The organism is Aliirhizobium wenxiniae (assembly GCF_019511445.1).
Classification (GTDB): Bacteria; Pseudomonadota; Alphaproteobacteria; order Rhizobiales; family Rhizobiaceae; genus Neorhizobium; species Neorhizobium wenxiniae_A.
Map to the genome: position 1 here is coordinate 173,014 of NZ_JAEUAN010000009.1, position 53,918 is coordinate 226,931.

Genomic DNA, 53,918 nt, shown 5'->3' on the forward strand with positions numbered 1-53,918 from the left:
CGTTGGCCGCGGCTGTCGCCGCCATAGGCGCGGTCGTGGTCTATCTTTTCGGCCGCGGCCATGCCGTGCGTGCCGGTACCCTTTCAATCATCGTCATGATAGCGGCCTTGGCCGCCGTTCTCTGGCAGACAAGCCGCTATGACGCGCTCTCCTTCTGGTACGCGGTTGCGATCGTTGCCATGGGCGCGATCAACCTCTGCTATTCGATCGGGTACATGGCGCATGGCCAGTCGCAGAACAGGTTCTACTTCTATTTTATCGCCATGATCGCCGGCCTGCTCGGCGTTACGGCAAGCGGCAATCTGTTCTCCTTCTTCGCCTTCTGGGAATTGATGAGCAGCTGGACACTGTTCCTCGTGATCAGCCATGACGAAACAGAGGATGCGCTGCGCGAAGGCACCAAATATTTCATCTTCAACTTCGCCGGCGCCAGTATCCTGTTTCTCGGGGTCACCATGCTCGCGGCCTTGGCCGGCACGTTCCAGATTGCCGACCTCGCGACAGCCGTCTCCACAGTGCCCCCCACCGATCTGATGATCCCGGCGGCGCTGATCCTCATCGGCTTCCTGATGAAAGCGGCGCAATTGCCGTTCCGGATCGACTACCAGATGCATACCGTCCCGGCCCCGACCCCGGTCAGCGGCTATATCTCGGCGGTGCTGCTGAAGGTCGGCCCCTATGGCGTGTTGAAATTCTTCGTCGCGCTTGGCGGCAGCGCCGCCTTCATCCGCATGGCGGGGACGGCAAGCTGGATGCCGAACCTGATGCAGGCAATACAGGTCATCGCCGCAATCACCGTGCTCTATGCCGGCGCCATGGCTGTCGTGCAGAGCGGCATCAAGCGGCTTCTGATCTACAGCACCGTCAGCCAGCTCGGCTATATCCTGCTGGCGCTGTCGCTCGGTTCGTCGCTGGGCATCGCCAGCGGTCTGATGCATGCGTCAACCACATGCTGTTGAAGAATGCCTTGTTCCTCGTCGCCGGCTGCATTCTCGCCCAGGCGCATATCAACAGCCTCGACGAACTCGGCGGCCTTGGCCGGAAGATGCCGGTGACCTTCGCCGTCTTCCTGTTTGCCGGCATGTCGCTTGCCGGCATCCCGCCGCTCAATGGTTTCGGCTCGAAACTGATGATCTACGAGGCGGCATTCGAGGGCGGGCATTACATGCTGGGACTGTCCGCCCTCATGTCGAGCCTGTTTACGCTCGCGGCCATTCTGAAATTCGCCCACACCGCCTTCATGGGGCAGCTTTCCGAAAGAGCCTCGAAGATGACGGAAGCTCCAATGGTGATGCTGGCGCCGATGCTGCTTCTGGTCGGTGCAAGCATTGCGGTCGGCCTCTTTCCAGGCCTGCTTCTGGTGCCTATCGCCCACCTTCAGACAGGCCTCGGCCTCGAACCGGTGCAGGCAAGCTGGCTGGGTGGTCTGCCGGGCGTGTCTTCCTACAATCCGCTCGTCATGACGGTCGCGCTCGTCGCGACGGGCCTGATCGGCTGGCTCTATTATCGGCTATCCGGTAGCCGGCATGTGACGAGCTATATCCATACGGGCGGTGGCGTGATGATCCCGAATGCCCGCATGCACCTGCCGGCATCGGCCCTTTACGAAACGCCTGAACGTCTGATCCGGCTGGCCTTGCGCGACAAGCCGCAGGTCCAGGACCCGCAAACCGAAAGCCATGCCCATGACCACTGATACACTCCGGACCCTGCTGACTGTGCTGGTCTTTCCGGGGGGCCTGTTCGCCATGGCGCTGGGGCTTGCGCTGAAAGGTGTCGAGCGACGGGCGATCGCCCGTCTGCAGCGTCGCGTCGGGCCGCCGCTCATCCAGCCCTTCTACGACCTGATCAAACTGATGCGGAAGCGGACCCTCATTCCAGATACCGCCAATGCCTTCGTGTTTCTCGCCGTACCGGTCGCCGGTCTTGCCAGCATGGCGGTTGCCGCATCGATGATCCCGATCCCCGGCTTTTACGAGCCAAGCACCGGTCTCGGCAATCTTATCGTGCTGTTCTATCTGATCTCGATCCCCGCCGTGTCGCTGATGCTCGCCGGATCGGCGTCCGGTTCTCCCTACGGCGCAATCGGCTTTTCCCGCGAGATGGCAATCGTGCTGGCCTATGAAGGGCCGATCCTTCTGTCGCTGGTGGCTGTCGCGCTGCATGCCGGTGCCGTGACCGGCCAGCCGATCCTGCTCAGCCTGACAGAGATTGTCCGCTACCAGCAGGAACATGGTGCCTTCCTGTTCGATCCATGGATGTGGCCGGCGCTTCTCACCTATCTCTGCTTCATTCCGGCCAATCTCGGTATCGCACCCTTCGATATCCCGGAGGCGGAATCGGAAGTGCTGGAAGGGCCATTGGTGGAATATTCCGGCCCACCGCTCGGGCTCATGAAGCTGATGTCGGTTACCAAGTCCGTGGTCGTTCTCGGGCTTGGCATCGCACTGTTTTTCCCCAACGGGCCCGCAGGCCTCGCAGGGCTGTTCATCTTTCTCGCCAAGTGCCTCGTGCTTGTTCTCGCCGTGTCGGTGCTGAAGGCCGCAGTCGGCCGCATGCGCATCGATCAGGCCGTGCTCTTCTATCTCAAATGGCCTGAACTGCTCGGCTTTGCCGGGCTCGCTCTCGTCATCGCTCGTTTCTAGGAAATCGCCCAATGGACTTCTTTTCCAAGGCCGCCCGAAAATCACCCTGGCTCTACCGGATCAACGCAGGTTCCTGCAACGGATGCGATGTCGAGCTTGCCACCACCGCCTGCATTCCGCGCTACGACGTGGAACGTCTCGGCTGCCAGTATTGCGGCAGCCCCAAACATGCCGACATCGTGCTGATCACCGGGCCACTGACGGCGCGCGTTAAGGATAAGGTTCTGCGCGTCTACAATGAGATCCCCGATCCCAAGGTCACGGTCGCGGTCGGCATCTGTCCGATCTCCGGCGGTGTGTTTCGCGAAAGTTATGCTATCGAAGGCCCGATCGACCGCTACCTGCCGGTGGATGTCAACGTGCCCGGCTGTCCGCCTCGTCCTCAGGCGATCATCGAGGGCATCGCCAAGGCGATCGAGATCTGGGCGAAGCGGGCATAGGAGACAGTCATGGCATTCCTGAAGATCCTCTTCGACAATCTGCGCGAGGGACCGGCAACTGAGGCCTTTCCCTTCGGCGAGGCGGCGACGCCCGATGCCTATCGCGGCAAGGTGACGTTCGACGAAACGAACTGCGTCGGCTGCAATATGTGCGAGCATGTCTGTGCCGGTGGTGCCATCCGGTTCTCCGAGAAAGAAGACGGACTGCATTTTCTCATCTGGCACAACACCTGCATTTCCTGCGGCCTGTGCGCCCACTATTGCCCGACCAAGGCGATCAAGCTCAGCAATGACTGGCACCTGTCGCATCTGCAGGAAGAAAAATACGAGCAGGTCGACCATGCGGTCGTTCCCTACCGGCACTGCACCTCCTGCGGCGAGCGGCTGCAGCCGGGCGGGCCGATGCTGCATCAACTTGCCTTCAAGGGCACCAACCCGCGGTCTCAGCGACTGATGAACATGTGCCCGGATTGCCGGCGTAAGGCCAGCTATAGTGGAGAAGCGCTATGAACGAAGCCTCTGACATCATTGACCTTGTGGCATCTGTTGCCCGGACGATCCCGGGAGAATTTTCCTTCGACGGCGACAGGCATGGCAGGGTGACGGCCTGGATCACGCTGCAAAACAGCACGGATCTGGTTGCCGCGGCCCGAGCGCTCAAGGCAATCGGCGCGCGGTTGAGCATGATCACCGCTCTGGCGGGCCAGCCCGAGGGCATCAACACGATCGCCTATCACTTCGACATAGATGGAAGCACGGTCACATTGAAGGTGGGCGTCGAGCCGGGCGGCAGCGTGGAAACCATCGTGCCGCTTTATCGCAATGCCGACTGGCACGAACGCGAGTTCATGGAACTCTATGATCTGCATGTCAGCGGCCGCGCCGACAGTCGACGGCTGTTTCTTGACGAAACCGTCGACCGGCGGGTGATGCAGCGGCTCATCCCGCTCTCTGTCCTGTCCAATGCAGCAAGCACGACCATGCTGTTCGAGAAACTGATCGTCGATCGGGAGAAATCGAGATGAAATCCTTTGATATGCCTGTCGGCCCGCTTCACCTCTCGCTCGAAGAGCCGATGTATTTTCGCATCGACGTGGAAGGCGAAGAGGTTGCGGGCATCGAGATCACCGCCGGCCATGTCCATCGCGGCATCGAATACCTCACGGCAAAGCGTAACATCTATCAAAACCTTGCCCTGATCGAGCGGGTCTGCTCGCTCTGCTCCAACAGCCATCCGCAGGCCTATTGCATGGGGCTGGAAAAGATCGCCGGCATCGAGGTGCCGGAACGGGCGCAATATCTCAGGGTGATCGCCGACGAGATCAAGCGCGCTGCGTCCAACATGTTCAATGTGGCTATCCTGGCCCATATCGTCGGCTTCGAGTCGCTTTTCATGCATGTCATGGAAGCGCGCGAGATCATGCAGGACACCAAGGAGACGGTGTTCGGCAACCGCATGGATCTGGCCGCCAATGTCATCGGTGGCGTCAAGTTCGATATCGCCGAGGATCGCATCGCCTATGTCATCGCCCAGCTTAACAAGCTGGAGCCGATCCTCGTCAAGGAGATCATTCCTCTCTACGAGACCAATTCATCGATCCTGTCGCGAACCCGCGGCGTCGGCCTGATCAACCGCGACCAGTGCATCGATTACGGGCTGATGGGACCGGTCGCGCGGGGATCGGGCTATGCCTATGACGTGCGCACCGCCGCTCCCTACGCGGTCTATGATCGTCTCGATGTCGAGGTCATCACCTACCCGGATGGCGATGTCTGGTCGCGGGCCATGGTGAGGCTGAAGGAAGTGGTCGAGGCCATCCGACTGATGCGGCTTTGCCTGCGCGAACTGCCGGAAGGTCCGCTGACGGCCGGTCCCTTGCCGTTCATACCGGCGGGCGAAGCGATCACCAAGGTCGAGGCGCCGCGTGGCGAACTGATCTATTACCTGAAGACCGATGGCACCGACATTCCGGCGCGGGTGAAGTGGCGCGTGCCGACCTACATGAACTGGGATGCGCTTGAGGTGATGATGGTCGGTGGCCGCATTTCCGACATTCCATTGATCGTCAACAGTATCGACCCCTGCATTTCCTGCACCGAGCGATAAGGCCTTGTCGCTCCTCAAGTCGTCTCACTGCATGGCGTGCGCATCGAAAAAATGCGCACGCCATGCGCGTTTTGACGCAGAAACCCCTTCGCTTCCGGGTTTGTCGTCTGGCTGACAGAACCGTCTTCCGGACAGGCGTAACCCGGTTCTCAGGAGAGAGGTTGGAGCGTCGCAGACATGCACGAGATCACCATAACCTGCGCCCTGATGAAGGTCGTGAGCGAGGAAGCCCAGCGCCGTGGTGGCGGCAGGGTGACCGAGATCGCGATGACGATTGGCGGTCTGCAGGGCATTGAGCCCGCGGTTCTGGAATCCTCGTTCAGCCTGCTTGCCGAAAACACGATCATGGCCGGCGCCCATCTCAGGATCAACCAACTGCCGGTGCGCGTCTTTTGCCGGCAATGCGACAGCATTCTGGTCGCAGACGCGCGCTTTCGATGCGGGTCCTGCCACGGCAATGACGTGAGGATCCAGCCTTCGCAAGGAATGACTGTCGATGAAATCGTCGTCTGCGACTGTGACGCATAGCGGCCATAGGCGAAGTGGACCTGGAGAACGGAAGATGCAGCAAACGCAAGTCAAGGAAAACGTTATCATCTACGCGGAGCCGGACCGCTGTCTTGGCTGCCACTCGTGCGAATTGGCCTGCGCGGTAGCCCATGGCGGCGAAGGCCACGACATCGTCAGCGCGGTTGCGGCGCATCTGCCGCTGCATGCCCGCAACCAGGTCGTTTCAGTGGATGGCGCGACGATGCCGATGCAGTGTCGCCAGTGCGAGGATGCGCCCTGCACGCTGGTCTGTCCGACCGGAGCCTGCCATCAGGCCAAGGGGCAGATCCAGATCGTCGAACAGCAATGCATAGGGTGCAAGCTCTGCGTCATGGTCTGTCCGTTCGGCTCTATCACGGTACGCTCCGAAGAGAGGCACAAGGCCACGTCCATCACCAATCGCGGTGTCGCCAAGAAGTGCGATCTCTGCGTCGAATGGCGTGCAAGCACCGGCAAGTCCGATCCGGCCTGCGTCGAATCCTGCCCGACCAAGGCGATCAAGATGGTCGACGTCAACGCCTATCGCGATGCGTTGCGGCTCGCCCGCGCCCGCGAGATCGCCCAGTCGCATCGTTCCATCCGTATTTCGCTCTAATCGAGGGGGCTCATTCATGGCCTGTCTAGACTGCTCCAGCTGCTCGTGCGATCCCGCCGCCACCGAAATGCTGGCGATTGCCGAAGCCCAAAGCATCGATACCGCCTGGAGCCGCTACGCTGCGCAGCAGCCGCAATGCGGTTTCGGAACCACCGGCCTTTGCTGCCGCATCTGTCTGAAGGGACCGTGCCGGATCGACCCGTTCGGCAAAGGCCCGCAATTCGGTGTCTGCGGCGCCGACCGCGACACGATCGTCGCCCGCCACATGGTGCGCATGATGGCATCGGGTGCCGCCGCCCATTCCGAGCACGGTCGTCATATCGCACTTGCCATGCTGCACTTGAGCAAGGGCCATCTGAAGGACTATTCGATCCGCGATCAGGAAAAGCTGATGGTCGTTGCCAAGCGGCTGGGCGTGAAGACCGATGGTCGCGAGTTGATGGCGATCGTCAGGGAACTTGCCGATATCACCCTCAACGACTTCCAGAACCAGGATTATGACCAGCCCTGCAATTGGCTGAATGCATCGCTTCCGGCACCACGCCTGAAGAAGCTCGGCGAGTTGGAGCTTCTGCCACACAATATCGATGCTTCCGTCGCCCAGTCGATGTCGAGAACGCACCTTGGTTGCGACGCCGATCCGACCAACCTGATCCTCGGCGGCCTGCGCGTGGCGCTTGCCGACCTCGATGGCGAGATGCTGGCGACGGAACTCTCCGACACGCTGTTCGGCACACCATCGCCGGTCAAGACGACATCCAATATGGGGGTCCTGAAAAAGGATGCCGTCAACATCGCCGTCAACGGTCACAATCCGCTTCTGTCGGACATCATCTGCGACGTCGCCGCAGACCTCAATGCCGAGGCCATCGCGGCCGGCGCCAAGGAAGGTATCAACGTCATCGGCATCTGCTGCACCGGCAACGAGATCATGGTGCGCCATGGCATTCCGCTGGCCACCAACTACCTGTCTCAGGAATTGCCGATCCTGACCGGCGCGCTGGATGCCATGGTTCTCGACGTCCAGTGCATTATGCCGTCGCTGCCACGGGTGGCCGAATGCTTCCATACGAAGATCATCACCACCGACAAGCAGAACAAGATTGCCGGTGCGACGCATATGGAGTTCGACGATACGAAGGCTTCGGAGAATGCGGCATCGATCCTGCGCGTCGCCATCGAAGCCTTCAGGCAGCGTGATCCGAAGCGGGTACATATCCCCAATTTCAAGCAGGAAGCCATCGTCGGCTTCAGTGTCGAAGCCATCACGGCAGCGCTTTCCAATATCAATGCCGACGATCCGCTTCAGCCGCTGGTCGACAACATCGTCAACGGCAACATTCAGGGCGTCGTCCTGTTTGCCGGCTGCAACAATACCAAGACGCAGCAGGACAGTGCCTATCTCGATATCGCTCTATCGCTTGCTGCTCGCAACGTGCTGGTTCTCGCGACAGGCTGTGCTGCCGGCGCCTATGCCAAGGCTGGCCTGATGACGCAGGAGGCCACGCGTCTTTATGCCGGTGAAGGCTTGAAGAGTGCGCTTACGGCAATCGGTGAGTCCGCCGGAATGAACGGACCATTGCCGTTGGTTCTCCATATGGGATCCTGCGTCGACAATAGCCGCGGCGTCGCACTCGGCACGGCACTGGCCAACAAGCTCGGCGTCGATCTCTCCGATCTGCCGCTTGTCGCCAGCGCCCCGGAAGCGATGACGGAGAAAGCCGTGGTTATCGGCAGCTGGGCCGTCACGATCGGCCTTCCCACGCATCTCGGCACGGTTCCGCCGATTGTCGGCTCGGATGTCGTGACCGGGCTTGTCACCGACACGGCGCGGGATCTTCTCGGCGGATATTTTATCGTCGAGACCAATCCGGCGCTCGCAGCCGACAAGCTGTTCGACGCCATCCAGCAGCGCCGCAGCGGCCTGGGTCTCAAGACCTATAGCGCACCGGCTCTGCCTGCGCGGACAAAGCTCGGATCGCGGCAAATGCCGCTCCTGCCGGAGCGGGTGTCATGAAGATTGCCGTAACGGGCAAGGGCGGCGTCGGCAAATCCACGATCGTGGGTTTGCTGGCCCGCGCACTTGCCGACGATGGCTGGAAGGTGCTTGCCATTGATGCCGATCCCGACGCTAATCTGGCGTCGGCGATCGGTGTGCCGGCCGACAAGCTCGCGGATCTGAAGCCGATCTCGAAAATGGTCGATCTGGCGCGCGAGCGAACCGGAGCCACGGACGGACCCGGCTCGCATTTCATTCTCAATCCGAAAGTCGATGACATCCCCGATGGTTTCAGCGTCGAGCATGCCGGCGTGAAGATGCTGCTGATGGGAACCGTCAATCATGCGGGAACCGGTTGCGTCTGTCCCGAACATGCGCTCGTCCGCACTCTGCTGCGCCATATCCTGACCCGCAGGAAGGAATGCGTGCTGATCGACATGGAAGCCGGCATCGAGCATTTCGGCCGTGGAACGGTCGAGGCGGTGGACCTGCTGATCATCGTCGTCGAACCCGGTGCGCGCAGTTTCCAGACTGCGGGACAGATCGAGCAGTTCGCCGGCGAACTGGGGATCAAACAGGTCTGCTACGTGGCCAATAAGATCGCATCAGATCGGGACCATGTCTTCATCGCAAGCCGTGCGGACGAATGCGATCTGCTCGCCAAAATGCCCTTCGACGCCTTGGTCCAGACCGCTGATCAGGCAGGCCTGTCCTTCTACGATAGCGGCCCGGAGGGCAAGGATCGGGCGAAGGAGCTGATGCAGGCGCTGCTTGAACGCCTGTCTGCGAAAGGAGATCAGCAATGTGCCTAGCAACCGTTACCATCAGTCGCACTCCGTCGCCACCCGTGGCGATCGACGACGTCACTGCCGTCAGCCTGGCTGACGGATACGTGCAAGTCTCCACCCTGTTCGGCGAGGAACACCGCTTCACCGGTGTTTCCATCCGGCACATCGACACGCGCAAAGGCGTGACCATTCTGTTCGAGGAGGATCATTCCCTATGAAACCAGAAGACCAGGCAAAAATCCGGCTACGCACCTATGTGGCCCATTTTGCGGACCATGCAGAAGACCATCTCGCTGAGATCGGCGCGCTCAAACCCTCGCTCACGGATGATGCGCTTCTCACTCAGCTTATCGAACGAGCCATCGACGATATGGAAACGGCACGCCAGTCGCTTTGGGCGGTTCTCGATGCGCTTGGGAGCGGTTCAGGCACAGGTCACACACATCATGCTCACTGACTTTCATCAAGGCGCAGGACGCGCCGAAGGCTACGCTTCCGCCGCAGGAATTCTTGCCGGCTGCTGAAGCCGGAGTTCGGGAGGCGATATGACGGCACGATTCAGTATAGCCCATGTTTTAACCGGTCCGGCCGGCGAAGGTTTCTTCAACGGGTTTCAGCCCCGGTCTCACGGCAAGGGGAGCATGATTTGTTTCGGCGAGAATGACGAGAACGGCATCTTCGTCGTGATGAGTGGCAAGCTGCGTGTCTACATGGTCGGTGAAGACCGCGAGATAACCCTGTTCTATCTCGTCGCAGGTGACATCTTCTGTCGCCATTCGGGCTGTCTGATCGAAGCGGTCGAACCGAGCGAGCTGCGCGTCACCGACATGAGAACTTTCGCAGCCAAGATGGAAAAGACCCCTGCCCTTTCGCATGGCCTTATCTCCATCCTTGGTCGCGCGATCATCTCCTGCATGAGAAACATCGAAGAACTGATGTTTCTCGATATCAAGCAGCGCGTCGCCTGGTTTTTCCTGGATCGGGCGAACGCGGAAAACGAGGACGCGCATTTTGCCGTCAAGCTTTCGGTCGACCTCACCGTCGAAGAAATCGCCAACCTGATCGGTTCATCGCGACAGGCGACTTCGACGGCGATGAACAGCCTGATCAAGGACGGGCATCTCGAGCGCCATGGCCGGACGGATTACACCATACCCGACAAGGATCGCCTGAAAGCGGCGGCGGCGACGGGCAGACTGTCGGCACGGTGACCGCGCCGGAAGCCGCACCCTTGGTCGGATGACGGGCGGTATCCGGGTTGGTTCCGGCGTTGGCGTGCTGAACGGCCTGGTTTGACAATATCCGGCAGCGCCCATGACGACCGGGAGCGCCGGCAACGTGAAGAGGATTTTTGACGATGTGTTCAATTTGCGGCTGTGGCGAAGCTCGTGTCGAAGGCCATCCTTCGCACGACCATTCCCATCTGACTGACGCCGAGCATGCTGCCCTGCATGCAGCGGGCATAGCGCACGGCCACGCTCATGGGCATAAGCACGAGCATGGGCACGATGGCCACCACCTCCATGCCCATGACGACATGCATTACGGCAACGGCGTTGCCGGTGTATCCGTATCCGGGTTGGATCAGCATCAGGTTATCCGGCTGGAGAAGGCGCTCCTGTCGCATAATGACGGTCTGGCTCAGCAAAACCGCGTGGAATTTTCCCGTGCAGGTATTCTTGCCCTGAACCTTCTGTCCAGCCCCGGTTCCGGTAAAACCACATTGCTCTGCGAGACGATCAGGGCGATTGCCGACAGATTGCCGGCGGCCGTCATTGAAGGTGACCAGCAGACGAGTTTCGATGCGGATCGCATTCGCGCCACCGGCGCACCGGCGATCCAGATCAATACCGGCAAGGGCTGCCATCTCGATGCGGCAATGGTGGCCGACGCCTATCGGCAACTGTCTCCAGCGCCGGGGACTGTCCTGTTCATCGAGAATGTCGGAAACCTGGTCTGCCCGGCAGCTTTCGATCTGGGAGAGGCCGCCAAGGTCGTCGTCCTTTCGGTCACTGAGGGCGAGGACAAACCGCTCAAATATCCCGACATGTTCGCGGCGGCCGATCTGTTGATCATCAATAAGATCGACCTTGCACCCTATGTCAGCTTCAATATCGAACGCTGCCTCGAGATGGCGCGCCGCATCAACCCCGATCTTGCCGCCCTGCAGCTGTCCGCCACGACCGGCGAGGGCTTTGACGCATGGCTGCAGTGGATTACCGAGAAGCAGCAGGCGATCAGTTCGCGCCTCGGTTCGTGATCGGGAAGGACAGGTCATCATGTGTCTTGCGATACCTGCGGAGGTGACGGAGCTTCTGCCCGGTTCTATGGGGCGTGTCCGGATCGACGGCATCGTCAAGGTGGTCAGCCTGGCGCTGGTCGACGGTGTCGAGGTTGGAGACTACGTTCTTCTGCATGTCGGATTTGCTCTGAGCCGCATTGATCCTCAGGAGGCGGCAGAGACACTGGCGCTCTTGAGGGAGATGGGCGAGCTGGCGGAGCTCGAACCAGAGGAGTTTCTCGGATGAAATTCGCCTCGGAGTTTCGCGACGGAAGCCTTGCACGCCGGATCGCGACGACCATCGCCGCCGAATGCCAACCTAGCCGCGGCTATAGTTTCATGGAATTCTGCGGCGGACATACCCATACCATTGCCCGATACGGGCTTGAGACGATGCTGCCGGAAGCGATCCGCCTCATTCACGGGCCGGGTTGCCCGGTCTGCGTTCTGCCCGTCGGCCGGATCGACAGCGGTATCGAGCTTGCCCGCGATCATGGCGTCATTCTGTGCACCTATGGCGACATGATGCGGGTTCCCGGTTCGCCCCGCATGAGCCTGCTCAAGGCCAAAGCCGCCGGCGGCGATATCCGCATGGTCTGGTCGACACTCGATGCGCTGAAAATCGCGCGGGACAATCCTTCCCGCGAGGTCGTCTTCTTCGCGATAGGCTTCGAAACGACGACCCCACCCACAGCCATGGCATTGAAGATGGCAAAGGCGGAAGGCCTGACGAATTTCAGCATATTCTGCAATCACGTGCTCACACCATCGGCGATGCGGGCGGTACTTCAGGGCGGCAGCCTGCCGCTCGAAGGCGTGATCGGGCCTGGACATGTATCGGCTGTGATCGGCATCGATCCCTACCGGGAATTCTCCGATCGCGGCATGCCGGTCGTGGTCGCAGGCTTCGAGCCACTTGATCTGTTGCAGGCCATCTTGATGTTGGTGCGGCAGGTCAACGAGGGGAGGCCTCGCGTCGAAAATGCCTATGTGCGGGCACTACCAGCCATCGGAAACGAGAAAGCGCAACAGGCGATTGCCGAGACGATGACGCTGCGCGACAGTTTCGAATGGCGGGGGCTCGGAACATTGCCCGATAGTGCGCTGAGACTTGCCGATGACTATGCGAAGTTCGATGCCGAGCGGCGTTTCGCACTTCCCTATCGCACCATTCCCGACCCGAAATCCTGTGCCTGCGCCGAAGTCGTGCGCGGCATCAAACGACCGGAGGAATGTCCGCTGTTCGGCCGCAGCTGCACGCCCGACAACCCGATCGGGTCCTGCATGGTGTCGAGCGAAGGCGGGTGCGCCGCCCATTGGCTTTATGGCCGCCACCGGATGTCGAATGAAGGCAGAAAGGCCGTTGCATGACCGCGAATGCTCACCGAAACCGAGATCTGTTTCCGCGGCCGCTGGATCTGGTCGCAGGGCGCGTCGATCTCACGCATGGCGGCGGCGGGCGGGCCATGGCGCAGCTCATTGCCGAGCTGTTTGCCGGCGCGTTTGACAATCCCTATCTCGCGAAGGGCAATGACATGGCGGTGATGCCGCCGACCGGGGGACGGCTGGTCATGTCGACGGATGGGTATGTCGTCTCCCCGATCTTCTTTCCCGGCGGAGATATCGGTTCGCTTTCGGTGCATGGCACGGTCAACGATGTCGCCATGAGCGGCGCAAGACCACTCTATTTATCGGCGAGCTTCATTCTCGAGGAAGGCCTTCCTCTGTCGGAGCTGAAGCATGTCGTCGAAAGCATGGCGGCGGCAGCGAAACAAGCGGACGTCCTGATCGTTACCGGCGATACCAAGGTGGTGGAACGCGGAAAGGCAGACGGTATCTTCATCGCCACCACCGGCATCGGCTCGCTGCAGGACGGGTTGCATATCGCTGGAGACCGGATCAGGCCCGGCGATGCGATCATCCTTTCGGGAACGATCGGTGACCACGGTATCGCGCTCCTCTCGAAACGCGAAAATCTCGAATTCGAAACCGCGATTGAAAGCGACAGTGCGCCGCTCCACGGATTGATCAGGGCGATGATCGAAGCCGAACCGGACATCCATTGCCTGCGTGACCCAACCCGCGGTGGTCTTGCCGCCACACTCAACGAATTGGCGCATCAATCAGGCCTCGGCATGATCGTCGATGAGGATGCCGTGCCGATAAGGCCGGCGGTACGCGGCGCCTGCGAATTGCTCGGCATCGACCCATTCGGTGTGGCAAACGAGGGGAAGCTTATCGCGTTTTGCCCCGCGGACAAGGCCGAGGCGCTGGTGACTGTTATGCGCGATCAGCCGTTCGGCGAGAACGCTGCGATCATCGGCCATGCGCAGCCGGACCCTCGCCGGCTCGTCTGGCTCAGAACGTCATTCGGCAGCCAGCGCGTTGTCGAGTGGTTCCATGGCGAACAGCTTCCAAGGATCTGCTGACGCTTGCGAAGTGTCCGCGTGACTTTGAAGCCCTTGATCTTCGCATAGCAGTTTTCAACGTCTTGAAACCGCGAGCTGACTTGATCATCGGTTCGCCTGCCATGACCGGCCTCGCCGACGCTGTCGGCGACCTGAACTGCCGGTGCACAAGCGCCTTTGGGCATTCGCCTTCAGCCTTTCGCCGAGACCGGATGCCCCTTGCATGGAACTCCCGGCAAAGGTGGCAGAACTGCGCCCTGCAGAAGTCGTGAAGCCGGGTGCCTCACCTGATCGAAATCAGCCGATGCGATTTCCTCAACAATCTGGCCTTCCTCCATGACGAGGCAACGTGCGGCGAAGCGTTTGACCAATCTCAGATCATGGGTCACGAAGAGATAGGCAACGCCACTTTCCCGCTGAAGCTGTGCCAGAAGAGCAAGCGCGGAAGCCTGTAGATGAATGTCGAGGTTGGAAACCGCCTCATCCAGAATGATCAGTTTCGGATCGACGGCGAGTGCGCGGGCGATGCAGGCCCGCTGCAACTGCCCACCGCTGACCTGCGCAGGAAGCCGGCCGGCGATCTCCGATGGCAGCTCGACAAGGCGTAACAGTTCCTGAACGCGGCCTTCTCTCTCAACCTCGCTCATCGAGGTCAGATGCCGCAGCGGCTCGGCGATGATCTCACGCATGGTGAAGCGCGCATTGACGGCGCTCGGAGAGTCCTGAAACACGAGCTGGACTTCGCGTCGGAAGATTTTCGTTTCTGCGCGGTCAAGCCTGGATACCGGCTTGCCGTGAAACAGGACCTCTCCCGAGGTCGGCCGTTCCAGGCCGACCAGCAGCCGCGCGAGCGTGCTCTTGCCGCAGCCACTTCGCCCCAGGAGCGCCACCGTTTCTCCCTCCCCGATGGTGAGCGAGATATCCTGCAGCACCGTCTTGCGCGCACTGGCGCCGACAAGCGAATGGGTTCTGTAGATTTTACCGAGATGACGGGCGCTGATCAGGGTCATGCGCTGAGCTCCATTCCGTAGAGCGACAGATGCGCGCTGACCAATGTCCGGGTGATCGCGTGCCTTGGCTTGTGAAAAATATCAACCACCGAAGCCCGCTCGACCAGGCGACCGTGATCGAGAACCACGACATCGTCTGCCAGCCTTGCCACCACGCCCATATCGTGCGTGACCAGAAGGACGCCGAGACCACGTTCCTCGACCAGTTTTTCCAGCAGTTCCAGAACGCGGAGCTGCACGACGAGATCGAGATCGGTGGTCGGTTCATCCGCGAACAGGAATGGTGCTTCGCTCAGAAGCGCCAGCGCAATCATCATCCTTTGCAGCATGCCACCGCTCATCTCGAAGGCATGCAGGCCGAGAATGGCCTTCACATCCTCCAGCCCTGCGGCGCGCATGCAGTCCTCGATCCGATCTCCCGCGCCGGAAACCGGAATGCCGAGCGCCCGCGACGTTTCATCGGCGTGATCCCGCATAGTTCGGACGGGATTGAATGCGCTTCTGGGGTTCTGCATGATCGTTGCCACATGCCGTCCTCGCAGAGCGGCGGCATCGTGGGTTACCCCATCGATGGTCACGTGCCCCAGCGTCTTCACTACGCCGGGCGGGAGCACGCCGAGGGCCGCCGAACAGGTCATGGATTTGCCGGAACCGCTTGCCCCGACCAGAGCCATGACACGCCCCTGCTGAACCGTGAGAGAAAGATCATCGACGAGGATTTGACGCTGACCGTCAATCACGGCGGTCGCAGTCAGTCCTTCGATGGAGAGGGTCTTGCTGGTCAATGGCTGTGCTCCGCCTTGAGATGCGGGTCGAGCCTGTCACGCAGGGCATCGCCGAGAATATTGAAGGCCATGACGCTCAAAAACAGCGCCAGACCCGGCCACAGGATCAGCATCGGCGCCGTCCAGACGAACTGGCGCGCATCGCTGATCATGACGCCCCATTCGGCAGTGGGCGGCGCGACGCCCAGCCCGAGGAAGGACAGGCCTGACACATGCAGCATGATATGGCCGATATCGAGCGTGGCCAGAACCACGAGCTGCGAGAAGGTTGCAGGCAGGAGATGTTCGATGAATGTGCGGATCGGTCCTGCGCCGCTCATTCTGGCGGCCAGCAGGAACTCCCTATGCCTTAGTGACATGACGATGCCGCGCACGATGCGGGCGTACCAGGCCCAGTGGGAAAGCGCGATGGCGAGAATGACATTGACGAGACCGGTGCCGAGCATGCCGACCATGAACAACGCCAGCACCAGCGTCGGGAACGTCAGGAAGACGTCGGTGACGCGCATGATGATCTGATCTGCCCGGCCGCCGAGAAACCCGGCTGCGCCGCCGATCACGATACCCAAAGCCAGAATGAGAGCGAGCGTGATCGCAACAGAGCCGAGCGAGACCTGAACACCGGCGATCAGCCTTGAGAGGATGTCGCGGCCCAGATGATCGGTGCCCAGCCAATGCGAAAAGCTTGGCGACTGAAGCCGTCGCACCAGTTCGACCTCGTCCGGATGATAGGGGGCAATCCGTGGGCCGACGACTGCCGCGATCAGCAGCAGCAGAACGATGAGGCAAGCCAGACGCACCGACCACCGGCGCGGAAGTTGAAAACTGCCCGCCTTCTGTCCTGAGATAGGTGAAATCCTATCCATCATTCCGCGCCCTCCGCAGACAGGCGAATGCGCGGGTCGGCCCAGGCATAAACGATGTCAACGATCAGATTGCAGATGACGAAGATAGTCACCATGGCGAGGGTGAAGCACTGGATGACAGGATAGTCACGATTCATGATGGCCGAGACGGCATAACGACCGACACCCGGCCAGCCAAAAATGCTTTCGATCACCAGCGTGCCGCCGATCAGTTCGCCGATATGCATGCCGGTTGCCGTGATGATCGGCAGCCAGGCGTTTCGCAGCACATGGGAGCGTTCGACTGTACGCTCTGGCAGGCCGCGCAGGCGCGCATAACGCACATGCCGTTGTCCCGACACTTCCAGCATGCTGGCGCGCAAGAGGCGGGCATTGATGGACAGCGACATGAAGGCGATGGCGATCGCCGGCATGATGAGGTGGGCGACACCACCACGCCCCATCGGCGGCAGCCAGCCCAGATGAATGGAGAAGACTAGAACCAGCAGAAAGCCGAGCCAGAAGTTCGGCATGGACACGCCGAGAAAGGCGACGATCCGAACCACCTGATCCTGCCAGCCTTCCCGGTGGCGGGCAGCCCACATGCCGAGCGGGATAGACAGGCCGAGCGTCAGCACGAGCGCGACACCCGCAAGCTGAAGTGTTGCGGGCAGGAAATAGAGCAGATCCGGCAGAACGGGCCGCTGGGTCGCAAACGATATGCCGAAATCACCGCTCAGCGCCTTTCCGAGCCAGTCGAAATATTGCGTGGCGATCGGCCGGTCCAAGCCGAGCATCTGGCGTGCATCTTCCAATGCCTGTGCGGTGGGCGGCACCTTTGACAGGCGCAGATAATCCATGGCCGGATCGCTGGGGCCGAGCCGCAGCAGCAGGAAGATGACCAGCGAAGCCCCGAACAACATCGGGACAAGCAGCATTACGCGGCGAATAATGAAGGAAAGCACCTCAGTTCGCCCCCGGCGCCAATTTTTCGAACGGTATCTCGCTCGACATTGCGCCAAAGGTGATCTTGCCGACCTCGGGCTTGGCGACCGCAATCGCCGTCACATAGGTCAGCGGCAGGTAGACGGCTTCCTCGTGAAGGCGGGTCAGGATGTCCTTGTAAAGGTTCTGCCGCACGGTCTCGTCGGTGGAGACCAGAACCTGTCCGATCTTGGCATCGATCTCGGCCTTGTCGGCCAGCCCAAGCTGCGCCTGGTAATCTGCGTGGGAAGGTACACGCATGGAACTGACAAAAGCATGCGGATCATAAGGCGCGCCCCAGGTGCGGTTGAAGATCATGCCGAAACGGCCATCATGCTGACGCGCGAGAACGCTGGTCTCTTCTTCACCGGTCAGTTTCACGTCGATCCCGACCTTGCGCAGATCAGCCTGCACGATCTCGGCCATGGACTTGCTGATCGCATCGGTGCCGACAAAGCAGAGTTCAACACTCAGCGGTTCACCATTCTTCTCGCGAACGCCGCCGCTCGTCTTGGCTGTCCAACCCGCCTCGTCCAAAATCCGGGCGGCCAGTGCCCGATCGAACGTGTAGGGTTTCAAGCCTATATCGGCATAGGGCACGTTGTCGGCGAACAGAGTATCGGCGCGCTTCTGCGTGCCGTAGAGCACGGTGGCGATCATCGTATCCTTGTCGACCGCATGATTGATCGCCTTGCGGACGGCCAGATCCTTCGTTGCGCCGAGATTGGTGTTGATTGCCAGCACGCGCGTTTCCACCGGGGCGGAAAGCTCGGCCGTATAAATCCCCATCTGCTTGAAGCGCTCATAGGTGTCGGGAGAGATCGGACCATCCGTGCCGTAGATCAGATCGATCTCGCCCGTTTCGAAGGCAATCGCCCGTGTGTTTGGATCGGGGATCACCTTGACGGTGACCTGTTCGTAGGCGGGTTTTGCACCCCAGTAGCCGTCATTGCGGGTGAAGACGTCCCGTTCACCGAGCTTCGTCTCGGTCAGCATCCAGGGGCCTGTACCGATTGGCGCAGTAATCCCGTCCACTGTGCCGCCATTCTTGAACTGCGACGGCGCGACGAGACGGAACGGCCGCGGCAGAGCCAGTTCCTGCAACAGCGGGTAATAGGCATCCTTCAATGTGATCCGCACGCTGAACGGACCAGCGACATCGGCAGAGACGATCTGATTGGCAAGTTCCAGCCAGCTATGGCGGGCCCGGTTTTTCAAGACGGCATCGATGTTCGCCTTGACTGCAGCTGCGTCAAAAAGCTCGCCGTTGGAAAATTTTACATCCTCGCGGAGCTTGAATGTGTAGATCTTGCCGTCAGCCGAAGCCTCCCACGACTGCGCCAGCCACGGCCCGACCGTGCCGTCTGCGCTGTAGCGGACCAGCGGCTCATAGACCATGTTCTGGGCGAACATCTGGTTCGGCGAATAGAGGTGCGGATTGAGCGGCCCCACATTCATCGGCCAGGAGAAGTTCAGGCTTGGGTCGGCATGGGCGCCGGAGGCAAAAGCAGCAGAAGCAAGTGCCAACGCGAGCGCCAGCCTGCGAAACCTGATCTTCGACATAAAAGAGCCTTTGGTGAAAAAGTGAAAGTATGACGATTCCTAAAATATCTCATACTCCCTCTGCCGCAACCGGAACATACGCGAATTGCCGCAGTCGTCTGGACAAAGCCGTCTTCGAAAGCCAGAACAGGCGTGCTCAGAGAGTTTGGCGGCCGGAAGGATATCGATGCAGCGGATCACCATCACAATCGACGATGACCTCATGGCAGAACTGGACCGGATGATCCAAGTCAGGGGATATCAGAACCGTTCCGAAGCCCTGCGCGACCTTGCCCGAGCCGGACTTCAGCAGGCTTCGATGGAAGAAGGACAGCTGGACAATTGCGTAGGTGTGCTGAGCTACACCTATGACCACAACGCCCGCGATCTTGCCAGAAAACTCACCACCAGCCATCACCATCACCACGACATTTCGGTCGCCAGCATGCATGTGCATCTGGATCATGACCGATGCCTGGAAGTCAGCATCCTCAAGGGAAGAACTGACGAGGTCCGACATTTTGCCGACCACGTGAAAGCCGAACGGCATGTCACCCATGGCATGCTGGCGGTGCTGCCCCTGTAGAACAGCAGCTAGCAATTCGCACGTCGTCTTCAGGCCGCATTGCAGTCAGGTCCGCCAGTCCCCGAAAGATTGAAACCAAGAGGGAATTCGGTGAGGGCTTTGATAGCGGCCCGAGGCCGAAGCTACGCCGCAACGGTCAGCGGCGAGCGAAAGTCCATTCAAGTCACGCGGCATTCAGAAAAACAGCCATCTCGGCTTGAGAAGCGCGACGAGGCCGTCGACTTCATCACCGGGTTTCTCGCGACGTCACGCCGGACATTAGCCTGATGCCGTGTCTTGTCGGCATTGCTGCTATTAGCTCGTTGATCTATCTCAACGACAATCATACCTGGGTTCATTGCCTGCGCATCCATCTCGAAGACATGACCTTCGTTTACGGCCGGCAAAAGGCTCGCGACGGCATCCTCCTTGAGGAATTTGTGCTTCACGGCGACATCGTCGGCGGGAAACCGCCGCCGGCTCATCTTGCCGGCAACGATCATGCTCGGGTTGGACTTGGCAATGGTCTCCCAGCCGACCGTCGGCCATTCCTCATCGCTTTCGATGACATTCTTTATGCCAAGTGCGGTCATGATATAGCCGGGAGCGCCATTGCGGCCGGCAACGTAGGGGTCGATATCAAGCTCGGCACTCGAAAACCAGAAGACAGCAGACAGTTTCCCCTCTGCGGAAGCGATTTTGGCGCGAGCTGCGTCTTCGCGCTTCTTCAATCCGGCGACGACTTCCTCGCCACGGTCCTGAACATCGAAAATGGCGGCCAGATCGCGGATCTCCTGATAGATCAGGTCCATTGTGAACTTCGTACCACGGACGCCGTCACCACCATCGGAATTGTCCTTGCCGATGCAATCGGCCGGAGACGTGTAAACAGGCACACCGAGATCGGCAAACTGCTCCTGGGTGCCGACCACACCCTGTGGGCCGATCTGCCATTGGAACTGTGTCGCAACCAGATCCGGCTTTTTGCCGATGATCGACTCGAAGCTTGGGTCATTGTCGGCGAGACGCTCAACCTTGGCATCGACATCTTCATAGCCTTTCAGCACCGGCCCAATCCACAATGCAGTGCCGGTGACCTTGTCTGCAAGGCCGAGGAGATAGAGCATCTCGGTCGAGCTTTGGCCGACCGATACGGTCTGCGAAGGCGCCTGCTTGAATGTAAGCTCCATGCCGCAATTCTTGATCGTCAATGGATAGGTGGTCTGCGCGGCATGTGTGGTCGATGCAACAGGAGCGTCACTGCAGAGGCCACAAGACCAAGGCATGCATGGCGTATGTTGAGAGCTTTCATCGTCTTTCCCGAAAATTCAAAGCTGTTGCTGGAAGCTGACGGCCGAACCGACAGCCGATTGACGTCACTGAAAACAGGAAGAGAGAGAAAAAAATCTACGTATACGCGCGAGTGCAGCGTCATGGCCAATCCTCTTCCGGGCATCCCCGCCCGCAGTGATATCTTCGTTATTGACGGCAGGTCTCCTGGCTTACGGATATCTTCAGTCCATCAGCCTTCCCGCACCGATTGGCACAGTGGCGAGGTACCGCAAGGCACCTCAGGGATGGACGATAATCCGCTTACAGTTGCGGGGGCAGCCTCGGCATTGGTCATCACATGACCGCACCGTGTTCCCTATTAAATCCAACGCTTTGGGCGCCAGATACCGTCGGCGTGCAAATAACGGGACAAAGTTGTGCGGGTCAATCCGGTTTATGAGCGGTCGTATGACGCACGATGCTTTTTGCAGTTGTTGTCAGGCGATAGAAAGAACAACAAGCGGTCAGCCATAAGGGCTTTCATCGGCCGGAAAGAAAAGTCGCCCGGCATGACCGCCGGGCGACTTTTCATGTCTGCGATCTATATCGAGATCAATGCGCTTTCATCTCGCTGACGATCTCTTTCGCGTCCATTGAGGACGGATAGTAAGTCGGCCAGTTGGTCACTTCGTTCAGAAGCGCTGCGCGGTCATTGCCCCAGTAGAGATGGTAGTGGCCTGCCTTGTTCGGTGCGATGCCATGGTCGCTGAACTGGATGAACTGCGGAGCCGTCTTATCGCCTTCGGTCTTCTTGAAGATGAAGCGAACGCCACGATTGCCCTTCTTGTAGGTCAGGATTTCCTTGCCGTCATAGGCATAGTGACCTGCCAGCGGCTTGCCCTTTTCGTAGAAGGTCACGACATCGCCTTCGATGGTGATGCGGTCGACATCGGTCTTGTAACCGACCTCATATTCGGCGCGAATATCCTCGACCTTTGCTGTACCCTTTTCGGCCTTGTGTTCGAAGACCGGTTCCAGCGTGCCGTCCTTGAGATAGGGGTAGACCGACTGCCAGTCACCAGCATAGTCCGAGAGCGGGCGATCCTTGACCTGGCTGTCCTCAAAATAACCGGCATAGATCTTCGGGTCGCCATGGCTATGGGCGTGATCGTGGCCGGCATGATCGTGGTCGTGCCCCTCGCCTTCGTGAACCTTGCCGCTGCCACCGGCAACCGCGATGTTGTACGGCTTGCCCTCGACCTTGACCGTGCCGACTTCCTTCAACTCATCCTTGGAGATGCGGCGAACCAGACCAGCATTCGGGTCGGTCATCACCACTTCATCGCCCGCCATGGCAATGCGCGGGCGCGGATCGTTCCAGTGACCGTCCATGGAATAGGGCTCTGTAACCTTGGCGCTCTTGGCAAGCTTGCCTGCGAGCACATCGATCTGGTGCAACGTACCGTCTTCCGTCAGCACGTAGCCGAAACGGGCGTTGGCTGGATCGAGCACAAAATCGACGCGGCGGAACGGCAGGTCGATATAACGGAAGTTCGGAGCATCGACCGGGTCGACGACGACGAGGCCCTTGGCACCGTAATTGCCGAGAAAAACCTGCATGCTTTTGGCGCCGAGCAGCGTTCCCGTCGTCTGGCCGGCCGGCAGATCGGCCGGATAGGTCAGCATTTTCGTGACCGGGCCATCGGCACCAGCGGTGACCGTCAGGATGCCTTCCTTGCAACCGGCGGCGAGATAAGCACCGGAGAATGCCTCACCATGGATGCCGGTGCAGGTGGCTACATCACCAGCCACCGTGCCATCTTCCTTGACGGCGCGCAGGCCTACGCGCGTTGGAGCGGCATCGCCTTCAACCGGGGCATCGGAAGCTACCGTCGTCACCCAGCCATTGCCGACAGGCGCCGCAAAGCCGTGATGGGCGCGGGCCTGCTTCAACTGCTTGGATTCGATCTCGTTATGGGCAAGTTCATGCGCCTCGACGATTTCGGCATAACCGCCCTTGTCGAAGTTGATGACGATCTTGCCGTCATGATCAATGACGTGGAACGGACGCGGACCGGTCAGCGGCTTGTCGACAGCCGACGGGTTTCCGATCTCGATATCCGAATGATCGCCATGCGAATGCAGCGAGATGCCGCTGTTGATGAAGTGGACGGCGTCATTGTCGGATTCGACGGCAACGATCGCTGCACCTTCATTGACGCTGTAGAGCTTGTTCTGGCCGGTCGTCTTGAAGTCCCAACGATTTTCCGGCTTTTCGAGGTCGAAGGCCGTGACATTGGCATCCTTGTGATCGCCGACGAAGACGCGGTACAGGGTGACGCTTTCCTCATCGTCATGCGCAAAGGCAGCCGGGCCGCTGAGGCTGACCGCGATCGCCAGGGCGGATGCGCCCGGAATCCAGTGTTTCATATCCATCTCTCCTTAATGATATTACGTAACATTCACAGGCCGAATTTTGCCAACCCGAATGAGTTTTCTCAGCCCTTGTTGATGGCCGAGACGAGGGTTTTGACGTTGTAGCGCATCATATCGATATAGGTCGGTGCGGGACCATCAGCGGGCGACAGCGCATCCGAATACAGTGTACCTCCGAGCGTCAGACCGGCTTCCGAAGCGATCTGTTCGACAAGGCGGCTATCGGCAATGTTTTCGGCAAAAACGGCGGCTGCGCGCTTTTCGCGGATTTCTCGGATCAGCGAGGCCACGTCGGCGGCCGAGGCCTCGGATTCCGTTGAAACGCCCTGCGGCGACAGGAAGGAAATTCCATAGTCACGCTCGAAATAACGGAAGGCATTGTGCGCGACGACGGCCACGCGATGATCCTGCGGGATCGCGCCGATCTGTGCCTTGATGTCGGTATCGAGGGCCGTCAGCTTTTCGGTATAGGCGGCGGCATTGGACTTGTACGTTGCGCAGTCGTCAGCGTCGGCGGCACAAAATGCCTTTTCGATGTTCTGGACATAGGTTTTGACATTGGCGACCGATTGCCATGCATGCGGATCATTCGGTGTCGCGTGGAAAATCGCCTTGCCATCGACGAAGTGATAGTGCCCGCCCTTGGGGTCGTTCAGAATGTTGGCGCCATCGGTGACGGTGGTGACCGGTGCCGCTGTCTGGCTCGCCTCGATCAGACGATCCATGAAACCTTCGAGCAGAAGGCCGTTGACGAGAATGACGTCGGCGCGCGCCAAAGCCATGGCATCGGCGGGGCGCGGTTCATAGACATGCGCGTCGCCATCCGGGCCGACGAGTGTTCTGAGTTCGATGTGATCGCCACCGACCTGTTTTGCCAGGTCTCCGATGATGGAGAAGCTGGCGACGACCGACAGCTTTTTGTCTTGGGCAAAGGCCGGCGTACCGAAGGCGCCGAGCGAAGCGGCTATGAGACCGGTGAGTAAGAGCGTCCGTTTCTTCATGGGTGTTTCCAATGGCAGTTTGAGATCAGGCGGTCCGGTGAACGGATCGCGGCAGTCGCGACAGAAGCAGTCCGCGGGGACTGGCAATCACGGAGATGAAGTAGATGGCGCCCGCAGACAGGATGATAGCCGGGCCTGATGGCAGCGATGCGTGATAGGACAACAACAGGCCCGACATCGACGACACAAGACCGATGGCAATCGCCAGCAGGCACATGGTCAGCACATGCTGCGACCAGAAGCGGGCGGAGGCTGCCGGCAGAACCATCAACCCGACCGACAGCAGCGTTCCGAGTGCCTGGAAACCGGCAACCAGATTGATGACCACGAGACCGAGAAAGATGAAATGCACCGGCGAACCGAGGCGGGAGACCGAGCGCAGGAACAGCGGGTCCATGCATTCGGCCACCAGCGCGCGCCAAAACAGGCCGAGCAGAAGCAGCGTGACGGCAGCCACGAGTGCAATCAGCGTCAGTGCATCATTGTTGAGCGCAAGCACGGTTCCGAACAGGACATGCATCAGATCGACGCTCGATCCGCGCAGCGACACCATCAGCACACCCAATGACAGCGAGATCAGATAGAAGGCAGCCATCGAGGCATCCTCTTTCTGCACCGTCAGACGCGCGACTGCCCCTGCCCCGAGCGCCACGAAAATGCCCGCGATCAGACCGCCGATCGTCATCGGCACGATCTGCAGCCCATACATGAGAAAGCCGGCAGCAGCGCCCGGCAGGATGGCATGCGCCATAGCATCGCCGGTCAGGCTCATGCGCCGCAGCATCAGGAATACGCCGACCGGGCAGGCGCTGAGCGAAAGCATCAGCGCGCCGCCAAGCGCCCTTTGCATGAAGGCAAACTCGATAAAGGGAAGGATCAGGGCGTCGTAGAGCATGGTCATGACTTGGACCCACCTACTACGCGCTGGAGGGCAACAGGGGCGTGCTCATGGTGGCGATGGTGATGGTGACCATGTCCAGCCGGTGCGCACCATGGGGCATTCTCGTCCCAGGCTTCATGATAGTGCCTCGCCCGCAGGAGATTTTCGGCGGACAGCGTCTGATGGACCTCACCCCACGCGACCGGCTGCCGCGCCAAAAGCAGGGCTTCCGGAAAATGCTCGCGCACAAGATCGAGGTCATGCACGACGACCATCACCGTGCGGTTCTCGCCATGCCAGCTTTTGATCAGCGCCACGAGATCGGTGATCGTGCGTGCGTCAACGGCGTTGAAAGGCTCGTCGAGCAGGATCAGATCGGCATCCTGCACCAGAACACGTGCAAATAGCGCCCGCTGCATCTGCCCGCCGGAGAGCGTGTCGATCGAGCGCTTTTCGAAACCTTCCAGTCCGACGGCCTTGAGCGCATTCGCCACGGCCTGCCGGTCTTCCGCCCGATGACGACCGAGAAGACCGCGGCGCGGCCAGAGACCGAGCGACACCAAATCAATCACACGAGCGGGAAAAGAGCGATCCAGTTCCGATTGCTGCGGCAGGTAGGCGAGCCGCGTACCCGCCGCGACCGAGCAAGCGCCATCCATCGGCCGCAACAGCCCGACTATCCCCTTCATCAAGGTCGACTTGCCCGAACCATTGCCGCCGACGACAGCCACAAGACTACCCTTGCGCACGACACCGTTCAGATGATGCACGGCCGGATGGCGGTTATACCCCAGCGTCAGATCGCTGAATGTCAGGCAGGCTTGGGACATCGACGCGCTTGCTTCCTGTTGCGGATGGCAGGCTACTCGATATGCCGACCGTTGTTATGTTATTACGTTTAGCATCGTTTTTTGGGAGTGCAATGGCATTTCGCATGTCGATCGACTTTTCCATCGCATCTTCAAAACGCCTCCATGCAACCAGGCCAAGTATTCAGTCCCACGGGGTGACGGCGACCGGAAACGCAAGCTCAAGCATGCAAGCGACAACCGCGCTGCCGAAATCGAGCGCGAACAGGCCGCGATGCGGGCGATGACAGGCCGCAAGGCGCTTCGGCAGGTTAGTTACGATGCTGCTCCATCGCCGGACGGCGGGATGTGTCCAGCTGTGTCACCTGCGATGCTGCCACCGCACCAAGCGCCTGCCGCCCCTTAGGCACGATTAGCGGCGTACCGGAGACAGGATCGGGGATGATGACGGACGGCAGGCCAAACACGTCTTCGACCAGCCGTTCGGTGACGATCGCTGACGGCTTGCCTTCGGCGACGATTGCACCGTCTTTCATGGCGATCAGGTTCGAGGCATAACGGCAAGCATGGTTGAGATCGTGCAGCACGGCGACAACAGTGCGGCCCTGGCCGTTGAGATCGGCCAAGAGGTCCATGAGTTCGATCTGGTGGGCGATGTCGAGGAAGGTCGTCGGCTCGTCGAGCAACAGGATCGGCGTTTCCTGCGCAAGTACCATTGCGATCCAGACACGCTGACGCTGACCACCGGAAAGCTCATCGACCATTCGGGCCGACAGGTCCGTGACGCGGGTTGCCTCCATCGCATCGATGACGGCGTCCTCGTCGGCTTTCGACCATTGCCGGAAGAGGGACTGGTGCGGATAGCGGCCACGCGCGACCAGATCGGCAACGGTGATGCCTTCCGGGGCAATCGAGCTTTGCGGAAGCAGGCCGAGGCGACGGGCGACGTCCTTGGCGGCAAGGTCGGAAATGCTTCTGCCGTCGAGGATCACCTGTCCGGGAGAAGGGGCAAGCAGGCGCGAAAGGGCACGCAAAAGCGTGGACTTGCCGCAAGCGTTCGGCCCGACGATCACGGTGAAGGAGCCTTCAGGAATGGCAACGGACAGGTTTTTGGAGATCGTGCGCTCGTCATGACGCAGCGTCACGCTGTCAGCGCGAACGCGACCAGACCCGAATTTGGAATTGGTCATTTGCGGCCCTCGCGTATCAATAACCAGACGAAATAGAGACCGCCGATGCTGACCGTCATGACGCCGACGGGAAGCTGGACAGCAAAGGCATGCTGTGCGGCCCAATCGGCGGCAAGCAGCAGAAGCCCGCCCGTCAGCGCGGACGGAATGAGGCCCACACCCGCCGTGCGGGTCAGCCGTCGAGCGATCTGTGGGGCAGCAAGCGCAATGAATGAGATCGGTCCTGCCGCCGCCGTAACAATGGCGGTCAACGCAACGCCGAGCACCATCAGCAGGAGCCGCGTGCGGTTGGCATTGACCCCGGAGGCCCGAGCTGCATCGTCGCCCATTTCCAGCTGATGCATGGGGCGGACGAGGATCAAAGTTGGAGGAACAACGACGCAAAGGACGATGGCGATTGGCAAAAGCTGCTCGAAACCGAGACCATTGAGCGAACCGGCTCCCCATATGGCGGCACTCATCGCAACCTGAAGGTCGGCCTCACGGATCATCCATGCGTTGAAGGCCGACAGCATCGCTGCAACACCGATCCCGACCACGATCAGGCGAAAGCCCTGCACGCCGCGCCGGTAGGCCAGAAGATAAACGGCCATCGCCGTAACAATGCCGCCGATCAGGGCGCCGACCGCTGTCTCGTAATAGCCGCCGGACAGAAGCAGGATGACCACCAGTGCGCCAGTATACGAACCAGCCGAAAAGCCGATAATATCAGGCGATCCGAGAGAATTGCGGGTGAGGCTCTGGAAAATGGCACCACTCATGGCAAGCGCGCCGCCGAGCAGGAACGCCAGCACGACACGCGGCAGACGCCATTCCACCACGATCATCCGAACCTGCTCGTCACCTTGACCTGCAAGAGCTGCCAACACCTCAACTAGAGCGACCGGATATTTGCCGCTTGCCAGCGAGAGCGCCGCAACGGCTATGGAAAGAGCGGCAAGCACAAGGCCAATGCATATTGAAAGCCCATCAAGCCGAACCGCCAGACCACCGCCAAAACGCCGCACGACCCACACAGAGCGGCCAAAATCGATTGGCAATGATACTGCATCTCTCATAGGCCGCTCACTTGTCTGCGCCGTGCCAACAGGATCAGCACCGGAGCGCCGACGAAAGCCGTGACGATGCCGGCTTCCAGTTCGCCAGGGAACAAGACCAGTCGGCCAACAATGTCGGCGGCAAGCAGCAGTACCGGCGCGTAGATCATCGTCAGCGGAATGATCCAGCGTTGATCCGGGCCGGTGAACCAGCGCACCACATGCGGCACCATCAACCCAACAAAGCCGATCGGACCGGCTGCAGCAGTTCCTGCTCCAGCAAGAAGCGTCACGGCAATCAGCGTGAGCATCCGGGCACGAAAAATGTTGGCGCCGAGCGAACGGGCCAGATCCTCGCCAAGCGCCACTGCATTCAACGGACGCGCAGCGATCAGTGCGACGAGCAGCCCGATCCCGATGAAGGGACAGACCGTCTCCACGACTTTCATATCACGCCCGGCAATCGAACCGATCGCCCAGAAGCGGATTGCGTCAAAGGTCTGGGGGTCGATGAGCGTAATGGCGGATCCGATCCCACCGAGAACGGCAGAGAGCGCCACGCCGGACAGCACGAGGCGAATGGGCGTCGCACCGTCACGGCCTGCCGCCCCAAGCGCGTAAACGGCAACTGTAACAAGGATCGCACCGAGAAACGCAAACCAGAGATAGGCGTCAATAGAATGGAAGCCGAACACGCCGACCGAAAGCGTTACGAAAAACGCTGCGCCAGCATTGACGCCGAGAATGCCGGGATCTGCCAGCGGGTTCCTCGTCGCTGCCTGTATCAATGCGCCGGACACACCGAAAGCCGCACCACTCAATAGACCGAGCAAGGTGCGGGGGAGACGATAATCGAGCACAATGATGTGCTCAGCCGAGTTTGCATCGTAAGACAGCAAGGCATCAACCGCTGTGGCAGGCGACACAGAACGCGCGCCGACAAGAATGCTGGCGACCAATGCCAAGGCCAGCAGGAAGAGACCAAACAGGAGGACAATGAACCTGCCCGCGTTACCCGCAACCTTGGCTCGTTCATAACCGGCAGCCGATACAGCAGTGCCGCTCATCCGCGCGCCTGACCTTCAATCCAGTAGCCGACCGATGTCAGACGCTCCTTGTCGAAGCCGAGATCGTCGCGGAAATGCTTGCGCGCCTCCGAGGCCGCCGTGACCTCACCGGCTATCCAGATGTAGCCCGGCCCATCGGGCAAGGTCACCGCCCGCGCAATGTCGAGGAGCCGGGTCGGCCGGTCGCCATGGCCGTAGCTCTCGTGCCAATTGAGGTCGAGTTCAGCCGCGCTGTGCAAGACCTGTCTGTCGCTGCAATGGGGAACCTCGACATGGGCGGTAACCCGGTATCCGGTAGGCAGTTCCTCCAGGATGCGGCCAACCGCCGGAAGGCCGGTGAAATCGGCGAAAAGGAAGATCCACTCGGTGTTTTCAGGCAGCTGGAAGCGGCCCTCGGGATTGGTAAGGCCGAGCCTGTCACCAATGCTTGCGGCAAGTGCCCATTCCGCCGCAACGCCGCCTTCATGCGCCACGAAATCGACGATCAGGCGCGACGAGCCGTCATGCCATTTCCGCACCGTGTAAGGCCGTGTGGGGCCGGCTGGCCTCTGCCATTTGCCGTCGGCGCAGGCGGGCAGCGTCACCACCCCTCCCCGGCTTTTCGGAAACAGCAGCCGAACCCATTCGTCCGGCCTGCCGCTGGAACGGAAGCGCTGGAGATCGTCACCGCCGAACTCGACACGGATCATCGATGGGCTGAGCCGGCTGGTGGCGACGACATCTGCGAAAAAGTAGTCATCCGGCGGCCCATCATCGTGATGGGCGTTGCCGGCTGCGGCAAGAGCTCGGTCGGCACACGTCTGGCGGAATCGCTCTCCCTCCCCATCAGGAAGGCGACGATCTTCATCCTCAGGCCAACATCGCCAAAATGTCGGTGGGAACGCCGCTCAACGACGATGATCGCTGGCCCTGGCTCGATCGTATCGGCGAAATCCTTTCCGATCACGCGACAAGCGGTATCGTCCTGACCTGCTCATCACTGAAGAAGGTATATCGTGACCGGTTGCGCACGGCGGCAGGCGGAAGACTTGCCTTCGTGTTTCTGGATGGCAGCAGGGCGCAACTGACCCAACGCATGGGCAACCGCGAAGGCCATTTCATGCCGACCAGCCTTCTGGAAAGCCAGCTCGCAACATTGGAGCGGCCTGATCAAGAAACCGGCGTCGTCGTCGTGAATATAGACAATACACCGGAAAAGATCACCGATCTGGCCATCGGCGGCCTTAAAGGGCTCGCAAGCAGATAGACAAAAGGGCGACCGCGAGGCCGCCCTTTCTTGATGTCACGGAAGGGAAGCTGTCGCGAACGACGCTTCCCTTTTTTGCGTTTCAGATGTCGACGATCAGGCCCTTGGCCTTCAGCACGGGCTCGAGATTGCTGACCTCGACCACCGACTTGCCTGCCTTGTAGGCTGCAATATAACCGGATTCGGCATCTTCGCGCGCCTGGGAAAGCTTTGCCACGTCTGCGACTTCGCTGCGGCGAACGACAACCAGACCATCCGCATCACCTACGATCACGTCGCCCGGATTGATGATCTCACCGCCGACTATGATCGGGTCATTCGTCGTGCCGATCGTTTCCTTGACTGTGCCCTTGATGCAGGTGCTGAGCGAAAAAACCGGGAAACCGAGTTCGCGAAGCTGCATCGTGTCGCGCACGCCGGTATCCGTCACGAGACCACCGATACCCTTGGCGAGGCAGGCATTGGCCAGCACGTCGCCGAACGAGCCGGCTTCTTCATATTCACCGGCCGAAACGACGATGATGTCGCCGGGCTTGGCATAGTTGATCGCTAGCTGCAGCATGATGTTGTCGCGCGGCGAAGACTTCACCGTGAAGGCCGGACCACAGAGTTTCATCCGGTAATGGACCGGCTTGAGGCGCGACGAGAGAGCACCGCGGCGGCCCTGCGCTTCATGAATGGTGGCCGGCGAAAATTTCGCAATCGCCGCCAGGTCCTCCTTGGAGGGACGCTCGGGAATGTCTTTGATATGTACCATTGCAGGCCCTCCTCGTGGCCATAGATAAACCGTACGGCGGCATGGCTGCCGCCGTCGGCAATTGTCGGATTGTCGTCTTGGATCAGAAGGCGCTATGCGCCATTCAGATTACGGGATCGGGTCGAACTTCAGTTCGGAAAGCGGAACGACCTTGTCGGTGCGGGTCATCTTGTATTCGGTGCCCTGACCGAGCCACTTGTCCCAGATCTTGTTGATCTCGCCATCGGCATCCAGCTTGCGCAGGATTTCGTTGACCTTGGCGGTCAGCGCCGGCTGGTCCTTCTGCATGCCGATACCGATCGGCTGGTACAGCATCGGCTCCTCGATCATGCGCATTTCCTTGCCGCGGGTCTTGGACTCGTTGACGAACTTGGTCGTCGTCATCGTGTTGGCGACCATGCCGCGGGCCTTGCCCTGCTGCACGGCGAGATAGGCGGATGCAGTATCCTGGAAGGTCAGCGGCTCGGACTTGTTGAGCTTGATCGACATTTCGGACGTCGAGCCCTTGGCCGAGGCGATACGCTGGCCGACATAGTCGGCCTTGGCCTTGCCTTCGTCCGTCGTCGGAACAATCAACATTTCCTTGGCGAGATAGTAGGGATCGCTGAACTGGATCTGTTCGGCGCGGCTCTGGGTGTAGGCGAGGTTTGCGACAGTGATATCGACGCGGCCGAGCTTGACTTCCGGCACGCGGGCTTCGACCGAAACCGGCTTTACTTCCGCCGTCACGCCAAGTTCCTTGGCAATCGCGTTGCAAAGGTCGACGTCGAAGCCGGCCATTTCGCGGGTCTTCGGATCCGGCGCCGAGAAGGGGGGCACGTCGGCAAAGGTTGCGCAGCGCAGCTTCTTGGCCGACAGGATGTCGGCAAGCTGGTCGGCCTTGGCAGGCGCGACAACGGCGACGCTTGCGGCGAGTGCTGCGAGAGTTGCGAATTTCCAGTTCATTTGCTGTTCTCCATTGTTATTTTATGAGGAAGGCAGTCAGTGCCGCAGATCAGCGAGGAAGCGCTGGGCACGCGGATGTCGTGGATTCTTGAAAAACTCTTCGGGAGGAGCGGTTTCGAGGATTTCGCCTGCGTCGATGAACCAGATGCGGTCAGCGACATCGCGGGCAAAGCCCATTTCGTGAGTGACACAGAGCATTGTCATGCCTTCGGCAGCAAGGCTCTTCATGACACTCAGCACTTCGCCGACCATTTCCGGGTCGAGCGCGCTGGTCGGTTCGTCGAACAGCATGACAGGCGGCTCCATGGCGAGTGCACGCGCGATGGCGACACGCTGCTGCTGACCACCGGACAGCTGGCCCGGATAGGAGTTGGCCTTGTCGGCAAGCCCGACGCGATCAAGCAATTTGAGAGCCTTGTCATGGGCCGTTGCCGGCGACACGCCTTTCACCCGGATCGGCGACATCGATACGTTTTCGACGACCGAAAGGTGCGGGAACAGGTTAAAACTCTGGAAGACGAAGCCGATACGGCTGCGCAACTTATTGAGTTCGCTTGCCCGCATCGGGGCATGGATATCCTGCCCCTCGAAGCTGATACCGCCACCGTTGATCTCTTCCAGACGGTTGACGGTGCGGATGAGCGTCGACTTGCCGGAGCCGGACGGGCCGCAGATGACGACAACCTCGCCACGTGCCACTTCGGCGTTGATATTCTTCAAGACCTGGTAATCGCCGTAGTTCTTGCAAACGTCGGCGATGCGGATCGCCGTGGCGGCCTGCGGTTCGGACACTGAGGTGCTCATAGCTGCTCCGTAATGGTTTTGAGGGGCGCGGCCTCAGCCGGAAGGCGGGCATTGCGCGGCCCGGCACGTCGGCGGGCTATCCGCCGCTCGACGCTGTTCGCGACATAGGTCAGGCTCCAGCAGAGGATGTAATAGACCACTGCGAGGATCAGGAAGACCTGGAAGGGTTGCGTCAGGAGCTGGTTGTTCACCTGGCTTGCCGCGAATGTCAGATCAGGCACGTTGATGACGTAACCGAGCGTCGTGTCCTTGATCGTCGAGACGAAGGTGGAAATCATGCTCGGGATCATGTTGTAGAGCGCCTGCGGCAGGATGACGAAGCGCATGGCGCCCATATAACCGTGGCCGAGTGCCCGTGCTGCATCCATTTGCCCCTGCCCCAGCGAAACGATCCCGGCGCGGACGACTTCGCTGAGGAACGCGCCCTGATAGATGACGAGCGTTACCAGCATGATAAGGAAGCTTGGAACATCGGCGCCGGTCCACAGCGGAATGACGAAATAGCACCACAGGATGAGCATCAGCAGCGGCACGCCGCGTGTGACGTAGACCAGGGCGGTCATCGGCCAGCGCAGGAACCACCACTTGGAGAGGCGGGCAAGCGCCATCAGGATGCTGACCGGAAAGGCGAGCGCGATGGCGAGCGCCGACAGGATCAGCGTATTGGCGAGACCGCCGAGCGGCCCGTTCGGATACTGCCCGATCAGAAGCAGTAACCAGTAGTCCTGGATGATGGTGATGAAATCCTGGATCATGCGCGTGCCCTCCGCGCCGGATCGGCTCGCATCGCGATATAGGCTCCGATCCCCATGATGATGAGCGAGAAGAACAGATAGGTCACGGTACCGATCATGTAGACTTCGAAGGTACGGAAGCTGATATTCTCGATTTCCTTCACCGCGTGGGTCAGTTCAGGCGCACCGATGACGATGGCAAGACTGCTGTTCTTGAACAGGGAAACACTGTGGTTGATCAGCGGCGGCAGCGCGTTGCGAACGCCTTGCGGCATGATGACGAAGCGCATGGCAGAGGCATAACCATGCCCGAGCGCCTTTGCCGCTTCCATCTGGCCCGGACTGACCGAACGCAATCCAGAGCGAAGGTCTTCGCTGAAATACGCCGCCTGGCAGAGACCGAGGCCGATGACTGCGAAGATCGCTTCCGCGTTATGGCTTGCCAGCCAGTCCGTCAGCCCCTGCGGCATCAGCGTGAATATGCCGAAATACCAGAGCATCAGCTGCACCAGCGTCGGCACGTTGCGGTGATAGGAGACATAGGCGGCGACGATCGGTTCACCGATACGCAGCGGCGAGACGCGCAGGGCGAGCAACAGGATCGCCAGCGTCATCGCCATCAGCCAAGAGCCGAAATAGATGATGAAAGTCATCTCGATGCCATGAACAAGCATCGAGACATATTCCGGATTTGTCAGGATCGCCGAAAGATCGAACCCGCTCACCGCTTGGCCCCTTCGGGAGTGGCGGCCGGCGTCTGCGGCTTTGCCGTCTGCAGACCGCCCATGACCTGAAGCGTCGGGGTAATTTCCATGTGACCGATATTGACGGCGACGGGTGCCGCGATCGCAAAGGCGATCGCATCGGCAATATCGGAAGCCTGAGGCAGCTCGAAACCATCGATGAACCGCTCGCGGATCGATGGATCATTGCCGTGGACGTGATTGAAGATGTCTGTCGCGACGCGGCCGGGGCAGACCTCGGTGACACGAACGCGCTTGCCGAACGTGTCGATACGCAGCTGGTTCGACAGCATGGCGACACCGGCCTTGACGGCATGATAGGTCGAATTGCCGCCGAAATTGTAATTGCCGGCAATCGAGGAAATGTTGATGACGTGGCCACGGTCACGCTCGGCCATGCCGGGAACGACCATACGGCAGAGATGCAGGACAGCCCGCAGGTTGACGTCGATCAGAAGATCGATATCGCCGTCTTCGGCTTCGAGAAACTTCTTGGGACGATCAACACCGGCATTGTTGATGAGAATGTCGAAGGGGACCCGCCCGGTGAGTTCTGCAAGAGCCTCGCGATTGGTCACATCGACGGCGTGGGGAATGCAGCCGGTACGGGCTGCCAGTATGCGCAATGGCTCGGCACTACGTGCGACCGCATGGACTTCGAGGCCTTCGCGACAAAGTCTTTCGACGACAGCGGCGCCAATTCCGGAAGAGGCACCAGTCACCAGAGCAGTCTTGTAATCGGAAAACGGCATTGAACTCCCCTTTTGTTAACACGAGACTAGCGAAGCTTTTTTCGCTTGCCTAAGACCGATTAGTTTTGGGCTAATAAGGAAGCGTTATGGAGCTTTTCCAACTTGGCCTACAAGACGGTTTGCGCGTTACAAATCAATCGGCTAAGGTTTATGGCCGCTCGCAAAAATTCCTGCCCGGCAGGCATGGCGGCCGTCCACTTAATGCGTTCTCAACACGGCAGCATCTACCAGCATGGATATCCGGCGGCTCAAATCCTTCATCGTCATTGTCGATAGCGGCAGCATCACACGCGCCGCCGACATTCTGCATCTCGCGCAACCGGCACTCAGCCAGCAACTTGCAGCACTTGAGGATCACTTCGGCCAGAAGCTTCTGATCCGCAGCCAGCAGGGCGTGACCATGACTTCCGCCGGTCAGGCGGTATATCGCCACGCGCAGATCATCCTGAGGCAGATGGAACAGGCGCAATCCGATGTTGCGACTGCCGGAAAATCTCTCGCTGGTCGTGTCTCGGTTGGCCTGGTTCCGTTCAGCAGTGCTGCGACCCTTTCGGTCGAATTATTGGCGGAAACGCGAAAGCGCCATCCGGGCATCCTGCTGCATCTGACGGAAAGCGTCGGCCAGACCTATAGCCAGATGATCATGAACGGGCGGCTGGAAATGGCGCTCATCCACGGCGTCGGCCCGATCAAGGGTGTGCGTTTCGAACCGCTCTTGAAGGAAGAATTCTTTCTCGTCGCGCATCGGGATTTCGAGATCGAGGAAAGCGATGCGCCGGTTCCCGTCACCGCGCTGGAAAGCCTGCCATTCCTGATGCCGCCGGCCTATAATTTCGTCCGCCGCGCGGTCGACACCGCGTTTTCACGCAGCAAGGTCATTCTGAACGTGGTGGCGGAAGTCGAAATCGTCCGCACACTTAGCCGCTCAGTCGATCGGGGGCTTGGGGCGACGATCATGCCCAAGGCGATTGCCGACCGGTTGATTGCCGAATCCAGCGAAAAACTGATCTGCCGCCTCGTATCCCCACGCATCGAGGAGACTTTGTCTCTGTGTGTATCCGATCAGACGCCGCTGTCGGAACCGGCAATTGCAGTCAGGGATATTCTCGTCGAACTGACGGCCAGGCTGAAGGCCTGACCGTCAGAACCAGCTGAAGCCGATTATTTCATGTCCTTGCAGTACTGGGCGATACGGTTGCAGCCCTCTTCCAGCATCTCCATGCTTGTCGCGTAGGAAATGCGGAAATACGGGCTCATGCCGTAGGCCGCACCCTGTACGGTCGCGACATGGTGCTCTTCCACGAGGCCCATGACGAAATCGACATCGGTCTCGATCTTGCGGCCACCCTTGGTGGTCTTGCCGATCAGTTCGGACATGTTCGGGAAGATGTAGAAGGCACCTTCCGGCTTGTGGGCGCGCAGGCCCTCGATTTCGGCCAGACGGCCGAGCACGTAATCGCGGCGCGTCTTGTAGATCGACGAACGTTCCTTCAGCAAATCCTGCGGACCATCGAGTGCTGCAACAGCCGCCGCCTGTGTCAGCGTCGAGGTGCCGCCGCTGTTCTGGCCGTTGACATTGCTGATCGCAGCAATGAGGTCTTTCGGCCCACCGCAATAGCCCAGACGCCAGCCGGTCATGGCATAGGCCTTGGACACGCCGTTCATGGTCAGCACGCGGTCATAAAGGCGCGGCTCGACTTCAGCGATCGTGCAGAATTCGAAATCATCGTAAACCAGATGCTCGTAGATATCGTCGGTGAGGATCCAGACATGCGGGTGGCGCAGCATGACTTCGGCAATCGCCGCCATTTCGGCACGCGAGCAGGCCGCCCCCGTCGGGTTGTTCGGAAAGTTCAGGAACAGCCACTTGGTGCGCGGCGTGATGGCTGCTTCCAGATCTTCGGCGCGCAGCTTGAAACCGGCATTTTCCGGGCAAGGCACCGATACCGGTACGCCACCGGCGAATTTGACGATATCCGCGTAGCTGACCCATGACGGTGCCGGGATGACGACCTCATCGCCTGGATTGCAGGTAGCAAGCACGGCGTTGAAAATGACCTGTTTGCCGCCGCCCGACACGACGATCTGGTTCGGCTCGTAGGTCAGGTTGTTCTCGCGCTTGAACTTGCGGATGATCGCCGCCTTCATGGCAGGGGTGCCGTCCATGGTCGGGTATTTCGTGTCGCCAGCGAGTGCTGCAGCGTAAGCGGCCTCAATGGCATGCGGCGGGGTCGGGAAATCCGGTTCGCCCGAAGACAGGCTGACAACCTTGATCCCCTGCGCGGCCAGTTCACGGGCGCGCTGGGTCATGGCGGCAGAGGCGGAGATGGAGACATTCTTCAAACGATCGGCAGTGGCGGGCATGGTCTGGTCTTCCGGTTTTGAATTCTGGGTGGAAAGGGAAAACAGGTTACGGCTTTCAGCCGGCAATCTCTGATGCTGGAGCAAGCGTTCCGCCGGCAGTCTCGATCTCGCTACGGACGATCCGCGCCAGTTCGAGCGAACCCGGCGTGTCGCTGTGAACGAGAATGGATTTTGCCGGCATGTCGATGATCACTCCGTCGATCGTGGTAACGGTGCGGTCTACGAGGAATTGGCGCACGCGAGCGCGTACGGACACTTCATCCTTGACCAAAGCACCCGGCAACCCGCGGGCAACGAGACGCCCCTGCGCGTCATAAGCGCGGTCGGCGAGGAATAGCAGCAGGGTCTTGAGCGATGTACGCTTGGCGGCAGCCTCGATTTCACTTCCCGGCATGGCAAAGATAATCAGTTCCGGATCGACAGCGCGGATCGCGTCCATCATCAGGTCGGCGAGCTTCGGGTCGCGGTTGACCATGTTTCCCATGGCGGCGTGAAAGCTGAAATGCGCGACGCGCTGGCCTTCGCTGGCGGCAATAGCCTTCAGCGCCCCCAGTTGGTAAAGCATCTGCTGACGTAGTTCATCGGCGGAATAAGGAATTTCGCGACGACCAAAGCCGGCGCGATCCGGCAGGCCGGGATGCGCGCCGATGCCGACACCGTTGGCCTTGGCCAGACGCACCATGCGGGCCATCGTATCGGGATCACCGCCATGGAAACCGCAGGCTATATTGGCCGACGACACGACCTTCATCATCGCTTCGTCGTCACAGAGACTGTAGGGGCCGAACCCCTCGCCCATATCGGAATTCAGATCGATCTTCATTCCTTCCTCCCTCGCTTATTTCATCGCCTGCAATGCGCCACAGACCATGCGCGACGTCTTGCCGACATCGTCGATGAAACCGACCACGGCCCTTTCGACTTCGGCCGCCTGCGCATGCGTGACACGGACGAAACGAAGCCTGCTGCCGATACGTGCCTGACCGAGACGCCAAAGGTCGGCCTCGATCACGCCGGCAATTTTTGGATAACCGCCGGCCGTGTTGGCATCCGCCATCTGGATGATCGGCTCGCCGCTCGGCGGCACCTGAACGACACCGGACACCACGCCATGCGAGCGCATCTCGACTGGCGTCGTCGGCTTGATCGGTTCGCCCATCAGGCGGTAGCCCGTACGGTCGCTCTGGGTGGAAATCTTCCATGTCTGTGACCAGAAACGCTCGGCATCCTCACCGAACAGCGAATGTTCTCCGGCGGGAATGGCACGAACGACAAGCGCCCCATCCTCGTGGGCAGGATAGACATCAGACAGCGCATAGGTCGGATCGACAACGGCAAGGCCCGTTGCGGGGAGGTTCAGCGGCGCAGAGACCTCACCCAGTTGCAGGACGTCGCCGGTGATCAGAAAGCGTCCTTCGTTGCCGCCGAAAGCGCCACGAAGCGACGTGCTGCGCGATCCCATAACCGATGCGACATCGATGCCGCCGGCAAAGCAGATATAGGCGCGTGTTGCAACCCGCGGCTGGCCGAGTTCCAGCACCTGCCCGCCACCGACCGAGAGCGCGCACCAGGGCTGAACCGTCCGACCGTCGATCGAAGCACCGCAATCGGCGCCCGTCACGACAAAAGCCGTCGCCTTCGAAAAACGAAGCTTGAACGGATAGGTCTGGATTTCGAGAACAGCCGCGCCGGTTTCATTGCCGAGCAGGCTGTTGCCGATCTTGAGCGCCAACGGGTCCATCGCGCCACTGGCGGTCACGCCGATATTGCGGAAGCCTGGACGGCCAAGGTCCTGTACCGTGTTGAACGGTCCTGTCTGGATGATCTCTATCATAGCTCTATGCTCGCTGGCACGAAACGCACGGTATCGCCCGGCGCCATCACGGCAGGCGTGGCCGACATCGGGTCGAACATCTGCAATTCGGCAAAGCCGATCGAATTCCAGCCGTTCGGCCCGGTCAGGACGGCGACCCCTGTCTGCATGCCACCGATGGTGACGCAGCCGCGCGCCATGTTGAGCGACGGCACGGTTTTGCGCGGCATGTAGATGCGCGGATCAAGGCCGTGGAGGTAACCGAAACCCGGAGCGCTGCCGAGCGCGAACACTCGGTAGGTGCCTTCGTAATGAATACGGACGACCTCATGGTCGGAAAGGCCCGACCTGTCGCAAAGTGCGGCGAGATCTGTCGCATGTTCGCCGCCATAGGTGACGGCAATCTCGATCGTCCGACCGGCAAGATCGATGCTTTCCGCCTGTTCCCAGGCCTCCAGCAGGCGCAAGGCGAGAGCTTCCGGATCTTCTGGCGTCACCGTCAGCACGACAAGAAGGTTGGTCATGCCAGGCACGATCTCGAGTGTCTCGCTCCACAATTCCACGGCGCGGGACAAGGCCCAGATTCGCCGCTGCGCAGCAAGGTCGAATTCACCCGTCGCTTCGAGAAGAAAGGCACGCGAACCGATCGGGGAAACGCGGGCACCATTGCGGTCAAGCGCAAGCGCTTCGACGGGCTGGATGATCTTTGCGGCTGAGGCACTCATGCTTCTGGCTCGATTTCTGCAATCGGATCGCCGAAACCGACGATCGTTCCGGGTTCAACGAGATGGCGGCGCAGGCGCTTCGCCGGACCGGCGACAACCGGCAGCAGGATCGGGCCTACCCGCAGGAAGCCGACCGTGTCGTTTGCCGCAGAGACAGCCGGCACGCCCGTGCGAGACAGATCGGAAGGCCAGAATTCACCGGCCATCGGCGCTTTCACGATCGATACTGCGCCTGCCGCATTCGCCTTTTCGGAACGCAACTGGCGCACCGGCCCATTTGCTGCCCCCAAAAGCCGAATCAGCAGGCTCTGGTCGCGTCGGGTGATCTCAATGCCATCGACGCCGGCAGCTTCAAGCGCTGCGGTCAGCCGTTCGATGATAGCGGGGTCGCTCAAATCCGGCTTGGTCATGCTGCCACCCGCGTCTTCAGCCACTTTTCTAGATAATGGATATCCGTCTCACCCTTGGCGAAGGCGCCATCGTCGAAGAGTTCGCGCAGCAGTGGCAGATTGGTCGCAATGCCTTCCAGCTTGAAGGACGCCAAAGCCGCCCGCGTACGCTGCATCGCATCGGCGCGGTCGCGGCCATGCACGATCAGCTTAGCAATCAGCGAATCGTAATAGGGCGAGACCTTGTAGCCGGCCTCGACATGGGTATCGACGCGTATGCCTTCGCCGACAGGTAATTCAAGTGCAGTGATGAGACCCGCCGACGGCATGAAGGTCGCAGGGTCCTCGGCATTGATGCGGCATTCGATGGCGTGGCCATTGCAGGTCACATCGCCCTGCGCCATCGACAACACTTCGCCCTGCGCCACACGCAATTGCTGCTGGACGATATCGACGCCGCTGGTTTCCTCAGTCACCGGATGCTCGACCTGCAGGCGAGTGTTCATCTCGATGAAATAGAAAGCGCCGTCCTCATAAAGGAATTCGAAAGTTCCAACCCCACGATATCCGATCTGCTGGCACGCCTTGACGCAGGCAGCACCGACCGGGCCGATCAGTGTATCGGAAATGCCGGGAGCCGGCGCTTCTTCGACCACTTTCTGGTGGCGACGCTGCATCGAGCAGTCACGATGACCAAGCCAGACGGCATTGCCATGTGTGTCGCAGAGAACCTGGATTTCGATATGGCGCGGATGCTGGAGAAACTTTTCCATGTAGAGCGCAGGCGTGCCGAACGCCTTGCGCGCTTCCTCGCGGGTCAAGGACACCGCCTCCAGTAGATCGGCCTCATCCAGCACGACGCGCATGCCGCGCCCGCCACCACCTCCGGCCGCCTTGACGATCACAGGATAGCCAATTTCAGCGGCAATCGCCCAGATTGCCGAAGGTTCGGAGGGAAGTTCCGTATCCGGCCCCGGCACACAGGGCACGCCAGCCGCGACCATGGCGCTCTTGGCGGCAATCTTGTCACCCATCGTGGCGATGGCATCGGCATCCGGACCGATGAAGGTCAGGCCCGCCCCTTCTACCGCCGCCGAGAAGCGGGTGTTTTCCGAAAGAAATCCATAACCCGGATGAACGGCACCGGCACCGGTAAGGCGCGCCGCCAGCAGGATTGCATTCTGGTTGAGGTAGCTTTTCGAGACCGTGGACGGACCGATGCAGATCGATTGGTCGGCGCTTCGGGCATAGGCGGAATCGCGATCCGCCTCGGAACAGACGACAACCGCCTTCAAGCCCATCTCGCGGCAGGCACGAACGACGCGCAGGGCGATTTCACCCCGATTGGCAATCAGAACCGTATCGAAACGCTGTTGTGGCTGCATCATGCGATCTCCGCCAGCATGTCGCCAACCTCGACCTCCGCGCCTTTCACATCCGTCAGGCGCGTGATCTTACCGGCGCGCGGCGCCGCGATCCTGTTGAATACCTTCATCGCCTCGATGATGAAAAGCGTCTGGCCTTCGACGACCTGGTCACCGACAGCAACGAAGGGCGGGTCGCCGGGAGCCGAGGCGACATGCAGCACGCCGAAGATCGGCGCATCAACGACCGTACCAGAATGCGATACGCCAGTTGCGGCATTCGTGGTCTGCGCCGCCTGCTCGCGTGTTCCGCCAGCTTCGGCAGCAGAGGATGACGAAGCGCTTGAGCCGTCACGGAATATTCGCACGGTCGTGCCATTTTCGGTCACGGTCAACTCGGTAATGCTGGACCTGCCGACGAAATTTATGAGTGTTTCTATCTTTGTAAGGTCCATGCCTCGGTCCATGCGTAAGCTGCGTCAGGAAGTGTCACAGAGATCGAGCAACGGCGATCACAGGCCATTGTGGTAACATAGGCGATGGCGTGATGGGGTCAGACGAACTTTCAATGGAGTTGCAATGTATGCCATTGGCCCCACGGTCTTGAGTGGATCAGAACCCTCGGCCGATAATTTGATAGTCTCGTTTTCGCAGCGCAGATCTCGGCTTTATATTTTCTATTCAAACAAATGCGCTCGTCACTCCGTCAACCTTGAAAAGTGAAATATCTTGATAATCTGGAAATTCCAGATATTATGGATACCAGTTCGGAGATTGCTTATGCGCCATTACACGACGGGTGACCTCAACAAACAGGTCGGAGATGTCACAGATGCGGCAAGCCGTGAGCCGGTAGTTCTCACCAAACACAGGAAGCCACGCTTCGTCTTAATGAGCTATGAGCATTATGAACGACTGCGAACCGGGGGCGACCCCCGCAAGCCTCATCTAGCTTCAGAAATGCCAGATGAGCATGTAGATCTGTTTAGCGCGGAAATCGATCGGTTGGCGCATGGTGAAGGGTACGGCGATGAGCCGTGATTTCGTTCCCGGTCAGATAATCAGCTATCCGTATCTATGGAGCTGGCAGGATGAGCGTGGTGAGACTGAAGGACGTAAGTCGCGCCCGACCTGCGTGGTCGTTGCGGTTCGGAGTGCCAAGGACGGTCTAACCCATCTAGCTCTTCTCGCAGTGACAACGCAACCGCCACAGACCGACCGCGCCGCTCTAGAAATCCCTGATACGGAGGCACATCGAGCCGGCCTGAGCGATCTGAAGCGCTGTTGGGTGATCGTCGATGAGTACAATTACGATGTGGCTGAGCGTTCTTGGTATATCGAGCCAGACGAGAAGACACTCGGTCGTTTCAGCAAGGCGTTCATGATGAGGATTGCGGCCGCCTTTGGCGAAGCTTCGAGAAATTCAGGCCGCCGGATAAACCGAATGGATTGAATTGCTAGGTTCGATTTTCGCGAGTTCACTACCCGCCACCATTCCCGCTAATCGTGAAGCCGACACGCCGGACAAGGGCGGCTTGCTCTTGAAGGGGTATGAACCATCGACCCAGAAATTCAATTTGCGAGGTAAAGTCCTCGGACATGACCGAATTTCATCTCATCACCACTCTTCAGCCAGACTGGGTAGGCTTATAGACGATACGTTGCCATGAATGAGCCGGATCGTCGTTGCCTACCGCGAAAGAGCACTATCTGTCTCGACATTATCAGGAATACTCATCTGGCTACCCGCTCGTGAACACGCCAGGCCTGCCGCAACGGATGCCCGCTCCATCGCGGAATTGAGCGGCAAGCCACGATCCAGTCCTGCCGCAAGAACGCCGACAAAGCAGTCGCCGGCCGCGGTCGTATCCTTCACATCAATCTTCATGGCCGGTATACGGATATACTCGCCGACGGCAAATGCCTCTGCCCCTTCTCCTCCAAGCGTGCGTAGTACGCCCGTGCCAAGCCGAACCGCGAGTGCCTCGGCATGGGCATCGCAACCAAGCCAGCCGCCAAGCGCTTCGGCCTCGTCTTCGTTGACGACGATGATGTCGCAAAGAGAAAGCACCTTCTCATCCAGCGGAAAAGCAGGTGCGAGATTTAGAACGGATGTTGCATGCGACTTACGGACACGGCGGATCAGCTTTTCCACCTCCGCCACATCGTTTTCCATCTGCATCAACACGACATTCGCCTGTTGCAGAAGCTGCTCTTCCACGGCCTCAGACGAGGCGACCAGATTGGCGCCGGCAGCAACCACAATCATGTTGCGGCCTTTGGCATCGATATGAATTGAGGCGTTGCCGGTTGGCTCGTCCACACGAGCGACACGGCTGGTATCCGTCGCAGCAATCAAATTCTGCAGACCGACTTCCGCCAGACTATCGTTCCCGACGGCCCCGACCATCACCACCTCGGCGCCATCGCGGGCCGCTGCCAGCGCCTGGTTGGCGCCCTTGCCACCGGATTCCGTGCGGAACCGTTTGGCAAGCAGAGTCTGGCCCGGTTGCGGCATTTCCTCGGCCTCGTAGACGAAATCGACATTGATGGAGCCGAATGTGATAATCATGGCATGTTTCCCTTACGCGACCTGAACGAAGTGGCCTTCGCTTGCTTCTTCGTAAATCCGTTTCGGGGGAACGTAGTCAGCAGCGCGGAATGGGCTCTTGATCTCGTCATTGGTGATGCGGCGCGTCTGCCGGCGTGACGGGTCGGCGATCGGAACCGCTGCCATCAGGCGCTTGGTGTAGTCGTGCTGCGGGTTCTCGAACACGGCCTTACGCGGGCCGATCTCGACGATTTCCCCGAGATACATGACCGCGACACGGTGGCTTATACGTTCGACAACGGCCATGTCATGGCTGATGAAGAGGTAACCGAGACCGTATTTCTCCTGCAGGTCGAGCATCAGGTTGATGACCTGCGCCTTGACCGAGACGTCGAGCGCCGAGACGGACTCGTCGGCGATCAGCAATTTTGGTTCAAGCGCAAGCGCGCGGGCGATGCAGACGCGCTGACGCTGGCCGCCGGAAAACTCGTGCGGAAAACGATCCGCCATCGAGGCGGCAAGGCCCACACGCTCCAGCAGCTCGCCGACACGCTGGCGCGCATCCGATGCGCTGACCAGACCATGGGTGATCATCGGCTCGGCAATCGCCTGACCAACGCGGATGCGCGGGTTGAGGCTTTCGAACGGATCCTGAAAGATCATCTGCGCTTCGCGGCGGATGTCGGTCAGTTCCGATTTGCCGGCCTTCAACACGTTCTTGCCGTGGATCTGAACCTCGCCCGAAACGGGATCGGTCAGGCGAATGATCGAACGGCCGGTCGTGGATTTGCCGCAGCCAGATTCACCCACCAGCGACAGGGTTTCGCCCTGACGCAGTTCCAGCGAGACGCCTTCGACAGCATGGATACGGCCGATCGTCTTGCGCAGAAAACCCTGTTTAACCGGGAAGCGCGTGATCAGGTTATCGACCTTGAGGATCGGCGGCTGATCGCGCTTGACGGTATCCTCGGTCGGCTTGACCGGCTTGATCTCACCGGTCTGCATATCGACCTGCGGGAACCGCAGCGGACGATCTTTTCCGGTCATCGAGCCGAGCTGCGGTACGGCCGACAGCAGCGCGCGCGTATACGGATGTTTGGCACCGGCAAAAAGGTCATGCGTCGTGCCGGTCTCGACCTGCTCGCCGCGATACATCACGACGGTGCGGTCGGAGATTTCCGCGACCACGCCCATGTCATGGGTGATGAAGAGAACCGACATGCCCTCCTCTTCCTGCAGCGTCTTGATCAGTTCCAGAATCTGGGCCTGGATGGTGACGTCGAGCGCGGTGGTCGGCTCATCGGCGATCAAGAGTTTCGGATCGCAGGCCAGCGCAATGGCGATCACGACGCGCTGGCGCATGCCGCCCGAAAAATTCATCGGATATTCGTTGAGGCGCGATTTTGCCGACGGAATGCGAACCTTTTCGAGAAGCCGCACGGCTTCCGCCTGGGCTTCGCTTTCCGACATGCCGCGATGTTGGCGCAGAACTTCGGTGATCTGCTCGCCGATCTTCAAAACCGGGTTGAGCGAGGTCATCGGCTCCTGGAAGATCATGCCGATGCGGTTGCCACGGATCTTCTGCATGGCTTCGAGGGGCAAGGAGAGCAGGTCCTTGCCCTCGAATTCGATTTTTCCGGTGACGCGCGAACTGCCGGGCGACAGAAGCCGCATGATCGACATGGCGGTGACGCTCTTGCCGGAACCGGACTCACCGACGACGGCAACGGTTTCTTTAGGCGCGATGTCGAAGCTGACATCGTTGACAACATTGCGCCATGCGCTGCCGACCCGGAAGGCCGTGTTGAGGTTGGAGATCTTGAGAATGGGATTTGTCATGATCTTAGCCCTCACGACGCGGATTGAGGATGTCGCGCAAGGCATCGCCGATCAGGTTGATCGCGACGATGAGCAACAGAAGGGCGATGCCCGGAAAGAAGCTGATCCAGTAATCGCCGGACAGCAGATATTCGAAGCCGTTCGAAATCAGCAGGCCGAGCGACGGTTCGGTGACCGGGAGGCCGATACCCAGGAAGGAGAGCGTCGCTTCCAGCATGATCGCATAAGCGACACGCATGGTGGCGACAACGATCAGCGGCGGCAGGCAGTTCGGAAGGATATGGCGAAACAGGATGCTGCGATCCGGCAGCGCCATCGAGCGGGCCGCGTCGACATAGGCGCGCTTGCGCTCGACGAGGGCCGAACCACGAATGGTGCGGGCGTAATAGGCCCATTGGGTGACCACGAGCGCCAGAATGATCTTGTCGACGCCCTGGCCGAGGATGGCGAGAAAGATCAGCGCGATCAGGATGGCCGGGAAACTGAGCTGGATATCGACGATACGCATCAGGATCGAATCCGTGCGGCCACCGATATAGGCGCTGGTGAGACCGATGGAAGCGCCGATTACGAGCGCGATTGCGGCACTGGAAAGACCGACAAGGATACTGGTGCGCAGGCCATAAAGGATGGCGCTGAACAGATCGCGCCCTTGAGTATCCGTCCCGAGTATGTAGGTCATGCCCGACATGCTTTCCGAGCCCGGAGCCAGACGGCCGTCGAGAATATCGAGCTGTGCCAGATCATACGGGTTCTGCGGCGCGATCAGCGGCGCAAACACGGCGGCGAGGATGAAGATTGTCACCACCACGATGCCGAGCAGCGCCAGCTTGTCGTGCAGCAGGGCATAGATGACTTCGCGGGCCGGAGAGCGCGAGGTGGACTTTGTGCCGCTATTGGCGGCCGCGTGGACCGAGGTGGTCGAGGTCGAATTGTTGTCGGTCATCACGAGTTCCCCTCAAGACGGACGCGGGGATCGACGATCGAATAGAGGATGTCGACCAAGAGATTGATGACACTGAACATCACGACGGTGATCATCAGGTAGGCGAGAATGACAGGGCGATCGAGAACGCCGATGGCGTCGATGATCAGCTTGCCCATGCCCGGCCAGGCAAAGATGGTTTCGGTGACTACGGCGAAGGCGATCAGCGAACCGAGTTCGAGGCCGATGACGGTGATCAGCGGGATCAGCGTGTTTTTGAGCACATGCACGGTAACGATGCGGCGTTCCGTCAAGCCCTTGGCGCGGGCGAAGCGCACGAAATCGAGCTGCATGGTTTCCATCACGCCTGCGCGGGTGAGGCGAATGACCAGCGAGATCTTAAACAGCGCCAGATTGAAGGCCGGCAGGAACAGATGCGACAGGCCATCGAGCGTGAACATGGAGAGAGGCACACCGAGCACATTGACGGTATCGCCACGACCGGACGAGGGCAGCCAGCCGAGATAGACGCTGAAATACATGATCATCACGAGGCCGATCCAGAAGGTCGGCAGGCTGAAGCCGAGGATCGAGAAGGTCATGATCGACTTGGAGACAAAACCCTTCGGCTTCAGGCCGGCATAAACGCCGAGCGGAATGCCGATGACAAGCGCCATGGCGAGCGCCACGAAGGCCAGCTCCAGCGTCGCCGGCATGCGGTTCATGATCAGCGTCAGCGCCGGCTGGTTGAACACGAAGGAATTGCCGAGGTCGCCGGACAGCGCGTTGGTCAAAAAGATCCAGTACTGTTCCCAGACGGATTTATCGAGACCAAAGGCCTGGATGACTTGCAAACGCTCGGCCGGGGTCGCGGTCGGGCTCAAGAGCACGTCGACCGGGTTGCCGACGAGAAAGAGGCCGGCAAAGACCAGAACCGACATGACAAAAAGTGTGAGCACGGTCTGCAACGACCGGCTTAAGAGATATCCGCTCATGCGTGTGAGCCTCCAATGGTTCGACTGGCGGGCGCCTCGCCGCCATGGCGGACGATGCGCTCGATCAGCAATTCGATGAACCCGGTCTCGTCGACATCGGTGACGACGGTGGCGTTGGCCGGCCGGTCCATCTTCTTGTAGAAATCGGCATAGGTATAACCCATCGTCAGGCCGGTGACCTGCACGCCGACAAAAGCCTCGCGGCTGGTGAACAGTTCGGGGCGGATTAGCCAGGCGATCGTCGTCGCATCATGGATCGGCCCGCCCGGACGACCAAAACGTTTTTCATCGCTGCGGTCGAAGGTGTAAAAGAGATTGTAGAGTGCCGCTCCCGCCTCGCCGCCGGCGCGGAATCTTTCGAAATGCTCGGCGGTGAAGAGAGCCTGAAAGGTCATGTCGAGCGGCATCAAAACGATCGGCACGCCGGACTGGAACACGATTTCGGCCGCATGCGGATCGGCATAGATGTTGAATTCCGCCCATGGCATGCGGTGGCCAAGCGCCGTAAACGCGCCGCCCATGGAGACAATCTGGTGGATACCACGGGCGACATCCGGGTGCTGGACCAGCGCCAGCGCGACATTGGTCAGCGGGCCGATGGCACAGATGGTGATCTGCTCACCCGCCGCTGCGGCCGCGCGAGCCGAACGCACGATGAACTGGATCGCACTCTCGTCGGCAGGCACGATATCGCCGGCCTTGACCAGCTTGTCGTCGAACGAGCCTATACGGGCATATTTGCCAAAAACCTGTTCGCGCACCAGCGGACCGCTGGCACCGGCGAAAACCGGAACGTCGCGGCGACCGCTCAAGGAAACAAGCTTACAGGCATTGGTGACGGTATGTTCGAGCGAAACATTGCCGGCCACGATCGAAAGGCCGAGAACATCGATTTCCGGCGAGGCAAGCGCCATCAGGATGGCGGCGGCATCGTCCACGCCCGGATCCGCATCGATGATGACCTTGTGCTTGCTCATGCGAGAACCTTTTCGTCGGCGTAACGCGACAGGCGTTCGAGGAAAAACGCAATCACACCGTCCGCATCGACCTTGGTGACGATGTCGGCATTCGGTTCCAGCCCGCTCTTGCCGTACCAGTCGGCAATCGTCTGGCCCATACAAAGCTCGCTTTCGTATTCGACGAAAACGCGCGCCTTCTCAGTTTCGAACAGATGCGGTGCGAGAATATAGGCCATGACCAGCGGGTCATGCAGCGGGCCGCCGCGCGAGCCGTAACGGCGCACGTCGTTGCGGTCCCAGAAGGCCATGAGTTCGGCGAGCGTTTGCGAAATACGGCCGCTGACGCGCGAAAACTCGGCGACGTGTTCCGGCTTCAGCATCACCTGATGGGTGGCGTCGAGCGCCAGCGCCACGATCGGGATGCCGCTGGAAAACACCACATGCGCGGCGTGGGGATCGGCGAGCACGTTGAATTCGGACGTCATCGTGCGGTTGCCCGGCTCGCGATAGGCGCCGCCCATCATGACGATGCGCTCAATACCGTCAGCAAGGCCCGGCTTCATGCGCAGGGCGACAGCGACGTTGGTGAGCGGGCCGAGGCAGCAGAGCGTGATGCGCTCGCCGCTTTCCGCGGCCTTGCCGAGCATTTCGATCAGAAAATCGACGGCGGACATCTCTTCCGCCTTCTTCACCGGGTCCGGCAGGGTCGTGTTGCCGAGACCCGTCTTGCCATGAAACTGGCCATGGATCGGCTCGCGCATGATCGGCCGGAAACAGCCGGCGTAAACCGGGATATCGGTGCGGTTGCCGAGTTCGCAGACCTGCAGCGCATTGCGCACAGTGCGCTCCAGCGGCTGGTTGCCACTGACCGGCGTGATGCCAAGGATGTTCAGTTCCGGCGAAACGAATGCGGTCAGGAGTGCAATCGTGTCATCGATACCCGGATCACAATCGACGATGATCGAAATCGGCTTCATAAAATAATGCCTTCAATGTCTGGGGTATGAGCTTCAGAGCGCGCCGACATCGCGCAGCACGCTTGCAATTTCCGCTCGCGCCGCCTCGGAGAGCGGCATCTGCGGATGCATGGGGCTGCCGACGGCAAAGCCCTGCAGGTCGAGCGCCGTCTTGATGCAGGCGGCGATCGAGTATTTCGCAAAGATCTCGTTGACCTTCCACATCGGCCTTTGCAGGTCCATCGCACGCGCCCAGTCGCCGACCTTGGCCGCCTCGTACAGCGCGATGCTCTGTTTGGGCACGATGCAGGCCGGTCCCGCCATCCAGCCGACGCCGCCGATCATCATCACGCAGACCGGAATATGGGCGGAAGCAGCAAATACCTCCATCCGGCCGCGGGTCCGCTCGATGATGGACAGAAGTCGTCCGGTATTGGTGGAGGCGTCCTTGATGTAACGGATGTTTTCGATCTGGCTCAGCCGTCCGATCACCGGCAAGGACAGGTCCGACCGTTGGAACTGCGGATTGGTGTAGAGCACCACCGGACGTCCCTTGGCTGCCTTGGCGATCGCCGTAAAATAGGCTTCCACACCCTCGTCGCTCACCGGAAAATAGGCTTCGAGAATGGCCAGAATGCCATCTGCCCCCGCTTCGACCATGTATTCCGTTTGTGCAACAGCATCAGCGGTCGAGGTCGACGCCACGCCGGCGACAACGGGAACCCGGCCACGATTGGCCGAAATCACCGTGTCGACGACGCGACGTCTCTGGTCTTGGGAGAGATAGGCAAATTCACCGGTGCTGCCGAGCGGGGCGAGACCATGCACGCCCGCATCGATCAGGTGGTCCACCAGATCCGTCAGCACACCCTGCATGACTTCGCCGGACGAACCGATCGGAGAAACGAGATAGGGAAAGACACCGCTGAAGGACATAGTGGACGCTCCTGTTTCGATTAGTTCGGCTTCACGTAATAGGGAAGCGTGTAACCGTCGGAGCGACCGGCATAATTGATGTCGCTCTTCACCGCCCATGTGTTGGCCAGGTAGAAGACCGGGATGACACCGAGGTCGCCCATGGCGATTTCCGTTGCTTTTTTCAGCAACTCCTCGCGCTTGGCGTCGTCGAGCGTCGAACGGGCTTCGTTCAGAGCCTTGTCGAATTCCGGGTTGGAATAACGGCCGCGATTGCCCTGACCGGCCTTCTCGCCGTAGGTCTCGAGGATCGGCCCGAGAACACCCGAAGCTTCGCCGGTTTCGACCGCCGCACCGCCCATGATGAACGAGAATTCGAGGTTCGAGGCGCGGGTGAAATAAACGCTTCCCGGCAGGGTGGCGACTTCGGTCTTGACGCCGACGCGGCTGAAGAACTGGCCGATCGCCTGCGCAACCTTGCTGTCATTCGGATAACGATCATTCGATGCATGGAAGGTCAGCGCAAAACCATCCGGATAACCGGCTTTAGTCAGCAGTTCCTTGGCCTTGTTCGGATCGTATGCATCGACCTTGATAGCCGGATCATACCCGAAATATCCTTCCGGCACGACCTGACCAGCCGGCACACCCTGGCCGTCCATGATGCGATCGACCAGTGCTTCGCGGTTGATCGACAGCGACAGGGCGCGGCGAACATCGGCGTTCAGAAGTGGGTTCTTGCCATCGGCGCCCTTGGCGAACGGCGACTGTTCGCGGTTCTGGTCCATGTGCAGATACATGATGCGGTTGCCGGCAATGTTGACGACCTTCATCTTGTCCGAGGCTTCCAGGCGACGCGTATCGGCGGTCGGGATGTTCTCGATCATGTCGACATCGCCCGAAAGCATGGCGGCGACGCGAGCGCTCGGGTTCTTGAAGACGCGGAACGTGACCTTGTCCCACTGGGCCTTTTCGCCCCAATAGGCATCGTTCTTGGCAACAACAACGTTGTCGTCCGGCGACCAGGAAACGAACTTGAACGGGCCGGTGCCGATGACACCCTTGCCGGTGTTCATTTCTCCGGTCGTCACCTTTTCCATCTCGGCCGGCAGGATTGCGATACGGCTGAGGTTGTTGAGGAGAAGCGGCGTCGGGCCCGATGTCTTGATGCGCACCGTCAGCGGATCGACGGCCGTCACTTCGGTGATCGCCTTGACATAAGCGGCGAACGAGCTGGGGCTGTTGGTCGAGGCGAGCGGAATGCGCTTGATGCTGGCAACCACGTCTTCAGCAGTAAAATCGCTGCCGTCGTGGAATTTCACGCCTTCGCGTAGCTTGAATTCCCAGGTCGTGTCATCGACGATTTTCCAGGAGACAGCCAGAGCTGGCTGGATCTGCTGCTTGTCATCCTGATTGACGAGGCCATCGAAAATGTTGCGCGCCATCGCGCTGTTCGGGCCAACGACGTAGAATTGCGGGTCCATGGACGTCGTCGAAGCGGACAGACCAACGGTCAGATCCCGAGCCTGGCTTGCGAGCGGCATGGCGATGACAGACGCTGCCAATGCGGCCGCGAACACAGAAAACTTCATGATTGGGACTCCTCCGGGTTGTCCATTGCCGCACTCTCCCTGCGGGTAAACGTCAATTAACGTTTTACCTGACAAAAGAAAAATTGCATTTTGTACTCAAGTCATGCCGAAATGTTATGGGGTGGACAAGGATGAGGTTAAAGCCGAGACAGGTCGAGGCATTTCGCGCGGTCATGATGGCAGGTGGCATCACGGCGGCAGCCGAAGCCATGAATGTCACGCAGCCGGCCGTCAGCCGGCTGATCCGCGATCTTGAGGAAATCGTCGAGATGACGCTGTTCGAACGTGTCGGCGTACGGCTTGTGCCGACCGCGGAAGCGACACAGCTGTATCGAGAGGTAGAGCGTCTCTACCTTGGCCTCGATCAGATAGCACAGGCTGCCGACGACATACGCCTCCATAAGAATACCGTGCTTCGTATTGGCAGCGTGACATCGCTGGTACGGCCTTATCTTCATCGGGCAATCGTCGATACGATTGGAAGCAGGCAGGACATTCCACTGGTCATCGATGTCGAAAACAGCCGGCACATATGGGACATGGTCGAACAGAACCGCTACGATCTCGGCCTCGTCTTCAGCTCGCCGCGCATGGCCGACAAGAACGCCGTGCTTCTGCACAGTTCGAGTGCGGTTGCCGCCATGCCGCAAAACCATCGCCTGGCTTCGCGCTCATCAATCACGCCGACAGATCTTCTGGAGGAACGCGTCCTGATCCCAGGCCGGAATTCGCCGTTGCGCATGGTTCTCGATCGCGCCTTCTCCATTGAGGAACACCAACCTGTGAGCACGATGGAGACCTCGATGCTGAACTGCTGCTATTTCGCAGCGGCAGGCATGGGGATCGGGATTGTGGACCACACCAGCCTACGGGCCGCGGACGCACAGGTGGTCGCGATACCCTTCGAGCCGAAAATCGAAGTATCCTACTATGCAATACGTCCTGCAGGAGCGCAAAGAATAGCCGTTCTTGATGAGCTCATCATGAGAATTCAGGACATGATGACAGCGGGAGATGAACAGATGAACGGTCGGTCTTGAGATCCCATCAGGGGTGAGTAGCGGCCTGCACCGTGGCAGAGTGAGGTCGCTAGAAAACTCTCTGGAGGCCAATCATGCCGATGACAGCAGATCCAACTCAATCACAGACCGCTACCCCGTCTTGGCGCAATTTTCGTCTCGTTGGAATTCTTATGTTCATTTGCAAGCGGCTTGGCCACGACTATTCGTCCAGCCAATAATGGCTGGTCCTGCATGGTGTAGCTCATGCGCAATGTAGGAGACAGGGCCTCAAGACGACGGTTTGCAAACTCTTA

57 protein-coding genes, 3 pseudogenes and 1 riboswitch (1 of these 61 running past the window's edge) are annotated in these 53,918 nt (G+C 59.9%); of the genes and pseudogenes, 25 read left to right on the forward strand and 35 right to left on the reverse strand.

Features of this window, described 5'->3' with window-relative positions:
• The 19 genes and pseudogenes from JNB91_RS13295 to hypE form a co-directional block, all read left to right on the forward strand.
• Nucleotides 1-959: the final stretch of a proton-conducting transporter transmembrane domain-containing protein gene (locus JNB91_RS13295; protein WP_220325995.1), read on the forward strand. It extends 2,125 nt beyond the left edge of the window; only the last 959 of its 3,084 coding nucleotides appear in the window; its start codon lies beyond the left edge, outside the window; its stop codon occupies nucleotides 957-959.
• Nucleotides 950-1,696: a proton-conducting transporter transmembrane domain-containing protein gene (locus tag JNB91_RS31150; RefSeq protein WP_220325996.1), complete on the forward strand. Its 747-nt coding sequence runs from the start codon at nucleotides 950-952 to the stop codon at nucleotides 1,694-1,696. The genes JNB91_RS13295 and JNB91_RS31150 overlap by 10 nt, the downstream gene beginning before the upstream one ends.
• Complete coding sequence (locus JNB91_RS13305; protein WP_220325997.1) at nucleotides 1,686-2,645, forward strand: respiratory chain complex I subunit 1 family protein; 960 nt, start codon at nucleotides 1,686-1,688, stop codon at nucleotides 2,643-2,645. The genes JNB91_RS31150 and JNB91_RS13305 overlap by 11 nt, the downstream gene beginning before the upstream one ends.
• An 11-nt stretch (nucleotides 2,646-2,656) precedes the next feature.
• The gene (locus JNB91_RS13310) at nucleotides 2,657-3,085 is read left to right on the forward strand and encodes an NADH-quinone oxidoreductase subunit B family protein (protein ID WP_220325998.1); all 429 of its coding nucleotides are present in this window, start codon (nucleotides 2,657-2,659) and stop codon (nucleotides 3,083-3,085) included.
• 9 nt (nucleotides 3,086-3,094) lie between these two features.
• Complete coding sequence (locus JNB91_RS13315) at nucleotides 3,095-3,595, forward strand: 4Fe-4S binding protein (RefSeq protein ID WP_220325999.1); 501 nt, start codon at nucleotides 3,095-3,097, stop codon at nucleotides 3,593-3,595.
• The gene (locus JNB91_RS13320; RefSeq protein WP_220326000.1) at nucleotides 3,592-4,110 is read left to right on the forward strand and encodes an NADH-quinone oxidoreductase subunit C; all 519 of its coding nucleotides are present in this window, start codon (nucleotides 3,592-3,594) and stop codon (nucleotides 4,108-4,110) included. Before JNB91_RS13315 ends, JNB91_RS13320 begins: the two co-directional genes overlap by 4 nt.
• Nucleotides 4,107-5,192, forward strand: a complete 1,086-nt coding sequence (locus JNB91_RS13325) for a hydrogenase large subunit (RefSeq protein WP_220326001.1) — start codon at nucleotides 4,107-4,109, stop codon at nucleotides 5,190-5,192. Before JNB91_RS13320 ends, JNB91_RS13325 begins: the two co-directional genes overlap by 4 nt.
• Nucleotides 5,193-5,369: 177 nt before the next feature.
• Nucleotides 5,370-5,720, forward strand: a complete 351-nt coding sequence (locus JNB91_RS13330) for a hydrogenase maturation nickel metallochaperone HypA/HybF (protein WP_220326002.1) — start codon at nucleotides 5,370-5,372, stop codon at nucleotides 5,718-5,720.
• Nucleotides 5,721-5,754: 34 nt separating this feature from the next.
• The gene (locus JNB91_RS13335; RefSeq protein ID WP_220326003.1) at nucleotides 5,755-6,336 is read left to right on the forward strand and encodes a 4Fe-4S dicluster domain-containing protein; all 582 of its coding nucleotides are present in this window, start codon (nucleotides 5,755-5,757) and stop codon (nucleotides 6,334-6,336) included.
• A 16-nt stretch (nucleotides 6,337-6,352) separates the two neighbouring features.
• Nucleotides 6,353-8,353 (forward strand): anaerobic carbon-monoxide dehydrogenase catalytic subunit, encoded by a 2,001-nt coding sequence (gene cooS, locus JNB91_RS13340; RefSeq protein ID WP_220326004.1) that lies wholly within the window; start codon nucleotides 6,353-6,355, stop codon nucleotides 8,351-8,353.
• The gene (locus tag JNB91_RS13345; protein WP_220326005.1) at nucleotides 8,350-9,147 is read left to right on the forward strand and encodes a carbon monoxide dehydrogenase accessory protein CooC; all 798 of its coding nucleotides are present in this window, start codon (nucleotides 8,350-8,352) and stop codon (nucleotides 9,145-9,147) included. Before cooS ends, JNB91_RS13345 begins: the two co-directional genes overlap by 4 nt.
• Nucleotides 9,138-9,341, forward strand: a complete 204-nt coding sequence (locus JNB91_RS13350) for a CooT family nickel-binding protein (protein ID WP_220326006.1) — start codon at nucleotides 9,138-9,140, stop codon at nucleotides 9,339-9,341. Before JNB91_RS13345 ends, JNB91_RS13350 begins: the two co-directional genes overlap by 10 nt.
• Nucleotides 9,338-9,580, forward strand: coding sequence for a hypothetical protein (locus JNB91_RS13355; protein ID WP_220326007.1), 243 nt, complete (start codon nucleotides 9,338-9,340; stop codon nucleotides 9,578-9,580). Before JNB91_RS13350 ends, JNB91_RS13355 begins: the two co-directional genes overlap by 4 nt.
• 88 nt (nucleotides 9,581-9,668) lie before the next feature.
• On the forward strand, nucleotides 9,669-10,334 hold the full coding sequence (locus JNB91_RS13360) for a Crp/Fnr family transcriptional regulator (protein ID WP_220326008.1): 666 nt from the start codon (nucleotides 9,669-9,671) through the stop codon (nucleotides 10,332-10,334).
• A gap of 146 nt (nucleotides 10,335-10,480) precedes the next feature.
• A pseudogene (locus JNB91_RS31885) lies at nucleotides 10,481-10,657 on the forward strand (hydrogenase nickel incorporation protein HypB); the annotation flags it as partial.
• Between the two features lie 45 nt (nucleotides 10,658-10,702).
• Nucleotides 10,703-11,383, forward strand: coding sequence for a hydrogenase nickel incorporation protein HypB (hypB, locus tag JNB91_RS13365; protein WP_346269323.1), 681 nt, complete (start codon nucleotides 10,703-10,705; stop codon nucleotides 11,381-11,383).
• A gap of 19 nt (nucleotides 11,384-11,402) precedes the next feature.
• Nucleotides 11,403-11,651 (forward strand): HypC/HybG/HupF family hydrogenase formation chaperone, encoded by a 249-nt coding sequence (locus JNB91_RS13370; RefSeq protein ID WP_220326010.1) that lies wholly within the window; start codon nucleotides 11,403-11,405, stop codon nucleotides 11,649-11,651.
• The gene (gene hypD, locus JNB91_RS13375) at nucleotides 11,648-12,775 is read left to right on the forward strand and encodes a hydrogenase formation protein HypD (RefSeq protein WP_220326011.1); all 1,128 of its coding nucleotides are present in this window, start codon (nucleotides 11,648-11,650) and stop codon (nucleotides 12,773-12,775) included. The genes JNB91_RS13370 and hypD overlap by 4 nt, the downstream gene beginning before the upstream one ends.
• Entirely contained in the window at nucleotides 12,772-13,833 is a 1,062-nt protein-coding gene (gene hypE / locus JNB91_RS13380; protein WP_220326012.1) for a hydrogenase expression/formation protein HypE, read from the forward strand. The genes hypD and hypE overlap by 4 nt, the downstream gene beginning before the upstream one ends.
• A gap of 170 nt (nucleotides 13,834-14,003) precedes the next feature.
• On the opposite strand, the gene nikE is transcribed toward hypE, so the two are convergent.
• From nikE to nikA, 5 genes are read right to left on the reverse strand one after another with little or no spacing between them, the layout of a single operon-like run.
• The gene (nikE, locus tag JNB91_RS13385) at nucleotides 14,004-14,822 is read right to left on the reverse strand and encodes a nickel import ATP-binding protein NikE (protein WP_220326013.1); all 819 of its coding nucleotides are present in this window, start codon (nucleotides 14,820-14,822) and stop codon (nucleotides 14,004-14,006) included.
• The gene (nikD, locus tag JNB91_RS13390; RefSeq protein ID WP_220326014.1) at nucleotides 14,819-15,607 is read right to left on the reverse strand and encodes a nickel import ATP-binding protein NikD; all 789 of its coding nucleotides are present in this window, start codon (nucleotides 15,605-15,607) and stop codon (nucleotides 14,819-14,821) included. Before nikD ends, nikE begins: the two co-directional genes overlap by 4 nt.
• Complete coding sequence (nikC, locus tag JNB91_RS13395; RefSeq protein ID WP_220326015.1) at nucleotides 15,604-16,476, reverse strand: nickel ABC transporter permease subunit NikC; 873 nt, start codon at nucleotides 16,474-16,476, stop codon at nucleotides 15,604-15,606. Before nikC ends, nikD begins: the two co-directional genes overlap by 4 nt.
• Nucleotides 16,473-17,417 carry a nickel ABC transporter permease subunit NikB gene (gene nikB, locus JNB91_RS13400; protein WP_220326016.1) on the reverse strand — a complete coding sequence of 315 codons (945 nt, stop codon included), beginning with the start codon at nucleotides 17,415-17,417 and terminating at the stop codon, nucleotides 16,473-16,475. The genes nikC and nikB overlap by 4 nt, the downstream gene beginning before the upstream one ends.
• Before the next feature lies 1 nt (nucleotide 17,418).
• Complete coding sequence (gene nikA / locus JNB91_RS13405; RefSeq protein ID WP_220326017.1) at nucleotides 17,419-18,999, reverse strand: nickel ABC transporter substrate-binding protein; 1,581 nt, start codon at nucleotides 18,997-18,999, stop codon at nucleotides 17,419-17,421.
• Nucleotides 19,000-19,165: 166 nt separating this feature from the next.
• On the opposite strand from nikA, the gene nikR reads away from it, so the two are divergent.
• The gene (gene nikR, locus JNB91_RS13410; protein WP_220326018.1) at nucleotides 19,166-19,564 is read left to right on the forward strand and encodes a nickel-responsive transcriptional regulator NikR; all 399 of its coding nucleotides are present in this window, start codon (nucleotides 19,166-19,168) and stop codon (nucleotides 19,562-19,564) included.
• 311 nt (nucleotides 19,565-19,875) lie between these two features.
• Here the strand turns inward: nikR and JNB91_RS13415 are convergent.
• From JNB91_RS13415 to JNB91_RS31630, 9 genes and pseudogenes are all read right to left on the reverse strand, one after another.
• Nucleotides 19,876-20,829: pseudogene (locus tag JNB91_RS13415) on the reverse strand (ABC transporter substrate-binding protein); the annotation flags it as partial.
• 184 nt (nucleotides 20,830-21,013) lie between these two features.
• Nucleotides 21,014-21,242: riboswitch (cobalamin riboswitch) on the reverse strand.
• Between the two features lie 185 nt (nucleotides 21,243-21,427).
• Nucleotides 21,428-22,114 carry a metal-binding protein ZinT gene (locus JNB91_RS31425; RefSeq protein ID WP_430736276.1) on the reverse strand — a complete coding sequence of 229 codons (687 nt, stop codon included), beginning with the start codon at nucleotides 22,112-22,114 and terminating at the stop codon, nucleotides 21,428-21,430.
• 1,199 nt (nucleotides 22,115-23,313) lie between these two features.
• Nucleotides 23,314-24,252 carry a zinc ABC transporter substrate-binding protein AztC gene (gene aztC, locus JNB91_RS13425; RefSeq protein WP_220326021.1) on the reverse strand — a complete coding sequence of 313 codons (939 nt, stop codon included), beginning with the start codon at nucleotides 24,250-24,252 and terminating at the stop codon, nucleotides 23,314-23,316.
• Nucleotides 24,253-24,277: 25 nt separating this feature from the next.
• Nucleotides 24,278-25,153, reverse strand: coding sequence for a zinc ABC transporter permease AztB (aztB, locus tag JNB91_RS13430; RefSeq protein ID WP_220326022.1), 876 nt, complete (start codon nucleotides 25,151-25,153; stop codon nucleotides 24,278-24,280).
• Nucleotides 25,150-25,962, reverse strand: coding sequence for a zinc ABC transporter ATP-binding protein AztA (aztA, locus tag JNB91_RS13435; protein ID WP_220326023.1), 813 nt, complete (start codon nucleotides 25,960-25,962; stop codon nucleotides 25,150-25,152). Before aztA ends, aztB begins: the two co-directional genes overlap by 4 nt.
• A 290-nt stretch (nucleotides 25,963-26,252) precedes the next feature.
• Nucleotides 26,253-27,131, reverse strand: a complete 879-nt coding sequence (locus tag JNB91_RS13440) for an ABC transporter ATP-binding protein (protein WP_220326024.1) — start codon at nucleotides 27,129-27,131, stop codon at nucleotides 26,253-26,255.
• Nucleotides 27,128-28,189: a FecCD family ABC transporter permease gene (locus tag JNB91_RS13445; protein WP_220326025.1), complete on the reverse strand. Its 1,062-nt coding sequence runs from the start codon at nucleotides 28,187-28,189 to the stop codon at nucleotides 27,128-27,130. The genes JNB91_RS13440 and JNB91_RS13445 overlap by 4 nt, the downstream gene beginning before the upstream one ends.
• A complete protein-coding gene (locus JNB91_RS13450; RefSeq protein WP_220326026.1) occupies nucleotides 28,186-29,235 on the reverse strand; it encodes a FecCD family ABC transporter permease in 1,050 nt (349 codons plus the stop codon). Before JNB91_RS13450 ends, JNB91_RS13445 begins: the two co-directional genes overlap by 4 nt.
• The gene (locus JNB91_RS31630) at nucleotides 29,232-29,924 is read right to left on the reverse strand and encodes a siderophore-interacting protein (RefSeq protein ID WP_220326027.1); all 693 of its coding nucleotides are present in this window, start codon (nucleotides 29,922-29,924) and stop codon (nucleotides 29,232-29,234) included. The genes JNB91_RS13450 and JNB91_RS31630 overlap by 4 nt, the downstream gene beginning before the upstream one ends.
• Before the next feature lie 69 nt (nucleotides 29,925-29,993).
• Between JNB91_RS31630 and JNB91_RS13460 the strand changes: the two are divergent.
• Nucleotides 29,994-30,481 (forward strand): annotated as a pseudogene (locus JNB91_RS13460) (gluconokinase).
• An 82-nt stretch (nucleotides 30,482-30,563) separates the two neighbouring features.
• On the opposite strand, the gene JNB91_RS13465 reads toward JNB91_RS13460, so the two are convergent.
• The 6 genes from JNB91_RS13465 to JNB91_RS13490 all read right to left on the reverse strand — a co-directional run bounded on the left by JNB91_RS13465 (nucleotide 30,564) and on the right by JNB91_RS13490 (nucleotide 35,216).
• A complete protein-coding gene (locus JNB91_RS13465) occupies nucleotides 30,564-31,238 on the reverse strand; it encodes a 4-carboxy-4-hydroxy-2-oxoadipate aldolase/oxaloacetate decarboxylase (protein ID WP_220326028.1) in 675 nt (224 codons plus the stop codon).
• A gap of 108 nt (nucleotides 31,239-31,346) precedes the next feature.
• On the reverse strand, nucleotides 31,347-32,183 hold the full coding sequence (locus JNB91_RS13470) for an ABC transporter substrate-binding protein (RefSeq protein ID WP_220326029.1): 837 nt from the start codon (nucleotides 32,181-32,183) through the stop codon (nucleotides 31,347-31,349).
• Nucleotides 32,184-32,219: 36 nt separating this feature from the next.
• Complete coding sequence (locus JNB91_RS13475; RefSeq protein ID WP_220326030.1) at nucleotides 32,220-32,987, reverse strand: amino acid ABC transporter ATP-binding protein; 768 nt, start codon at nucleotides 32,985-32,987, stop codon at nucleotides 32,220-32,222.
• Nucleotides 32,984-33,742 (reverse strand): amino acid ABC transporter permease, encoded by a 759-nt coding sequence (locus tag JNB91_RS13480; RefSeq protein ID WP_220326031.1) that lies wholly within the window; start codon nucleotides 33,740-33,742, stop codon nucleotides 32,984-32,986. The genes JNB91_RS13475 and JNB91_RS13480 overlap by 4 nt, the downstream gene beginning before the upstream one ends.
• Nucleotides 33,739-34,446 (reverse strand): amino acid ABC transporter permease, encoded by a 708-nt coding sequence (locus JNB91_RS13485; protein ID WP_220326032.1) that lies wholly within the window; start codon nucleotides 34,444-34,446, stop codon nucleotides 33,739-33,741. Before JNB91_RS13485 ends, JNB91_RS13480 begins: the two co-directional genes overlap by 4 nt.
• Nucleotides 34,443-35,216, reverse strand: a complete 774-nt coding sequence (locus tag JNB91_RS13490) for an SDR family oxidoreductase (RefSeq protein ID WP_220326033.1) — start codon at nucleotides 35,214-35,216, stop codon at nucleotides 34,443-34,445. Before JNB91_RS13490 ends, JNB91_RS13485 begins: the two co-directional genes overlap by 4 nt.
• 232 nt (nucleotides 35,217-35,448) lie before the next feature.
• Between JNB91_RS13490 and nac the strand changes: the two genes are divergently transcribed.
• The gene (gene nac / locus JNB91_RS13495; protein WP_220326034.1) at nucleotides 35,449-36,354 is read left to right on the forward strand and encodes a nitrogen assimilation transcriptional regulator NAC; all 906 of its coding nucleotides are present in this window, start codon (nucleotides 35,449-35,451) and stop codon (nucleotides 36,352-36,354) included.
• Nucleotides 36,355-36,377: 23 nt separating this feature from the next.
• Here nac and JNB91_RS13500 read toward each other — a convergent pair whose 3' ends face one another.
• From JNB91_RS13500 to JNB91_RS13530, 7 genes are read right to left on the reverse strand one after another with little or no spacing between them, the layout of a single operon-like run.
• Nucleotides 36,378-37,580, reverse strand: coding sequence for a pyridoxal phosphate-dependent aminotransferase (locus JNB91_RS13500; RefSeq protein ID WP_148144140.1), 1,203 nt, complete (start codon nucleotides 37,578-37,580; stop codon nucleotides 36,378-36,380).
• A 55-nt stretch (nucleotides 37,581-37,635) separates the two neighbouring features.
• Entirely contained in the window at nucleotides 37,636-38,403 is a 768-nt protein-coding gene (locus JNB91_RS13505) for a LamB/YcsF family protein (RefSeq protein WP_220326035.1), read from the reverse strand.
• Between the two features lie 15 nt (nucleotides 38,404-38,418).
• Complete coding sequence (locus JNB91_RS13510; protein ID WP_220326036.1) at nucleotides 38,419-39,414, reverse strand: 5-oxoprolinase subunit C family protein; 996 nt, start codon at nucleotides 39,412-39,414, stop codon at nucleotides 38,419-38,421.
• Nucleotides 39,411-40,118 carry a 5-oxoprolinase subunit PxpB gene (gene pxpB / locus JNB91_RS13515; protein ID WP_220326037.1) on the reverse strand — a complete coding sequence of 236 codons (708 nt, stop codon included), beginning with the start codon at nucleotides 40,116-40,118 and terminating at the stop codon, nucleotides 39,411-39,413. The genes JNB91_RS13510 and pxpB overlap by 4 nt, the downstream gene beginning before the upstream one ends.
• Nucleotides 40,115-40,528: a biotin/lipoyl attachment domain-containing protein gene (locus tag JNB91_RS13520; RefSeq protein WP_220326038.1), complete on the reverse strand. Its 414-nt coding sequence runs from the start codon at nucleotides 40,526-40,528 to the stop codon at nucleotides 40,115-40,117. The genes pxpB and JNB91_RS13520 overlap by 4 nt, the downstream gene beginning before the upstream one ends.
• Nucleotides 40,525-41,895, reverse strand: coding sequence for an acetyl-CoA carboxylase biotin carboxylase subunit (locus JNB91_RS13525; RefSeq protein WP_220326039.1), 1,371 nt, complete (start codon nucleotides 41,893-41,895; stop codon nucleotides 40,525-40,527). Before JNB91_RS13525 ends, JNB91_RS13520 begins: the two co-directional genes overlap by 4 nt.
• The gene (locus tag JNB91_RS13530) at nucleotides 41,892-42,326 is read right to left on the reverse strand and encodes an acetyl-CoA carboxylase biotin carboxyl carrier protein (protein ID WP_220326040.1); all 435 of its coding nucleotides are present in this window, start codon (nucleotides 42,324-42,326) and stop codon (nucleotides 41,892-41,894) included. The genes JNB91_RS13525 and JNB91_RS13530 overlap by 4 nt, the downstream gene beginning before the upstream one ends.
• A 325-nt stretch (nucleotides 42,327-42,651) precedes the next feature.
• Here JNB91_RS13530 and JNB91_RS13535 point away from each other — a divergent pair, with 325 nt between their 5' ends.
• Nucleotides 42,652-42,912, forward strand: a complete 261-nt coding sequence (locus JNB91_RS13535; RefSeq protein WP_220326041.1) for a type II toxin-antitoxin system prevent-host-death family antitoxin — start codon at nucleotides 42,652-42,654, stop codon at nucleotides 42,910-42,912.
• On the forward strand, nucleotides 42,902-43,324 hold the full coding sequence (locus JNB91_RS13540; protein WP_220326042.1) for a hypothetical protein: 423 nt from the start codon (nucleotides 42,902-42,904) through the stop codon (nucleotides 43,322-43,324). The genes JNB91_RS13535 and JNB91_RS13540 overlap by 11 nt, the downstream gene beginning before the upstream one ends.
• 237 nt (nucleotides 43,325-43,561) lie before the next feature.
• Here the strand turns inward: JNB91_RS13540 and JNB91_RS13545 are convergent, their stop codons facing one another.
• The 8 genes from JNB91_RS13545 to JNB91_RS13580 are packed head-to-tail and all read right to left on the reverse strand — an operon-like array spanning nucleotide 43,562 to nucleotide 52,603.
• On the reverse strand, nucleotides 43,562-44,443 hold the full coding sequence (locus JNB91_RS13545) for a ribokinase (RefSeq protein WP_220326043.1): 882 nt from the start codon (nucleotides 44,441-44,443) through the stop codon (nucleotides 43,562-43,564).
• A gap of 12 nt (nucleotides 44,444-44,455) precedes the next feature.
• Complete coding sequence (locus JNB91_RS13550; RefSeq protein ID WP_220326044.1) at nucleotides 44,456-46,261, reverse strand: ABC transporter ATP-binding protein; 1,806 nt, start codon at nucleotides 46,259-46,261, stop codon at nucleotides 44,456-44,458.
• Between the two features lie 4 nt (nucleotides 46,262-46,265).
• Entirely contained in the window at nucleotides 46,266-47,207 is a 942-nt protein-coding gene (locus tag JNB91_RS13555) for an ABC transporter permease (RefSeq protein ID WP_220326045.1), read from the reverse strand.
• On the reverse strand, nucleotides 47,207-48,181 hold the full coding sequence (locus JNB91_RS13560) for an ABC transporter permease (protein WP_220326046.1): 975 nt from the start codon (nucleotides 48,179-48,181) through the stop codon (nucleotides 47,207-47,209). The genes JNB91_RS13555 and JNB91_RS13560 overlap by 1 nt, the downstream gene beginning before the upstream one ends.
• On the reverse strand, nucleotides 48,178-49,158 hold the full coding sequence (locus JNB91_RS13565; RefSeq protein WP_220326047.1) for a nucleoside hydrolase: 981 nt from the start codon (nucleotides 49,156-49,158) through the stop codon (nucleotides 48,178-48,180). The genes JNB91_RS13560 and JNB91_RS13565 overlap by 4 nt, the downstream gene beginning before the upstream one ends.
• The gene (locus tag JNB91_RS13570; protein WP_220326048.1) at nucleotides 49,155-50,117 is read right to left on the reverse strand and encodes a nucleoside hydrolase; all 963 of its coding nucleotides are present in this window, start codon (nucleotides 50,115-50,117) and stop codon (nucleotides 49,155-49,157) included. The genes JNB91_RS13565 and JNB91_RS13570 overlap by 4 nt, the downstream gene beginning before the upstream one ends.
• A 33-nt stretch (nucleotides 50,118-50,150) precedes the next feature.
• Nucleotides 50,151-51,032, reverse strand: a complete 882-nt coding sequence (locus tag JNB91_RS13575; protein WP_220326049.1) for a dihydrodipicolinate synthase family protein — start codon at nucleotides 51,030-51,032, stop codon at nucleotides 50,151-50,153.
• 20 nt (nucleotides 51,033-51,052) lie between these two features.
• Nucleotides 51,053-52,603 carry an ABC transporter substrate-binding protein gene (locus JNB91_RS13580; protein ID WP_220326050.1) on the reverse strand — a complete coding sequence of 517 codons (1,551 nt, stop codon included), beginning with the start codon at nucleotides 52,601-52,603 and terminating at the stop codon, nucleotides 51,053-51,055.
• A 131-nt stretch (nucleotides 52,604-52,734) separates the two neighbouring features.
• On the opposite strand from JNB91_RS13580, the gene JNB91_RS13585 reads away from it, so the two are divergent.
• Nucleotides 52,735-53,643 carry a LysR family transcriptional regulator gene (locus JNB91_RS13585; protein WP_220326051.1) on the forward strand — a complete coding sequence of 303 codons (909 nt, stop codon included), beginning with the start codon at nucleotides 52,735-52,737 and terminating at the stop codon, nucleotides 53,641-53,643.
• Nucleotides 53,644-53,918: the final 275 nt, after the last annotated feature.

Bases quoted from the DNA above. Each gene is read 5' to 3' on its own strand.
- JNB91_RS31150 (WP_220325996.1), top strand. From the start codon at position 950: ATGCTGTTGAAGAATGCCTTGTTCCTCGTCGCCGGCTGCATTCTCGCC.
- JNB91_RS13305 (WP_220325997.1), top strand. From the start codon at position 1,686: ATGACCACTGATACACTCCGGACCCTGCTGACTGTGCTGGTCTTTCCG.
- JNB91_RS13310 (WP_220325998.1), top strand. From the start codon at position 2,657: ATGGACTTCTTTTCCAAGGCCGCCCGAAAATCACCCTGGCTCTACCGG.
- JNB91_RS13315 (WP_220325999.1), top strand. From the start codon at position 3,095: ATGGCATTCCTGAAGATCCTCTTCGACAATCTGCGCGAGGGACCGGCA.
- JNB91_RS13320 (WP_220326000.1), top strand. From the start codon at position 3,592: ATGAACGAAGCCTCTGACATCATTGACCTTGTGGCATCTGTTGCCCGG.
- JNB91_RS13325 (WP_220326001.1), top strand. From the start codon at position 4,107: ATGAAATCCTTTGATATGCCTGTCGGCCCGCTTCACCTCTCGCTCGAA.
- JNB91_RS13330 (WP_220326002.1), top strand. From the start codon at position 5,370: ATGCACGAGATCACCATAACCTGCGCCCTGATGAAGGTCGTGAGCGAG.
- JNB91_RS13335 (WP_220326003.1), top strand. From the start codon at position 5,755: ATGCAGCAAACGCAAGTCAAGGAAAACGTTATCATCTACGCGGAGCCG.
- cooS (WP_220326004.1), top strand. From the start codon at position 6,353: ATGGCCTGTCTAGACTGCTCCAGCTGCTCGTGCGATCCCGCCGCCACC.
- JNB91_RS13345 (WP_220326005.1), top strand. From the start codon at position 8,350: ATGAAGATTGCCGTAACGGGCAAGGGCGGCGTCGGCAAATCCACGATC.
- JNB91_RS13350 (WP_220326006.1), top strand. From the start codon at position 9,138: ATGTGCCTAGCAACCGTTACCATCAGTCGCACTCCGTCGCCACCCGTG.
- JNB91_RS13355 (WP_220326007.1), top strand. From the start codon at position 9,338: ATGAAACCAGAAGACCAGGCAAAAATCCGGCTACGCACCTATGTGGCC.
- JNB91_RS13360 (WP_220326008.1), top strand. From the start codon at position 9,669: ATGACGGCACGATTCAGTATAGCCCATGTTTTAACCGGTCCGGCCGGC.
- JNB91_RS13370 (WP_220326010.1), top strand. From the start codon at position 11,403: ATGTGTCTTGCGATACCTGCGGAGGTGACGGAGCTTCTGCCCGGTTCT.
- hypD (WP_220326011.1), top strand. From the start codon at position 11,648: ATGAAATTCGCCTCGGAGTTTCGCGACGGAAGCCTTGCACGCCGGATC.
- hypE (WP_220326012.1), top strand. From the start codon at position 12,772: ATGACCGCGAATGCTCACCGAAACCGAGATCTGTTTCCGCGGCCGCTG.
- nikE (WP_220326013.1), bottom strand. From the start codon at position 14,822: ATGACCCTGATCAGCGCCCGTCATCTCGGTAAAATCTACAGAACCCAT.
- nikC (WP_220326015.1), bottom strand. From the start codon at position 16,476: ATGATGGATAGGATTTCACCTATCTCAGGACAGAAGGCGGGCAGTTTT.
- nikA (WP_220326017.1), bottom strand. From the start codon at position 18,999: ATGTCGAAGATCAGGTTTCGCAGGCTGGCGCTCGCGTTGGCACTTGCT.
- nikR (WP_220326018.1), top strand. From the start codon at position 19,166: ATGCAGCGGATCACCATCACAATCGACGATGACCTCATGGCAGAACTG.
- aztC (WP_220326021.1), bottom strand. From the start codon at position 24,252: ATGAAGAAACGGACGCTCTTACTCACCGGTCTCATAGCCGCTTCGCTC.
- aztB (WP_220326022.1), bottom strand. From the start codon at position 25,153: ATGACCATGCTCTACGACGCCCTGATCCTTCCCTTTATCGAGTTTGCC.
- aztA (WP_220326023.1), bottom strand. From the start codon at position 25,962: ATGTCCCAAGCCTGCCTGACATTCAGCGATCTGACGCTGGGGTATAAC.
- JNB91_RS13440 (WP_220326024.1), bottom strand. From the start codon at position 27,131: ATGACCAATTCCAAATTCGGGTCTGGTCGCGTTCGCGCTGACAGCGTG.
- JNB91_RS13445 (WP_220326025.1), bottom strand. From the start codon at position 28,189: ATGAGAGATGCAGTATCATTGCCAATCGATTTTGGCCGCTCTGTGTGG.
- JNB91_RS13450 (WP_220326026.1), bottom strand. From the start codon at position 29,235: ATGAGCGGCACTGCTGTATCGGCTGCCGGTTATGAACGAGCCAAGGTT.
- JNB91_RS31630 (WP_220326027.1), bottom strand. From the start codon at position 29,924: ATGATCCGTGTCGAGTTCGGCGGTGACGATCTCCAGCGCTTCCGTTCC.
- JNB91_RS13465 (WP_220326028.1), bottom strand. From the start codon at position 31,238: ATGGTACATATCAAAGACATTCCCGAGCGTCCCTCCAAGGAGGACCTG.
- JNB91_RS13470 (WP_220326029.1), bottom strand. From the start codon at position 32,183: ATGAACTGGAAATTCGCAACTCTCGCAGCACTCGCCGCAAGCGTCGCC.
- JNB91_RS13475 (WP_220326030.1), bottom strand. From the start codon at position 32,987: ATGAGCACCTCAGTGTCCGAACCGCAGGCCGCCACGGCGATCCGCATC.
- JNB91_RS13480 (WP_220326031.1), bottom strand. From the start codon at position 33,742: ATGATCCAGGATTTCATCACCATCATCCAGGACTACTGGTTACTGCTT.
- JNB91_RS13490 (WP_220326033.1), bottom strand. From the start codon at position 35,216: ATGCCGTTTTCCGATTACAAGACTGCTCTGGTGACTGGTGCCTCTTCC.
- nac (WP_220326034.1), top strand. From the start codon at position 35,449: ATGGATATCCGGCGGCTCAAATCCTTCATCGTCATTGTCGATAGCGGC.
- JNB91_RS13500 (WP_148144140.1), bottom strand. From the start codon at position 37,580: ATGCCCGCCACTGCCGATCGTTTGAAGAATGTCTCCATCTCCGCCTCT.
- JNB91_RS13505 (WP_220326035.1), bottom strand. From the start codon at position 38,403: ATGAAGATCGATCTGAATTCCGATATGGGCGAGGGGTTCGGCCCCTAC.
- JNB91_RS13510 (WP_220326036.1), bottom strand. From the start codon at position 39,414: ATGATAGAGATCATCCAGACAGGACCGTTCAACACGGTACAGGACCTT.
- pxpB (WP_220326037.1), bottom strand. From the start codon at position 40,118: ATGAGTGCCTCAGCCGCAAAGATCATCCAGCCCGTCGAAGCGCTTGCG.
- JNB91_RS13520 (WP_220326038.1), bottom strand. From the start codon at position 40,528: ATGACCAAGCCGGATTTGAGCGACCCCGCTATCATCGAACGGCTGACC.
- JNB91_RS13525 (WP_220326039.1), bottom strand. From the start codon at position 41,895: ATGATGCAGCCACAACAGCGTTTCGATACGGTTCTGATTGCCAATCGG.
- JNB91_RS13530 (WP_220326040.1), bottom strand. From the start codon at position 42,326: ATGGACCTTACAAAGATAGAAACACTCATAAATTTCGTCGGCAGGTCC.
- JNB91_RS13535 (WP_220326041.1), top strand. From the start codon at position 42,652: ATGCGCCATTACACGACGGGTGACCTCAACAAACAGGTCGGAGATGTC.
- JNB91_RS13540 (WP_220326042.1), top strand. From the start codon at position 42,902: ATGAGCCGTGATTTCGTTCCCGGTCAGATAATCAGCTATCCGTATCTA.
- JNB91_RS13545 (WP_220326043.1), bottom strand. From the start codon at position 44,443: ATGATTATCACATTCGGCTCCATCAATGTCGATTTCGTCTACGAGGCC.
- JNB91_RS13550 (WP_220326044.1), bottom strand. From the start codon at position 46,261: ATGACAAATCCCATTCTCAAGATCTCCAACCTCAACACGGCCTTCCGG.
- JNB91_RS13555 (WP_220326045.1), bottom strand. From the start codon at position 47,207: ATGACCGACAACAATTCGACCTCGACCACCTCGGTCCACGCGGCCGCC.
- JNB91_RS13560 (WP_220326046.1), bottom strand. From the start codon at position 48,181: ATGAGCGGATATCTCTTAAGCCGGTCGTTGCAGACCGTGCTCACACTT.
- JNB91_RS13565 (WP_220326047.1), bottom strand. From the start codon at position 49,158: ATGAGCAAGCACAAGGTCATCATCGATGCGGATCCGGGCGTGGACGAT.
- JNB91_RS13570 (WP_220326048.1), bottom strand. From the start codon at position 50,117: ATGAAGCCGATTTCGATCATCGTCGATTGTGATCCGGGTATCGATGAC.
- JNB91_RS13575 (WP_220326049.1), bottom strand. From the start codon at position 51,032: ATGTCCTTCAGCGGTGTCTTTCCCTATCTCGTTTCTCCGATCGGTTCG.
- JNB91_RS13580 (WP_220326050.1), bottom strand. From the start codon at position 52,603: ATGAAGTTTTCTGTGTTCGCGGCCGCATTGGCAGCGTCTGTCATCGCC.
- JNB91_RS13585 (WP_220326051.1), top strand. From the start codon at position 52,735: ATGAGGTTAAAGCCGAGACAGGTCGAGGCATTTCGCGCGGTCATGATG.